Raw genomic sequence first — 57671 nt, 5'->3', positions numbered from 1 at the left:
GATGGTAGCGCTACCACTGAGCCAGGTTAAGGCCAGCAGGTACCCCCCCCTTACCGCGCGGCTGTTCTGGCAAATCCGCAAGCGAGTTTGAGTCGCAGTGAAGGCAACGCGCACTGCGATGTTCGGTTTGGAAGACGGGCGTCGCCCGTACGTGCCCCAGAAGGGGCGGTGCATCCATTCGATCGTATGTCAGAGGGGAGAGTCATGAGCGCTGTTAATGTCCGTCGTATACCCGGCTGGAGGGCTCTGCCATGAGCCGGACGCTGGCGAAGTTCACCTCCAGGGCCATGTTCACCTTCGTCGGCGGCGTCCTGGTCATCAATCCCGCCTTCGCGCAGGATCCGGCCACGCCGGCGCCCGTGGCGCAGCAGCAGGGCCAGGCGAGCCCGACCCAGCTGGACGCCGTGCAGGTCACCGGCATCCGCAACAGCCTCAGCCAAGCGATGGATATCAAGCGCGACTCGGCCGGCGTGGTGGATGCCATCAGTGCGGAGGACATCGGCAAGTTCCCCGACACCAACCTTGCCGAGTCACTGCAGCGCATCACCGGTATTTCCATCGAACGCCGTGATGGTGAGGGCGCACAGGTCACCGCACGCGGCTTCGGGCCGCAGTTCAACATGGTCACGCTCAACGGGCGCCAGATGCCGGGCGCCGATGCGTTCGGTGCATCCGGACAGGTCGCCATCGGCGGTGTCGACGGCGGTACCCGCGCCTTCAACTTCGCCCAGCTTGCCGCCGAGGCCATCAACGGCATCGAGGTCTACAAGACCAGCCAGGCCAATGTGCCCAGCGGTGGCATCGGCGCCACGATCAACATCCTGACGGCGCGCCCCTTCGACCATCAAGGCACCGTCGCCAGTGCCGGCGCGAAGATCGTCTCCGACGAGAGCCAGCCGTTCGGTGACGACCTGACGCCGGAACTGTCCGGCCTCTTCAGCTACAGCAACCCGGAAAAGACCTTCGGTGTTGGCGTGAGCGCCAGCTACCAGAAGCGCAAGGGTGGCTCGGTGCAGGCCACCAACAATTACTGGAACATCCAGCCGTGGACCGGCACGCTGCCGGGCAACCCGACGGTGGTCAATGCACCGGCGGTGGGCGCGTTGTACGGTCGCCCGAACGACCTCCGCTATGCGTTTTCCGAGTTCGAGCGCGAGCGCATCAACGGCCAGGCCGTGCTGCAGTTCGCGCCGACCGATGCGGTGACGCTGACCCTGGATTACACCTATTCGACCAACGAGATCACCGAGAATCGTGGCGAACAGGGCATGTGGCTGCAGAACAGCAACTACACCGACGTCGAGTTCGACACCAGCGGCGCGGTAGCCACGCCGATCTACATCCGAGAGGTCGCGGGCACCAAGGACTTCGGGCTTGAGCAGCAGCGCAGCATGCAGAAGTACAAGCTGGGATCGCTTGGCTTCAATGCACTGTGGCAGCTCACCGATCGGTTCAAGCTGAGCTTCGACGCCCACGATTCCAAGAACGAAAGCCGGCCGAACGATCCGCTCACCGGCGGCGGCTCCATCTTCAGCAGCATCGCCGGTACCAACAACTGCACCACCGGGCCGCATTGCGGTGGGTCGTGGGTGCAGGAAATGAACTTCAACAACGGCCTGCCGGTGGGCACCCAGGTCTGGTACCCGAGCACGGCCGATGCCCTCGCCAAGGTCAACGGCGTGGTCAATCCGGGGTTCGTGCCGGGCGAGATCGGTTCGCAGGTGCTGCGCATCAATTCGCAGACCCAGGTCAGCGAGATCAAGCAGGGCCGCGTCGACGGTGAGTGGAGTTTCGACAAGGGTCGCTTCCAGTTCGGCGTGGATTCGAGCAAGCAGACCACCCACCGCATCCAGGCAGCGGAGAACTACAACACCCTGGGCGACTGGGGCGTGGCCAACGTCGACGGGGATGTGGCAAACGGGCTGATGGACCTGCTGCAGCCGGTCAACATCGTCGGGTTGTTCAACGACTTCAATGCCAACAGCTTCACCGCCTGGCGCGGCGATGCTGGCCGCCTGGCGCAATGGGCGGCGGACAACTATGGCGCCAGCCTCGGCGTGAGCCCGCAGCGCGCCGCCGACAACCTGGTGGAGGAGAAGACGAAATCCGCCTATTTCCAGGTCGAGCTGGACGGCGAGCTGGGCGGGCTGCGCACCAATACCCGCCTGGGCGTGCGCTATGAAACCACCGATGTGGTGTCCACTTCGGTCATCGCCATCCCGGAGGCCATCGAATGGCAGTCCAACAATGACTTCCGCGTGGTGTTGTCCGATGAGCAACAGCCGTTCACCGAAAAGAACAGCTACAGCTACGTCCTGCCCAACCTCGATTTCAGCATCGACCTCATGGACGACCTGAAGGGCCGCGTCTCCTTCGGCAAAAGCATCGCGCGCGCGCCGATCGGAAACCTTTACGCAGGTCCGACCGCACAGCAACCATTCGGCTCGGTGCTGATCGATCCGTCTTCGCGGGCCAGCGGCACCGCGCAGAACCCACAACTGAAGCCACTGGAGTCGGACAACCTCGACATGGCGCTGGAGTGGTACTTCGCTGATGCCAGCTACGTGTCGGTCACGTATTGGAACAAGCGGGTCGCCAACTTCATCGGCAATACCGTGGTCCAGGAAAACCTGTACGGACTGCGCGATCCCACTGCCGGTCCGGATGCGCAGGCGGCGCTGGCCTTCCTCACCAGCGGCGCCTGCGCTACCCAGGTGGGTGCGGCGAATGCGGCGGCCTGCAATGCCAACGACACCGCGTTGTTCACCGCGCTGGCACTGCTGCGCAACAATCCCGCCGGCCTGGGTGCCTACAACGGGACAGACGCGCAGGTGCTGTCCACCGAAGCCGCCTACGACCTGTATGGCACCGCAGCCGACCCGCTGTACCAGTTCAACGTCAACCGCCCGATCAACCAGAACGAGTCCAAGCTGAGTGGCTGGGAGCTCGGTGGGCAGTACTTCTTCGGCGATACCGGGTTCGGCGTGCTGGCCAACTACACCATCGTCAACGGCGACGTGGGCTACAACGATGCGGGTGATCCGAACATAGACCAGTTCTCGCTCACCGGCCTCAGCGACACCGCCAATGCCATGCTGATGTACGAAAAGTACGGATGGTCGATACGCCTGGCCTGGAACTGGCGTGACGAGTATCTGATCCTGGCCAACCAGGGCACCAGTCGCAATCCCTACTATGTGGAAGAATACGACCAGTGGGATCTCAGCGTGAACTACACACTGAATGAAAACTGGTCCTTCGGCCTGGAGGCGATCAACCTGACCGGAGAGGACGTCCGCTGGCGTTCGCGCACCTCGCAGATGATCGTGAAGCTGGCTGACCAGAGTCCGCGTTACATGCTCGGCGTGCGTTACAGGTTCTGAACCGTGGGGGTGCCGCTGCCTTGCCGGCGGCACCCGTTCAAGGCTCCTGCTGGGAGGGAACGACACCGTGTCGCGATACGAAATGCTCAACAACATCGCCCACCACGACCTGCGCGTGGCCACCGGCTTCGGGCCCGAATTCGGCGACGCGGTGGGCATGCTGCCGGCCTATCCGAGCGAGTTCGCCGAACTGCAGCGGGAATACCCCATCTTCCTGCGCCGCGATGCCGACAGCGGCGCCTGGCAGTCGGTAGCGCTGCTCGGCTTCGAGCAGCATGAGAATCTGTTCCTGCAGGACGGCCACTGGAATGCCTCCTACCTGCCCGGGGCCGCGGCAAAAGGGCCGTTCCTGATCGGCTTCCAGGACCGCCACATCGATGGCACGCTCAGCCGCGAAGCGGTGCTGCACGTGGATCTTGATCATCCGCGCGTGACCGCGATGCAGGGTGAGCCGGTGTTCCTGGCGCAGGGGGGAAACTCCCCGTACCTGGACCACATCACCAGCGTACTGCGCGGCATCCACGATGGCCACGCGTTCGGTGCGGACATGTTTGCCGCGCTGGACGCGCACGGGCTGATCCAACCGGTCACGCTGGATGTGCAGGTCGACCCGGAACATCGGTTCACGGTCAACGGGCTGCACGCGATCGACCGTGATCGCCTGGCGCTGCTGGATGGCGCCGCGTTGGCCGGGCTCAACCGCGCCGGCTACCTGGAAGGGGCCTATCTGATGCTGGCCTCGCTGCACAACATGCGCCGCCTGATCGCCGAGAAACAACGACGCCTGCGCATGCAGGATGCTGCGCCTACGGCGGGCAGGAACTGACCGATGCGGGAGGCCGTTGCCATGCGCGCACTGGAAGGCCTGGACCCCGGCGCGCTGCCGTTGCAGGCGCTGGTGGACGCTGGCGAGCCGGTGGTGTTGCGTGGCATCGTGCGCGACTGGGGACTGGTGCAGGCCGGATTGCGCGGCCCCCACGAGGCCATGGCCTACCTGCGCCGCTTCGATGCAGGGTCGCCGGTCCCGTACTCTTTCGGCGATCCCGGTATTGAAGGGCGACCGTTCTACACGGCGGACTTCACCGCGTTGAACATCGAGGTCCGGCGCGGCGTGCTGTCAGAGGTCCTGGAGGCGATCTCCGACCATCTCGCTTCGCCCAGCCCGCCGACCTACTACGTCGCCTCGCTGCCGGTCGCGCGTGCGCTGCCGGGGTTCACCGAGCACAACGACGCCGGGCTGGCCGGGCAGGGCATCGAGGCGCTGGCCAGCATCTGGATCGGCAACCGGGTCACGGCGTCCTGCCACTACGACACCCCGCAGAACCTGGCGTGCTGCACGGTCGGCCGACGCCGGTTCACCCTGTTTCCGCCCGAGCAGATCGACAACCTCTACCCGGGCCCGATGGATCCCACCCCCGGCGGGCAGCCGGTCAGCGTGGTGGATTTCGACCGCCCGGATTTCGATCTTCACCCCCGTTTCCGTGATGCCCTGGCAAGTGCGCAGAGCGCCGAACTTGAGCCCGGTGATGCCATCTTCATCCCGAGCCTGTGGTGGCACCACGTGCGCAGCCTGGAGCCGTTCAACGTGCTGGTGAACTACTGGTGGCGCCGTTCGCCGAGCCTGCTGGCCTCGCCCCTGCCGGCGCTGCAGCACGCGATGTGGGCCCTGCGTGACCTGCCAGCGCGTGAGAAACAGGCGTGGGCGGCGATCTTCGACTACTACGTATTCGGCCCCGCCGAGCGCGCCGGGCAGCATCTGCCCGAAGCCGCACGGGGCGAGCTGGCACCGTTCGATACGACCCAGGCGCGGCGCATGCGCGCCCGGCTCCTGGCGCTACTCAACCGTTGATGGGGACATCGCATTGAACGCTGTGGACACAACACAAGGGCGGATCCGCAAGGTCGTCATCGCCGGCGGTGGCACAGCCGGTTGGCTTGCCGGCTGCGCGCTGGCCCACCAGTTCCGCGATCAGCTGGACATCGTTCTGGTGGAGTCCGAGCAGATCGGTACCGTCGGCGTGGGCGAATCCACCGTGCCGCCCATCCGCATGTTCCACCGCTTCCTGCAGATCGACGAGCAGGAGTTCCTGCGCGCGGTGGCCGGTACGTTCAAGCTCTCGATCTCGTTCGAGAACTGGCGTCGCCCCGGGGACCGTTTCATCCATCCGTTCGGCACCATCGGGCAGGGCACCTGGGCCACGCCGTTCCACCACTTCTGGTTGGAGAGCTTGCGCCGGGGCATGCCCTCGGACCTGGGCGAATTCTGCCTGGAAAGTGCGGCCTCGCTGGAAGACCGGTTCTCGCTGCAGACCCAGCCGCAGGCCAGCTATGCCTATCACTTCGACGCCAGCCTCTATGCCAGATTCCTGCGCGGCAAGGCCGAGGCAAACGGCCTGCGCCGGGTGGAAGGCAAGATCCGCGAAGTGCGCCAGCACGCCCCTGACGGCGCGGTGGCATCGCTGGTGCTGGAAGACGGACAGGTCATCGAGGGCGACCTGTTCATCGACTGCACCGGCTTCCGCGGCCTGTTGACCGAGCAGACCCTGCATACCGGCTATGAAGACTGGCACGAATGGTTGCCCAGCGATCGCGCCGTTGCGGTACAGACCGAGTCCGTCAATCCGCCGGTGCCGTACACGCGCGCCATCGCACACGAGGCCGGATGGCGCTGGCATATCGCGCTGCAGCACCGGGTGGGCTGTGGGCTGGTGTTTTCCAGCCGCCACATGTCCGATGACGAGGCGCAGGCCAAGCTGCTGCGTGACATCGAGGGCCGGCCCCTGCGCGACCCCTGGCTGGTGCCGTTCCGCAGCGGGCGCCGGTTGAAGGCATGGAACAAGAACGTGGTGGCGCTGGGGCTTGCCAGTGGGTTCATCGAGCCGCTGGAATCCACGAGCATCCACCTGACCATCAGCGCGGTAGTGCGCCTGATCCAGTTGTTCCCGCTGGAGGGCATCAGCCCATCGCTGATGGCGCTCTACAACGATGTCAGCCGCCAGGAAATGGAACACGTGCGCGACTTCATCATCCTGCATTACCACGCCAACCAGCGCGACGAGCCGATGTGGAAAGCCTGTCGGGAGATGGCACTGCCGGAGTCGCTGCAGGTTCGCCTGCGCGCGTGGCGCGAGCGCGCCCACGCCTGGCAGGACCCCGGCGAACTGTTCCGGGTCGACTCCTGGACCAGCGTCCTGACCGGGCAGGGCATCCAGCCGGGACCGCCGCATCCGCTGTCGCGCGCCATCAGTGATGCGGACCTGCGCACGCTGCTGGATCGCATCCGTCGGCCGGTGCAGCAGGAGGTGGCGAATATGCCGTCGCAGGCCGCGTTCATCGAGCGCTACTGCAACGCGTCGGCGCAGGCATGGCAACGGGGCATGGCGGTGACCTAGCTGCCCGACATGCTGTTGCCGCTGATTGGTAGCGCTACCTTCAAGCCAAAAACGGATACTGACGATGGATCTGGTTGCCGGAATCGACGCGGGTACGCAAAGCCTCAAGGTGGTGGTCTACGACCCTGCCGGGCGCAACGTGGTGGCCAGCGCCAGCGCGCCGTTGGCGCTGGCCAGCGGTGCCGACGGCAGCCGGGAACAACAGCCGGCAGACTGGGTCGCGGCATTGCACGCCTGCTTCGCCGAAGTCGATCCCGCGCTGCGCTCGCGCATTGCCGCGCTGGCTGTTTCGGGCCAACAGCACGGGTTCGTGGCGGTGGATGAAGCGGGTGGGGTACTGGCACCGGCCAAGCTGTGGTGCGACACCAGCACCTCGGTCGAGTGCGGGCAGATCATGCAGGCGGCAGGCGGCAGAGCGCGGACCATCGCGCTGGCCGGGAACCCTGTCCTCACCGGGTACACCGCATCCAAGCTGCCATGGACCAAGGCCCATCGGCCCGAGGCCTATGCCCGGCTTGCGAGCATCCTGCTGCCCCACGATTACCTCAATTTCGTGTTGACCGGACAGCGTTTCTGCGAGTACGGGGATGCGTCCGGCACGGGCTGGCTGGACGTACGCACCCGCACCTGGTCGAGCGAGCTGTTGCATGCGACCGATCCCGAGCGCGATCTTGCGGCCTGCCTGCCGCGCATCGCCGGGCCCGAAGAAGTGTTCGACATCGACCCCGCCACGGCGACGGCGTTGGGGCTGCCGGCGACGGTGAAAGTGGCTGTCGGAGGCGGCGACAACATGATGGCGGCCATCGGCACCGGCTGCGTGGTGGCGGGTCGCCTGGCGATGAGCCTGGGCACCTCGGGCACGCTGTTCGCCTACTCCGATACACCCGTGGTCGATCCGGACGGGGCATGGGCGGCCTTCTGCTCGTCCACCGGCGGCTGGCTGCCGCTTATCTGCACGATGAACTGTACCGTGGCGACCGAGCAGGTCGCGGCGGCTTTCGGCTTCAGCACGCGCGACGGTGACGCTCACCTGCGAGCGACTCCGCCCGGTGCCGACGGGCTGGTGATGCTGCCGTACCTCAACGGCGAACGCACGCCGGACCTGCCGTTCGGCAAGGGCATGCTGGCCGGGCTGGACACCACCAACATGACGCCTGCACACCTCTATCGCGCGGCGATGGAAGGGGCCACTTACAGCCTGAAGTACGGCTTCGATGCCTTCGTACGCGCGGGCATGTCGTTCGATTCCATCGTGCTGACCGGCGGCGGCAGCAACAGCGCGCAGTGGCGGCAACTGGTGGCCGATGTGTTCGGCCTGCCGGTGGACGTACCCACCCAACCTGAAGGCGCCGCGTTCGGTGCGGCCCTGCAGGCGGTGTGGGCGCTGGGCCACGCGCGGGGCGAAGCCACCTCGATCGCCGACATCGCCGACCAGCACGTAGCGCTGGATCCGCTCCGGTCCGCACGCCCGGACCCGGCGCGCGTGCAGGCCTACGCCACCGCCTATGCACGGTTCCTGCACCACCTAGATGCCATCACGCCGCTGTATCGCGACGGATCCCCCTCAACGCCACACCCCGCACAACGACAGGAAGACCCCTCATGACCACCCAGCCCTTCATCGGCAGCAAGGAATACTTCCCCGGCATCGGCCGCATCCCCTTCGAAGGACGGGGGTCGGACAACCCGCTCGCCTTCAAGGTCTATGACGCGGACAAGCTCATCGGGGGCAAGACCATGCAGGAGCACCTGCGCTTCGCAGTCTGCTACTGGCACACCTTCTGCAATGCCGGGCATGATCCGTTCGGTCCGGGCACCCGGCATTTCCCCTGGGAAGCCGGATCGCCGATGGCCAGCGCCGAGGCGAAGCTGGACGCGGCGTTCGAGTTCTTCACCAAGCTGGGCGTGCCGTACTGGTGCTTCCACGACATCGACCTGGCACCGGACGCCGACGACGCCGGTGTCTACGAGAAGAACCTCAAGCACATGGTGGCGCTGGCCAAGGCCCGCCAGGACGACACCGGCATGAAGCTGCTGTGGGGCACGGCCAATCTGTTCTCGCACCCGCGCTACATGAACGGTGCGTCCACCAATCCGGACTTCGCGGTGGTGGCGCGGGCCGCCGTCCAGGTGAAGGCGGCGCTGGAAGCAACCGTTGAACTGGGCGGCGAACATTACGTGTTCTGGGGTGGCCGCGAAGGGTATGCCGCCCTCGCCAATACGCAGATGAAGCGCGAAGTCGACCACCTTGCACGCTTCCTGACCATGGCGCGCGACCATGGCCGCAGCATCGGCCTGAAGGGCAATTTCCTGATCGAGCCCAAGCCGATGGAACCGATGAAGCACCAGTACGACTTCGACAGTGCCACGGTGGTCGGATTCCTGAAGGAACATGGCCTGGACAAGGATTTCAAGCTCAACATCGAGGCGAACCACGCCACGTTGTCCGGTCATACCTTCGAGCACGATCTGCAGGTCGCATCGGACCACGGGCTGCTGGGCAGCATCGATGCCAACCGCGGCAATGCCCAGAACGGCTGGGATACCGACCAGTTCCCCACCGACCTGTACGACACCGTCGGCGCGATGCTGGTGGTGCTGCGCCAGGGCGGGCTGGAGGGCGGCCTGAACTTCGATGCCAAGGTGCGCCGTGAATCGACCGACCTGGAAGACCTGTTCATCGCACACGTCGGGGGCATGGATGCGTTCGCCCATGGGCTGGAAGTCGCCCATGCGCTGATCAACGATTCGCCGCTGGAACAGTGGCGGAAGGAGCGTTACGCCAGCTTCGACAGTGGTACCGGCAAGGCGTTCGCAAGCGGCGCGCTCAGCCTTGCCGAACTGGCCGCGCTGGGTGCGAAGGGCGGCGAGCCCAGGCAGCTCAGCGGCAAGCAGGAGCGCTACGAGAACCTGATCAACCAGTACCTGCTGCGCTGACCGCGCAAGCTCGCGTCGATGAAACCCAACCGGGGAGGGGCAGGGCAATGCAACAGGCAGTGAACAGCGGCGAGAACACCCGACTGATCGTCCTGATCAGCGTGGTGGCGACCATTGGCGGATTCCTGTTCGGGTTCGACAGCGGCGTGATCAATGGCACCCAGGACGGACTGCACCAGACGTTCAAGTCCGGCGAATGGATGCAGGGATTCGAGATCGCCTCGATGCTGCTGGGCTGCGCGTTCGGCGCCTTCAGCGCCGGCCGCCTGGCCGACCGCCTTGGCCGCCGCAACGTGCTGATCGTCTCGGCGCTGCTGTTCCTGCTGTCGGCGATCGGCGCCGGTGCAGCCCCGTCGTCGGCGATGTTCATCATCGCGCGGGTACTGGGCGGTTTCGCGGTAGGCGCGGCCAGCGTGATCTCCCCGGCGTACATCGCCGAAGTGGCGCCGGCGCGTTACCGTGGCCGCCTGGCCACGGTCCAACAGATCGCGATCATCAGCGGGCTGACGGCCGCATTCGTGTCCAACTATCTGCTGGCGGCCACCGCCGGTGCCTCGACCGAGCCGCTGTGGGCAGGCCACGCGGCCTGGCGCTGGATGTTCTGGATGCAGGCGGTACCCTCGCTGTTGTTCCTGGTGCTGTTGTTGGCCATTCCAGAAAGCCCGCGCTACCTGATGGTGAAGCGCCGCAAGGACGAGGCATTGCAGGTGCTTGGGCGGCTGTTCGGCGCGGCCGAAGCGCAGGCAAAGCTGGCCGAGATCGATGCCTCGCTGTCGACCGACCACCATCGCCCGCGGCTTTCGGACCTGCGTGACAAGGCCAGCGGCAGGATCCGCCCGATTGTCTGGGTGGGCATCGGCCTGGCGACCTTCCAGCAACTGGTTGGCATCAACGTGGTGTTCTACTACGGCGCGGTGCTGTGGCAGGCAGTCGGCTTCTCTGAAAACGATGCCCTGCTGATCAACATCCTGTCCGGTGCGCTCAGCATCGGCGCCTGCATCGTGACCGTGCTGCTGATCGACCGCATCGGGCGCAAGCCGTTGCTGTGGGTCGGCTCGGCCGGCATGGCGGTGGCCTTGGCGCTGCTGGTGTTTTCCTTCGCCAGCGGCTCGCTGGTCGATGGGCGCCTGCAGCTGCCCGGCGGCATGGGCACGCTGGCGCTGGTGGCTGCCAATGTCTACGTGGTGTTCTTCAACGTTTCCTGGGGTCCAGTGATGTGGGTGATGCTGGGCGAGATGTTCCCCAACCAGATCCGCGGCTCTGCGTTGGCGGTGGCCGGTGCGGCGCAATGGACCGCCAACTTCGCCGTGACGGTGACCTTCCCGATCCTGCTGGCCGCCATCGGGCTGGCCGCAACCTACAGCCTCTACCTGGTGGCGGCGGTCATCTCGGTGTTCTTCGTGCTGCGCTTCGTGCACGAAACCAAGGGCAAGGAACTGGAGCAGATGGAAGGATGAACACCATGACGAATCGACGCTTCATGCAGGCCGGCAGTGGTGTACTGCTGGCCGCGCTGGTGCTGGCCGTGGCGGCCTGCGGGAACGAGGGGAAAGCCGTTGCCGCTGCGCCGGCCGACCCGGATCCGTGGCCGCAGGTCGCCTGGCCGCTCGCCGAGGATGCGGCTCTGGAGAAACGCATCAGCGAGCTCATGGCGACCCTGACGGTGGAGGACAAGGTCGGCCAGCTGGTGCAGGGGGATATCGCCAGCGTGACCCCGGACGACGTGCGCCGCTACCGGCTGGGCTCCATCCTGGCAGGCGGCAACTCAGACCCCGGCGGCCGTTACGATGCCTCGCCTGCGCAATGGCTGGCACTGGCAGATGATTTCCATGCCGCGTCGATGGACACCTCGCAGGGCGGCAAGGCGATCCCGGTGCTGTTCGGCATCGACGCGGTACACGGGCAGAGCAACATCATCGGCGCGACCCTGTTCGCGCACAACATCGGCCTGGGCGCGACCCGCAATCCGGAACTGCTGCGCCGGATCGGCGAGATCACCGCACTGGAGACCCGCGTGACCGGTATGGAGTGGGCCTTCGCACCGACCGTGGCGGTACCGCAGGACGATCGCTGGGGGCGCACCTACGAAGGCTATTCGGAATCGCCGGAGGTGGTGGCCAGCTACGCCGCTGCAATGGTCGAGGGCCTGCAGGGCAAGGTGGGCTCGCCCACCTTCCTGGACGAGCGCCACGTGATCGCTTCGGTCAAGCACTTCCTCGGTGATGGCGGGACCGTCGATGGCAAAGACCAGGGCGATGCCCGGATCGATGAAACCGAGCTGGTGCGCATCCACGCGGCTGGCTATCCGCCGGCCATTGCCGCAGGCGCACAGACTGTCATGGCATCGTTCAACAGCGTCAACGGCGAGAAAATGCACGGCCACAAGCCGTACCTGACCGATGCGCTGAAGGGACGCATGAACTTTGGTGGCTTCGTGGTGGGCGACTGGAATGGCCATGGGCAGGTGAAGGGCTGCACCACCACGGACTGCCCCGCCACCATCAACGCCGGCCTGGACATGGCCATGGCATCGGACAGCTGGAAGGGCTTCTACGAAACCACACTGGCGGCCGCCAAGGCCGGCACCATCAGCCCGCAACGGCTGGATGACGCGGTGCGTCGGATCCTGCGGGTCAAGCTGCGCCTGGGCTTGTTCGAGGCGGGGAAACCGTCTTCGCGTGCGGTCGGCGGCCAGTTCGCGCTGATCGGTGCACCGGCCCATCGCGCGGTGGCCCGGCAGGCAGTGCGCGAGTCGCTGGTGCTGCTGAAAAACCAGGGCGGCGTGCTGCCGCTCTCGCCGAAGCAACGCATCCTGGTGGCCGGTGACGGTGCCCACGATGTCGGCAAGCAGGCCGGCGGATGGACGCTCAACTGGCAGGGCACCGGCACGACCCGCAAGGATTTCCCGAATGCAGACAGCATCTTCGAGGGCATCGCGCAGCAGGTGAAGGCGGCCGGTGGTCACGCCGAACTTGCGGTTGACGGACGCTATGCGACCCGACCGGATGCAGCCGTGGTGGTGTTCGGGGAAAACCCGTACGCCGAGTTCCAGGGCGATCTGCCGACGCTGGCGTACAAGCCGGGCGACGATTCGGACCTGGAGCTGCTCAAGCGCCTGAAAGCCGATGGCATTCCCGTTGTCGCGGTGCTCCTCAGCGGACGCCCGCTGTGGGTCAACCGTGAGCTCAATGCCGCCGATGCCTTCGTCGCAGCATGGCTGCCGGGATCGGAGGGCGCGGGCATCGCCGATGTCCTGCTGCGCGGTGCCGATGGCAATGTCCAGCACGACTTCAAAGGCACCTTGAGCTTCAGTTGGCCGCGCACGGCGACCCAGTACGCCAACAACGTGGGCCAGAAGGACTACAACCCGCTGTTCCCGTTCGGCTTCGGGCTGACCTACGCTGACAACGGCGCGCTGGCCCCACTGCCGGAAATTTCAGGCGTGACCGGCAAGGAAGGGGCGGTCGGGGTGTTCTTTGCACGCGGTGACGCCGGCCCCGGCATGGCACTGCGACTGGAAGCCGACACGGGGCAGGGCGTGACGGTCACGAAGGTGCCGGATGCGCTCGGGTCGGACCTGCTCACGGTTGCCGGCGTGGACCATCTTGCGCAGGAAGACGGGCGCCGGCTCAGCTGGTCGGGCAAGGGCGAGGCGACGGTCGCACTGCAATCGCACACGGCGCTGGACCTGCAGCGTGAGAGCAACGGCGACCTGATGCTGTTGACTACCCTGCGGGTGGAGTCCGCACCGCAGGGCGATGCCTGGCTGTCGGTGGGCTGCGGCACGGGCTGCTCGGCGCGCATCGCGATCGGGCCCACGCTGGGGCGATTGCCGGCAGGCCAATGGACACGCGTAGGGGTGCCGCTGAAGTGCCTTGCCGCCGCGGGTGCGGATGTCGGCAAGCTGGATCGCCCCTGGTCGATCGGCACGGCGGGGAAGATGACGCTGGCGATGTCGCGCGTAGCGCTCGGGGCGCTGAACGAGGCGGAGACCACCATCGAGTGCACGGGCGCGTGACGGTGCGTGCTGCGCTAGCGAGGCCCGGGAGGACGCGCGACCGAATCGCGCACCACCAGGCGGTGAGGCACGACGTGGTCAGTCAGTACACGTACGCCTTCCTGCCGGCGGCGGATGGTGCGCAGCAGGATCTCGATCGCGGCATCGGCCATCGAAGCGATCGGCTGATGGACAGTGGTGAGTTCGGGCCAGACGGTGGTTGCGGCCGAGGTGTCATCGAAACCGACCACCGACAGGTCGCGGGGCACCTCAAGGCCGCGCCGGTGGGCGACGGAGATCGCTGCCGCCCCCATGTCGTCGTTGCTGGCGAAGATCGCGGTGGGCGGCCGACGGTGGCGCAGCAGCTGCTCGGCGGCGGCCAGCCCGGAGCGGTAGGTGTAGTCGCCCTGCTGGACAAGGCCGGGGTCGACTTCAAGCCCTGCGTCATGCAGCGCGCTGACGAAACCGTCGTAGCGCCGCGCGCTTGCGCTGAGGTCGCTGCGCCCGCAGATGAAGCCGATGCGGCTGTGGCCGTGCTGGATCACGTGTTCGGCCAGTTCCCTGCCGGCGTGGAAGTCGTCGATGCGCACGCAGGAAATGTCGTTGCCGAGGTGGCCCGATGCGATCGCGACCACCGGGATGCCCGCCCTGAGCAGCTCGTTCACCGCGGCCTGCGACTCGCACAGGGGCGGCGGCAGGATGACCCCGTCGACCCGGCCGGCAAGCGCACGCGCCGACCTGCGCTCGGCCGCAGGGCCCAGATCGTCCCAGTAATCGACGACCAGCTGGATCGCGGCGCCCGACGCCACGCGCAGCAGCCCAACCAGCAGTTCACGCAGGTAGGCACCACTGGGATCGGTGTAGATCAGTGCGATGCGCGTGTGCTGTGCGGCGGCCAGCGAACTGGCGGCGAGGTTGGGCGTATAACCGAGTTCGCGCACCGCGCGCATCACGCGCTCACGGGTGACATCGCGGACTTTGCCCTGGTTGATCGCGCGCGATACGGTCATCGGCGAGACCCCGGCCAAGGCCGCCACTTCGTCGATCGTCACGCCGCTGGTTTTGCGGCGGACCGATTTCTTCGGCTTCTCCAATACGCGCTCCCGTTGTGCTTCGTGGCGCTATCGACAGCCGCGCACGTCCCGAGCTTACAAGGTTTACCGCCCGCGCTGCGGGGTCGCCCGGATGGCAAGCGGTGTCATTGGATGCTGGCTGTCGTGGTGGCCCTGATGGCCTGCATCGGCAGCGCGCAGGCAGAGGATGGCTACGCGCTCTGGATGCGCTATGTACCCCTCGATGCCCCGCTTGCCGCCGCCTACCGCACGCAGCTGGCTGAAGTGGTGGCGCCTGATCACACACCGACCCAGCGTGCCGCACGCGAAGAGCTGGAGCGTGGCCTGGCCGGACTGCTTGGCAGCGCCCCGCCCATGCGGGTTGCGGCGGCCACCGGCCCTGCCGTGGTGCTGGGTACGCCGCAGACATCGCCGTTGATCGCGCCGTTCGGCGAGCAGATGGCATTGCTGGGCGCGGAGGGCTACCTGCTCGAACGTACGCTTCTGGGTGGGCACGATGTGGTGCTGGTGGCCGCTCGCACGGATATCGGCGTGCTGTACGGCACGTTCCATCTGCTGCGCCTGCTGCAGGCCGGCACGGCACTGGACACCCTTGCGGTGCGCGAATCGCCGCAGCTCGGTCGGCGCGTACTCAACCACTGGGACGACCTGGACGGCCATGTGGAGCGCGGCTATGCAGGCCGCTCGCTGTGGGAGTGGCAGACCCTGCCGGAATGGCGGGACCCGCGCTATACCGACTACGCACGGGCCAACGCGTCGGTGGGCATCAACGGCACGGTGCTGAACAACGTGAATGCCAGCGCGCAGAGCCTGGCACCGGAGTATCTGGATAAGGCAGCGGCGCTGGCCGACCTGTTCCGGCCCTACGGCATCCGCGTCTACCTGAGCGCGCGCTTCAGCGCGCCGATCGAACTGGGCGGGCTGGAAACCGCCGACCCCCTCGACCCGGCGGTACGACGGTGGTGGCGGGACAAGGCCGCGGAGATCTACAGCCGCATTCCGGATTTTGGCGGCCTGCTGGTAAAGGCCAATTCGGAAGGCCAGCCCGGCCCGCAGGACTACGGTCGTTCACACGCCGAAGGTGCCAACCTGCTGGCCGATGCGCTGGCCCCGCATGGCGGCGTGGTGATGTGGCGGGCCTTCGTCTATGCGCACGACGTTCCTGCAGACCGGGCCACGCAGGCCTACACCGAATTTGTCGGCCTGGACGGTGGCTTCCGCCCGAACGTGATCCTGCAGGTAAAGAACGGGCCGATTGATTTCCAGCCGCGCGAGCCGTTCCATCCGCTGTTCGGCGCGATGCCGCGTACCCCGCTGATGATGGAGGTCCAGATCACCAAGGAGTATCTCGGCTTCGCCACGCATCTGGTGTACCTGGGGCCACTGTACGAGGAAGTGCTGCACGCCGACACCCACGCACGCGGTAGACGTACCACCGTGGCGCAAACGCTCACCGGCATGGCCGGCGTCGCGAATATCGGCAACGATCGCACTTGGAGTGGATCGCACTTCGACCAGGCCAACTGGTACGCCTTCGGCCGTCTTGCGTGGAACCCCTGGCAGAGCGCCGCCGACATCGCGGCGGAGTGGGCGGCGATGACCTTCTCACCGGATCGCGGGGTGGTACAGCCCATCGTCGGCATGATGATGGGCTCGCGCGAGGCGGCGGTGAACTACATGACCCCGCTTGGCCTGCATCACCTGATGGCGCGCGGACACCACCATGGCCCCGGCCCGTGGGTCGACGGCGGTCCGCGCGCGGACTGGACATCGGTGTACTACCACCGCGCCGACCGCGATGGCATCGGCTTTGACCGCACCGCGCGCGGCAGCAATGCGGTGGCCCAGTACGCGCCGCACGTGGCAGACCGCTACGGTGACCTGCAGCAGGTTCCCGAATCGTTGCTGTTGTGGTTCCACCACCTGCCATGGGACCACCGCATGGCGTCCGGCCAGACACTGTGGGACGAACTGGTCCGCCGCTACGCGCAGGGCGTGTGCGGTGTCGAGGACATGCGGAGTACCTGGGCAGGCCTGCGGGGCAGGGTGGATGCACAACGCTACGCGCAGGTTGACGCCTTCCTGCGTATCCAGCGCCGCGAAGCACAGTGGTGGCGCGACGCCAGCGTGGCGTACTTCCAGACGGTCAGCGGCCGGCCCTTGCCGGAGGGAGAGGCCGCGCCGCCGCATCCGCTGGCGTGGTACCAGGCCCTGCAGTCTCCGTCCGCGCCGGGAGATGGCCGATGAGGCGGGCAGCGTGGAGGGGCTGGCTGCTGGCGATCACGCTGGGCTGCTGCGCAGTGCCCGCACCAGCGCAGCACGCGATGGCGCCGTTGCTGCATCCGCTGTTCCAGGATCACGCCGTCCTGCAGCGGGACCAGCCGATTCCGGTCTGGGGGACTGCCGCTTCGGGCGTCAGCCTACGGGTGGAGCTGGCCGGGCGGACAACCACCACCCGCGCCGATGACAGCGGCCACTGGCAGGCCATGCTGCCGCCCCAGGCGGCAGGCGGCCCGTACGAACTGGCGATCCGGGCCGGGGATTCCACCCAGGTCGTGCGCGATGTGCTGATGGGCGATGTCTGGCTGTGCTCCGGGCAGTCGAACATGGAGCTTCCGGTCTGGCGCGCGCTCGACGCCGCCAGCGAAATCGCTGCCGCCACGCAGCCGATGATCCGCCTGTTCAGCGTGCCGAAGGCGGCGGCCGTTTCGCCACGACAGGAGTTTGCAGGACCCGTTGCCTGGCAGCCCGCGTCGCCGGCTACCGTCCGCGACTTTTCCGCTGCCTGCTTCTACTTCGCGCGTGAGCTGCAGAAGACCGTCGCGGTACCGATGGGGCTGATCCAGGCGGCGTGGGGCGGTTCCCGCATCGAGGCATGGACCAGCGCCTCTGCCCTGCGCCGACAGGACGGCATGGACCCGGCGCTGGACGTACTGGCGCTGTATGCAACCGATCCGGTGGCCGCCACCGCCCGATGGGGCCGACACTGGCAGCAGTGGTGGTCCACGCAAAGGGGCGCGGGCGCCGATGAAAGCCCATGGCAGCCCGCGGCAGATCGCACCGGCTGGCAGCAAGCGCCGTCCCTGCTGGGGGCATGGGAGCACTGGGGCGTGCCTGCGCTTTCCCGCTACAACGGCATGGTCTGGTACCGCAGCCAGGTGACCCTGACCGTGGCACAGGCAGGGCAGGGCGCACGCCTTGAACTGGGTGCGGTGGACGAGACGGACATGACCTGGATAAACGGCGTGGCCGTGGGCAGCGAGAACGCGCCCGGCCAGGCGCGGTCCTATGCGCTGCCGGCGGGCCTGCTGGATGCCGGTGCCAACACGGTGGTGATCAATGTGCTGGATACCTATGGCGACGGCGGCCTGGCAGGTCCTGCAAGCGCCCACGCGGTGGTGCTGGACGATGGCACGCGCCTTGTCCTGGACGCACCGTGGCAGTACCAGCCAGCACCCACCGCACAGGCCCCGCCGCTGGCGCCGTGGCACGCCGCCACGGGCGTGTCGACGCTCTATAACGGCATGATCGCCCCGCTTGGCCAGCCTGGGTTGCGCGGAATGCTGTGGTACCAGGGCGAATCCAACACCGGCGACGGCGCGGCCTATGCGGCACGCCTGCGCGGCCTGCGCGATGACTGGCGCGGACGGTTCGGTGCGCAGATGCCGTTGCTGGTGGTGCAGCTGGCCGGCTATGGCCAGCCGCCGGAAGCACCGGTGGAAAGCGGCTGGGCGCAGGTCCGCGAGGCGCAGCGGCGGGTCGTGGCAGAAGACCCGCACGCCGGGCTTGCACTGGCGATCGACATCGGCGACGCCTACGACATCCATCCGCCCAACAAGCAGGAACTGGGCCGGCGCCTGGCGCGCGTGGCACGCCACGTCGTCTACGGCGAGCACGCGATCGCCGCGTCCGGCCCCACCGCACGCACGGCATCGCGTACTCCTGCGGGGATACGGATCACCTTCGATGATGTCACCGGCGCCCTGGCCACCACCGGTGCCAACGGACCCATCGGCTTCGAACTGTGCGATGCGCAGGCGCGGCAATGCACCTACGCGGAGGCGCTGCTGGACGGCCCTGACGTGGTGCTGCAAAGCCCGCAGCCAGCGCCCGGCGCGCGCGTGCGCTACTGCTGGGCCGATGGCCCGATCTGCACACTGCGCGATCGCAGCGGCGCACCGGCCGGCCCCTTCGAACTGTCCCTCGACGCTGCGGAGATTCCATGATGCTGACGCGCCTGCTGCTTGCCACGGTGATCCTGTTGTCGGCCGCTGCGACGACGCCGCTGCGGGCCGCGCCTGCGCCACCGGTTCATTTCGACTGGTTCGAGTACGCCGGTCGTGACGTTGCCTTCGAAACGCCTCTGCCACCCGGGCACTACCGCAACCCGATCCTCGCCGGCTTCCACGCTGACCCCAGCATCACCAGTGCGAACGGCCGCTTCTACCTGGTCAATTCCAGCTTCACCTACTTCCCCGGCATCCCCGTTTTCGAAAGTGTGGACCTGGTGCACTGGAAGCAGATCGGCAACGTCATCGACCGCCCGACGCAGTTGGACTTCGATGGCCTGAGCGTGTCGCGCGGTATCTTCGCTCCGGCGATCTCTTACCACGACGGCCTGTTCCATGTGGTCACCACCGCGGTGGACAGTGGCGGCAACTTCATTGCTACCGCAAGCGATCCTGCAGGGCCGTGGTCAGACCCGCACTGGCTGCCGGGCGTGGAGGGCATCGATCCATCGCTGTTCTTCGACGACGACGGCCGCGTCTACCTGCTGAACAATGACGTGCCGCCCGGCCTGCCGCGCTACGAGGGCCACCGTGCGATCTGGATGCAGCAGATCGACATGGACAACTACGCGCCGATGGGCCCGCGCAAGGTGCTGATCGACGGCGGCGTGGAGCCGGCGAAGAACCCGATCTGGATCGAAGGACCGCACCTGTACAAACGCGAGGGCTGGTATTACCTGTCCGATGCAGAGGGCGGCACCGGGCCGCAGCATTCGCAGGTGGTGCTGCGCAGCCGTGATGTCTGGGGACCGTATGTGCCGTATGCAGGCAATCCGATCCTGACCCAGCGCGACCTGCCGGAGGACCGGCCACTGCCGATCACCAATGCCGGCCATGCGGACCTGGTGGAGGGACCGGATGGGTCGTGGTGGGCGGTGTTCCTTGCCAGCCGCAACTATGCCAAGCGCCACTACAACACGGGGCGGGAGACCTACCTGCTGCCGGTCCGATGGCGCGATGGCTGGCCGGTGATCCTGCCAGCCAACCAGACCATTCCGTATGCGCTCAAGGCACCGTCATGGATGCAGGGCGATGCGTCACAGGCACCGTTCACCGGCAACTTCGTCGATCGCGATGAGTTCGATGCGCCGACGCTCGGCAACGGCTGGCTGCGCGTGCGTGTGCCCAAGCAACCATGGGCAGACCTGCGCGAGCACCCCGGCGCGTTGACCGTGCACCCGCTGGCGGAAGACCTCGACACGCTGCGCAACCCCGCCTTCCTGGGCCGACGCCAGCAGCACCTGCGCTTCGAGGCCAGCACCGCGATGAGCCGCCCGGCAGCAGGCGTGGCGGCTGGGTTGGCTGCCTTCCAGAGTGAAGCGTACTGGTATTTCCTTGGCGTCCGGCGCCTCGGCGCTGATCGCGTGACGGTCTTCCTGGAAGGACGCGACGGCGGCGGGGTGACCCGGCTGCTGGCCACCCGCGACGTGTTCGCGAGCGCTTCGCTGCGGCTGAAGATCACCGGTGATGAAGCCCGCTATGCCTTTGAATTCGACAGCGGCGACGGGCACGGCTGGCAGACCCTCGCAGGCGAGGTGGATGGAACGGTGTTGAGTACTGATCGCGCAGGCGGCTTCGTGGGCGCTCTGCTGGGACCATTCGCACGCGATGAGCGTGCCTTTAGGAGTAAATGATGACGCGCACGCCCCGGCTCCATCCCCCGATGTTCCGCACGCTGGCGCTGTGCGCCGCCATCGCCTTGAGCAGCGTCGGTCAGGCGGCCCAAACCCAGCCCTGGCGCGACACCTCGGCGAGCTTTGAAAGCCGCGCCGCCGCGCTGGTGGCCCAGATGACCCTGGAGGAAAAAGCGGCGCAGATGCAGAACGCCGCGCCCGCCATCGAGCGCCTCGGCGTTCCCGCCTACGACTGGTGGAACGAAGGCCTGCACGGGGTGGCACGCGCAGGGCAGGCGACGGTGTTCCCGCAGGCCATCGGACTGGCCGCCACCTTCGACGTGCCGCTGGTGCGCCAGGTAGCCACCACCATCAGTGACGAAGCGCGGGCCAAGCATCACCAGTTCGTCCGCGAGGGGTCACATGGCCGCTACCAGGGGCTGACCTACTGGTCGCCGAACATCAACATCTTCCGCGACCCACGCTGGGGCCGCGGCCAGGAAACCTACGGCGAAGACCCGTACCTCACCGCGCGCATGGGCGTGGCCTTCGTGCACGGACTGCAGGGCGACGACCCGGTGTACCGCAAGCTGGATGCCACGGCCAAGCACCTGGCCGTGCACAGCGGGCCGGAGGCCGACCGCCACCACTTCGATGCCCGCCCCAGCAAGCGCGATCTATATGACACCTACCTGCCGGCCTTCGAAGCGCTGGTGAAGGAGGGCCAGGTGGATGCGGTGATGGGTGCTTACAACCGCGTGTACGGCGAGTCCGCCAGCGCCAGCCGCTTCCTGCTGCGCGATGTACTGCGCCGTGACTGGGGATTCAAGGGTTACGTGGTGTCCGACTGCTGGGCCATCGTGGATATCTGGAAGCATCACAAAATCGTTCCCAGCCGTGAAGCCGCCGCGGCATTGGCGGTCAGGAACGGTACCGAACTGGAGTGTGGCCAGGAGTACGCCGCGCTGCCTGCCGCGGTACGGAAAGGCCTAATCACTGAAGCAGAAATCGACGATGCGGTGACCCGGCTGTTCACCGCGCGGATGCGACTGGGCATGTTCGACCCTGCCGACCGGGTGCGCTGGGCGCGGATTCCCGCATCGGTGAACCAAGCCCCGGCGCACGATGCGCTGGCGCTGAAGGCCGCGCAGGAATCGCTGGTACTACTGAAGAACGAAGGCGTGCTGCCGCTGTCACGCGACCTCAAGCGCATCGCCGTGGTCGGTCCCACCGCCGATGACACCATGGCGCTGCTTGGCAACTACTTCGGCACCCCGGCCGCACCGGTGACCGTCCTGCAGGGAATTCGCGATGCCGCAAAGGGCATCGAGGTGCGCTACGCGCGCGGCGTGGACCTGGTCGAAGGGCGCGACGATCCCAACGCCACCCCGCTGATCGAAGCGGCCTACCTGCGGCCGTCGGCCGACTCGCCGGAACGGGGCCTGCGCGGTGAGTACTTCCGTACGGCCGATCTGTCCGGCACGCCGGCCCTGGTGCGCACCGACGCCCAGATCGGCTTCCGCTGGGATCGCGGTTCACCGACCGACAACCTGCTGGCCCGCGGTGAAGCCGCGCCGGGGCAGGGCATTCCCAGCGATGGTTTCAGCATCCGCTGGAGTGGAGAACTGGTGCCGCCGGTGTCTGGCCGCTACCGCATAGAGGCAGCAGCCGACGACGGCTACCGCCTCTACATCGATGGCAAGCGGGTACTGGACCGGTGGGGTGGCAGCGATCGCATGCAGGGCGACGGCGTGGAACTGGGCCTGCAGGCCGGACGCGCCTACGCGCTGAGGCTCGAGTATTTCGATGCCGAGCGCGATGCCGGCGTGCGACTGGGCTGGCGCATGCCCGGTGCGAAGCCGCCGTTCGAGGAAGCGGTGGACGCAGCCCGCGAAGCGGACGTGGTGGTATTTGTCGGCGGGCTGACCGGCGATGTGGAAGGTGAAGAAATGAAGGTCAACTACCCCGGTTTTGCCGGCGGTGACCGTACCGATCTGCGCCTGCCCGCACCGCAGCGTGCACTGCTGGAAGCGCTGCATGCTACCGGCAAGCCGGTGGTGATGGTGCTGACTGGCGGTTCCGCGCTGGCCGTGGACTGGGCCGATACAAAGGTGCCGGCAATCCTGATGAGCTGGTACCCCGGGCAACGTGGTGGCACTGCCGTAGGCCAGGCCTTGTTTGGCGACATCAACCCCGGCGGACGCCTTCCGGTCACCTTCTACAAGGCGGACCAGGCGATGCCGGCATTCGACGATTACACCATGGAAGGCCGCACCTACCGCTATTTCCGCGGCACCCCGCTGTACCCGTTTGGACACGGGCTGTCCTACACCCGGTTCGACTACGGCACGCTGCAGCTCGATTCCGCCCGCATCGGCGACGACGGGACGCTCAAGGTGCAGGTCGAGATAACCAACGCAGGCAAGCGCCCGGGCGATGAAGTCGTGCAGCTGTATGTGCGGCGCATGCGGGCGCAGCCCGGCGATGCCCAGCAGGAGCTGCGCGGCTTCCAGCGTGTCCGCCTGGCCCCGGGCGAACGGCGAACGGTCGGCTTTGATCTGCAGGCGAAGGACGCCCTGCGCCAGTACGACGAGGTCCGCGCGGCGTATGCCGTGCCGGCCGGGTCCTACGAGGCCAGGGTAGGAAGCTCCAGCACCGACATCCGCGCGACCGGCAGGTTCACCGTGGAGGCCGGCCGTGACTGATGCAGGCAGCGTGGCAAGCACCGAACACACGCTGTCGATCCGGGAAAAGCTCGGCTACAGCTTGGGCGATCTCGCAGCGAACCTGATCTTCCAGACGCTGATCACCTACCTGGCGTTCTTCTACACCGACGTATACCGGCTTCCGCCCGCCACCGCCGCAACGATCATCTTCGTGATCGGCGTGCTCGGCGCGTTCGTGTTCACGCCGCTGATCGGCATTGCGGCCGATCGCACGGTCAGTCGTTGGGGCAAGTTCCGGCCGTGGATCCTGTGGACGGCCATTCCGTTCGGGGTGTTGTCCTTGCTCGCCTTCAGCACGCCGGACCTGGGGCCCCGCGCGAAGATCGTCTACGCCGTGGCCACCTACGGCCTGCTGATGCTGGTGTACGCGGCCAACAACCTGCCGTACTCCGCGCTCAGCGGGGTGCTTACCGGCAGCATGGCCCAGCGCAACAGCCTGTCGGCCTACCGCTTCGTGGCGGTGATGATCGCGCAGTTCATCATCCAGGTGCTGCTGTTGCCGCTGGTGCTGATCCTCGGCGATGGCGATCGCATGCTGGGCTTCGAGCGGGTCATGACGGTGTTCGCGGTGGTGGGCACGCTGTTCTTCCTGATCACCTTCGCCAGCACGCGCGAACGCATCGTCCCGGCCCGGGAACAGACCGGTGGCGTACTGCAGGACCTGTCCGACCTGCTGCGCAACCGGCCGTGGAAGGTGATGCTGCTGCTGACCATCCTGGTGTTCGTCAACCTGGCCCTGAAGGGCGGCACCTACATCTACTATTTCCAGTACTACATGCGTGATGCCGCGTTGGCGGGCTTCCTCGACAGCTCCGGTTTCAACGCTTTCATCGGTGGATTGAACGCAACGCTGAGCAGGTGGGGCCTGGCCGGATTCACCTGGCCGGAAGACCCGGCGACCTCTGCCTTCAGCCTGTTCAATGCGTGCGGCATCCTCTGCATGATCCTGGGCATTGGCGTATCGCGCCGGCTTGCCGACCGCTTCGGCAAGCGGGATGTCTTCGGTGGCGCGCTGCTGGTGTGCACGCTGTTCCTGCTGGCGTTCTACTTCTTCCCGCCCACCGCGGTCGGCGTGGCTTTCGTCGCCTTCATGCTGCATGGGTTCTGCTACGGCATCACCATCCCGCTGCTGTGGGCGATGATCGCCGATGTCGCCGACTACTCGGAGTGGAAGAACCATCGCCGTGCCACCGCGATCGTGTTCTCCGCGATGCTGTGCGGGCTGAAGATCGGCCTGAGCATTGGCGGTGCGCTGGTCGCGGGGATTCTCGCGCACCATGGCTACCAGGCTGGCGCGGAACAGCAACCGCAGGCGGTGGTGGACGGCATCCGTCTTACGGTCAGCGTCTACTGCTCGATCCCGTTCCTGCTCGCGGTGGCGCTGCTGTTCCTGTATGAGATCGACAAGCGCATGGAGAACCGGATCGAGCAGGAGCTGCTGCAGCGCCGGCAGACTGGCAACCTTGACCAGCTGGCGGCGCGCGCGATCTCCCAGCCCGTGGTGAGCCACCTTTACACGGCAGATCCGTCGGCGCATGTGTTCGAAGGGCGGCTGTATATCTATCCCTCGCACGACATCGACAGCGGTGCTCCGTTCGATGACGAGGGCGGTCACTTCGGCATGGAGGACTACCATGTGCTGCGGATGGATACGCCCGCTGGCGAGGCCATCGACTGCGGCATCGCGCTGCATGTGCGCGACGTGCCCTGGGCCAGCCGGCAGATGTGGGCGCCGGACGCGGCAAGCCGAGATGGGCGCTATTACCTCTATTTCCCCGCCAAGGATGCGCAGGGCCTGTTCCGCATCGGCGTGGCGGCAGGGGATCGCCCGGAGGGCCCGTTCACTGCCGAAGCAGAGGCGTTGGAGGGCACCTACTCGATCGACCCGGCGGTGTTCGAGGACGACGACGGCACGCATTACCTGTACTTCGGAGGCATCTGGGGTGGCCAGCTGCAGAAGTACCGTGACAACCGCTTCGACGCCACGCATGAGGAGCCCACCGGCGATGCGCCTGCATTGGGTCCACGCGTTGGTCGGCTGGAAGCAGGCATGACCCGGCTTGCCGAGCCCACCCGCGAGATCGTGATCCTGGACGAGGACGGAGTGCCGCTGCGCGCCGATGACCATGCGCGCCGTTTCTTCGAAGGCCCCTGGCTGCACAAGTACCAAGGGCGGTATTACCTGTCTTACTCCACCGGTGATACGCACCTGCTGTGCTACGCAACCGGCGCTAGTCCATATGGACCGTTCACCTATGGCGGGGTGATCCTCAAGCCGGTGGTGGGCTGGACCACGCACCATTCCATCTGCGCATTCGAGGGGCAGTGGTATCTGTTCTACCACGATGCCTTGGCGTCCGGCGGGGTCACCCACCTGCGCTCGGTCAAGTGCACGCCGCTGCACATGGAAGCCGATGGCAGCATCCGTACCATCGACCCTTATGGCGCTTGAGCAGGGGTCGCCGCTGGATGATGCGCAGGCGCCGCTGGCAGCTGGCCAGCTGCATTGGCTGCGGTCAGGCCGGGTGCAGGTCGCGCTCGCTCCCGCAGCAGGCGGACGGATCGCGCAGATGCGCTACGACGGCGTGGACTGGCTGGTAGGCGAGCGCGAGGGCAGGGCGGCTGCCATCGGCTGGGGGTGCTACCCGATGGTGCCCTGGGCTGGGCGCATCCGACGCGGTCGCTTCAGCTTTGATGGCAAGGATTTCGCGCTGCCTGCGAACCTTGGGGCGCATGCGATCCACGGGGTGGGATTCACACGGCCCTGGCAGATCGAGCGCCTCGAAGTGGACACTGCGATGTTGTCGTTGGCCCTTCCGGAAGACCGCTACTGGCCTTTCGGTGGCGTTGCAACGCAGTGTATCCGTGTCGTGCCGGATGGCGTGGAACTGCGGCTTGCCGTGCAGGCCGGCGACAGGGCGATGCCCGCCGTGATCGGCTGGCATCCCTGGTTCCGCAAGCCGCATCAGCTGCTGTTCTCACCGAGTGCGATGTATCCACGGGACGGGGAGGGCATTGCCACGCTGCCTTGCATCACCCCCGCGCCCGGCCCATGGGACGACTGTTTCATCAACCGGACTGAGGTGACGCTGGTGTCGGAAGGACAGCGTCTGCGGTTGCAGGCGGATGCGGACCATTGGGTGGTGTATGACGGGACTGCGTACGCTACCTGTGTGGAACCGCAGACAGGGCCGCCTGATGGGTTTACGTTGCAGCCCAAGCGGTTGGGGGCAGGGGAGCGGTTGGAGTTGCGGTTTGGATTGATCTGGGAGAGCGAGATACACGGATGATCCTTGCAGAGGCCACTTTGAGCACTTTCCATGCCGTGATTACGCAGCCTTGATGCGCGTCGGTATTCAATGACCTTCGGCAGCGGATCAATGCCCGAGCAACGAAGCTGACCAATGACGAGGATCGACCCGAACAAGCCACTTTCGCAGGAGCCGCCCACCTTCGACGCGGTCGTTGTAGGCGGAAGCCATGCTGGCATGTCGGCTGCCTTGCAGCTTGCCAGGGCATGCCGAACGGTGCTGGTCATTGATCACGGTCGGCCGCGCAACCAGCGCGCCACGAAGGCGCACGGTTGGCTGGGCTGGGATGGCGTTGCCCCTGCCCGGATTCTCGAGGTGAGCCGCCAGCAATTGCTCACCTATGAGCGGGTGCAATGGTCGACGGACGAAGTGCTTGAGGCTTCCGGCTCCCTGGAGACTGGTTTTCTGCTCCACTGCGCATCGGGCAAGCCATATCACGCAAAACGGCTGATTCTCGCCCATGGCGTGGTGGATCAGCTGCCGGACCTGCCAGGGCTTGCGGAGCGGTGGGGCGAGACGGTCCTGCATTGTCCCTACTGCCACGGCTATGAAATCCGCGGAACAGACATTGGGGTGCTCGTGGCGTCCACAAAGGAAGCAGTGGGCCACGTCAAGGCGCTTTGGCAGTGGGGAAACATCACCGCGGTCCACGCTGGGGAGCTGAGCGGGGCCGAGCTGGAAGAACTGTCCGCCGAACTGCGCACTATCGGCGTGACCCTGGAAGAAAGCGCCTTGATCGGCATTACCGGGAAAGCGACCTTGAACTTCGCCGACGGGCGAGGGCGGGATGTGGCGGCGCTGTTCGTACATCCGCATACCACACTGGCATCGGACCTCTCCACACACCTGGGTTGCGCCATCGAGGACGCAGGATGCATCACCACCGATTCGGCCAAGCAGACCACCGTACCGGGCGTGTTCGCCTGCGGAGACGCCGCCCGGTTCGCCGGGAACATTGCGCTGGCCGTGGGAGAGGGAGCGTTGGCGGGCGCCGCTGCCCACCGATCGTTGCTGGGCCTGCTCGCTGACGATTGACCTCTGTGACGCGTCACGTCCTGCCATGATCCATTATCATTCCCCCAACATAACAGGGGCGGATATGGATATTCGGACTGGGGTACTGACTCTTCTGCTGGTGGCTGCGGCGCCATGCGTTGCGCAACAAATCCGCTCGGCGACTGGCCCGGCTGCTAGACCACTCCCAGCGCCTCCCAAGCCAGCACATAACTCCATGGCGAACGGCACAACGCCATTCAACTGCGAGCAGTATCGCTGGCCCAACCATCCCCATCCGCGCATGAAAGCGTACTGCGAGCGCTTGGAATCGCAGACGCTGACAGATGAAGCGCGGCGCGCAGGAAGGCCGGGGCCATCCGACGACGTGGTCCAGCTGCCATCTCTTGGATCGGAAGCCGCTCGCCGCTCGGGTCTGTCCTGTGTGGGAGGCCAAGCCATGCGAAAGCTGCCCAACGGATGGGAGCAGATTTCGTCTCCTTCGGGCGGTTGGCAGCGTTGCCGCGAGCAATGAGCGGGGTCTAGGTACGGCCGGCTACAACACCTGGCCCGCATACTGGATCATTCTTACCTGCTGCCGGCTCAGCCCCCGCGCGCGAGCTCGCGCGCGAGGAAAGGGGCCGTCCTGCTTGCTTTGGCGCGAGACACCTGATGCGGCGTTCCCTTCGCCACGATGGTGCCGCCCGCAGCACCTGCGCCAGGCCCCACGTCAATCACCCAATCGGCCTGCGCGACCGCCCGCATGTCATGCTCGATCATCACCACCGTGTTCCCTGCATCAACCAACCGCTGCAGCTGAAGCATCAACCTGTCCGCATCCGACGCATGCAGGCCGGTAGTCGGTTCGTCGAGTACATAGAGCGTGCGACCTCGCTGGCCGCGCTGCAGCTCGGTTGCCAGTTTGATGCGTTGTGCCTCACCACCTGAAAGCTCCGTCGCCGGCTGGCCCAGCCGTAGATAGCCCAGCCCGATTTCCCGTAGCACCTGCAGCGAGCGGGCAATCGCATCCTCCTCGCCGAAGAACGCGTGCGCCTGGTCGACCGTCAACTGCAGGACCTCGGCGATGTTGCGGCCATTCCACAGCACCTTCAGCGTGGCTTCGTTGTAGCGCGCGCCGTGGCACGCAGGGCAGGGCGCATAGACGCTGGGCATGAACAGCAGCTCGACGCTGACGAAGCCTTCGCCCTCGCAGGTCGGACATCTGCCTTTGGCCACGTTGAACGAGAAGCGGCCCGCATCGAAACGGCGTCGGCGTGCGTCCGGGGTGCTGGCGAACAGCTTCCGCACATGGTCGAACAGCCCGGTATAGGTGGCCAGATTCGATCGCGGCGTGCGGCCGATGGGCTTCTGGTCCACCTGGACGACCCGCTGGATGGCATCCACATCGCCTGCCAACCGGCCGCGCGTTGCTTCGATGACGGATGGCCCATCCGTGGGCGCAACATCGGCGCTATCGTCCGGCGGTTCATGGCCCAGATGCAGCAGTACCAGCTCCGGCAGCGCCTGCGCCATCAGGCTGGACTTGCCCGACCCCGAAATCCCGGTCACTGCAGTCAGCAGTCCCAGCGGCAGCTGCGCATCCACTCCCTGCAGGTTGTGGCGGTGGATACCCTTCAGTTCCAGCCAGCTTCCGGCGTCGCGCTTGCGACTTGCAGGCGCAGGCACTTGGTCGAAAAGATACTGGGCGGTGCGGGAATCCTGTACCTGGCGCAGGCCACCGGGCTCGCCACTGTAGAGAACGCGTCCGCCGTGCTCGCCCGCCTGCGGGCCAACATCCACCAGCCATTGCGCGCGGCGCATCAGCTCCAGATCGTGTTCGACGACAAAAACCGAATTTCCCCCATCGCGCAGCTGGCCAAGCGCATCGTACAGCGCCTCACTGTCGGCCGGGTGCAGGCCAGCCGATGGCTCATCCAGTACGTACAGCACGCCGAAGAGCAACGAACTCAGCTGCGTACCCAGTCGCAGGCGCTGCAGTTCGCCGGCCGAGAGCGTGGGTGTCGCGCGATCCAGGGAGAGATACCCCACACCGAGCGAACGCAGCTGCGAGACACGCGCCATGATGCCGCCAGCCAGCCGCTGCGCCGCCATGCGCTTTTCTTCCGACAGGGCCGAGGTGAGCCGTACGTCAGGGGCCGCCGCGTGGGCGGTGCGCCCGCTTGCCACCCGTTGGGCCCGATCGCGGCGTGTGGCGTTCCTGCTGCGTGAGCCACGGCTATGTGCGCTGAAATCACCCTGTGCCACGGGCTCCAGCAGATCCGCCAGTTGATCCAATGGCAGCCGCATGAACTCGCCGATGTCCACGCCGGCGAAGGTGACCGACAGCGCTTCAGGTTTCAGGCGCTTGCCGTGGCAGGCGGGACACAGCTTGCCCTCCATGTAGCGGGAAACCCGCTTCCGCATCAGCGCGCTCTGGGTAGTGGCAAAGGTGTGCAGGACATAACGGCGAGCACCGGTGAAGGTCCCCATGTAGCTCGGTTCAAGCTTCCGCTTCAGGGCGGCGCGGGTTTCGGCCGGGGTGAAGCCTGCATAGACCGGCACGCTTGGCGCTTCCTCGGTGAACAGGATCCACTCCCTGTCCTTCTTCGGCAGCTTCTTCCACGGCACGTCTATGTCGTAGCCCAGCGTGACCAGAATGTCGCGCAGGTTCTGCCCGTGCCATGCCGGCGGCCAGGAGGCGATGGCGCGTTCGCGGATGGTCAGCGACGGGTCCGGAACCATCAGTGCTTCGGTCACCTCGTAGACGTGCCCAAGGCCATGGCAGGTGCTGCAGGCGCCCTGCGGCGTGTTGGGTGAGAAGTCCTCGGCGTAGAGCATGGCCTGGCCGGGCGGGTAGGCCCCGGCACGCGAATACATCATCCGCACCAGGCTGGACAGCGTGGTCACACTGCCCACTGATGAACGTGCATTACTGGCCCCGCGCTGCTGCTGCAGCGCAACCGCCGGCGGCAGCCCGTCGATGGCATCCACATCGGGCACGCCGGCTTGGTCGATCAGGCGCCGTGCGTAGGGCGCGACAGACTCGAAATAGCGCCGCTGCGCCTCAGCGAAGACAGTGCCAAATGCCAGCGATGACTTTCCCGAACCCGATACCCCCGAGAAGACGACCAACGCATTGCGCGGAATGGAGACATCGACATTCTTGAGGTTATGCTCGCGTGCTCCGCGGACCTCGATGCAACCGCTGGCTGCGGCAGCGGAGGATGAATGATCAACGGACGGGTGGGGCATGGCGGCGGTCCTGCGGGCAGTGAGCGGCACGCGTGACAGCGCGCCCGATGGCTCATTCTCGCTGCTGCGGGGTGAAGGTTGGTGAGGGCGTTGCGGGCGATGGCTTTGCCGTCCCGCGGCAATGCGGGAACCGGCTGCATCCCTGGAAGTGCTGACCTGTTCGGCGGTTGGTTCTTGCGACCAGCGCGCTAAAGCGTACCTCGCGGTCACCTTTTTTGGGACGAGTCCGATTCGGCTCACAAGCAGCCCTCTCTAACCTCTCAAGTGTCAGCTGGATACTCCCTTTCCGTTGCTTCGAACGCTTCAGGAAGCCCTCCAGCATTCATCTCACTTCGAGGAGAGCCTCATGAACAATATTCATGCAATTGCCTGGGATAAGGCCGCCGGTCGATGGGTCGTCGCCTCCGAAGTTGCCACCCGTCGCCCGCGCGTCAAGGTGGGTCGACACGCTTCACTGCGCCCGCTGAAGCTGGCTACTGCAATCGCGTTAGCGTGGAGCGGCGCAGCCACCGCGGAGGCGCTGCAGTTTCCCGCGGCTCCGGTTGACATCAGCGATGGAACGCGAATTGTAGACAACATTCTTGTTGCCAACGGCGCAACAGGCGTTGTCAGGGGCGAGGGCGGCACGCTGATCCAGCAGACAAACTCGTTCCGTATCGGCGGCACTGTGAACCGCGGCACCCAGAATCTGGACCTCAGTGGCCTTTCAAACTACGTCTTCGACAATGCCCAGGGCGCCTACAGTGTTGGTGGGCGCGCTGTTGGCGGCGCTTGGAATCAGACCGGTGTTACTACGGGAGCTGTCACTCTGGCCTCGGGTAGCAACCTCATCCGTGCTTCATACTTCGGCATCGGCGATGTAGGTCGTAGCATCAGCGCAAATGCCACCAATCAGGGCACTGTACGCCTGGGTCAGAACAATACGATCAATGCGGACAGAATCATCGTTGGGGGCAACCAGAGTTCCGGCACCCTGACGTTCCAGGGCCCGGTCACGGAGGGAACCCTCACCCTGAGGGGCTCGGACGGCAGCAGCGCCGTGGGCATCTGGAACATTGGCGTGGGAACCAGCAGCAATTACAGCGGCGCCACCGGAAATGTCGACCTGCGTCGAGGCATGATTGATGCAAAGGTGGACACCCTGAACATTGCGGGCGCGTTGTATGGCAATGCCACTGCAAACGGCACCCTGAGCCTGGGCCGGGGTGTGCTCGAGGCCAATACCATCATGCTTGGCGCACGAAGCGGCACCTCAGGCACTGGCGGCTCGAACGGGCGCCTGAGTATTGGCGAGGGCGGCAGCGTGCTTGCCAACAGCATCACCATGGGCAACCGCACTGGCACTACAGGCACCGTGTCCGCGAACATCACCCTCGAGGGTGGTGCGCTGCGTGCCGGCAGCATCCTGGCCGGCGCTGGCGCCGGTACCCGTGTGATCACCTTGAATGATGGCGTGCTGGGCAACCGTGCCGCAGGGCAGGACATGTTGGTCAACGTTCCGGTCGTGCTGTCCGCAAGCGGCCAGCACGTGTTCCGCGTCGATGGCGGTGATGCCCTGATGACCGTCAGCGGTCAGGTCAGAGGCAATGCAGGCACCCTGACCAAGACAGGCGAGGGCGTGCTGGCCTTGACCGGCACCAACACCTACAGCGGGTCGACGCGCGTCGATCAAGGCCTGATCCGGTTCCAGTCCGGCAGCAACCTGGGCACTGGCAGCATCGTCCTTGATGGCGGCGGCCTGCAGTGGGCTGCTGGCAGCAGGGAAGACATCTCTGCGCGACTGGGGGCACTGGGTACCGCGGGCGCCGTTCTGGACACCAACGGCAACGCTGTCACCCTGGCCACCGCCCTGCATGGGGAAGGTGGCCAGCTGATCAAGCGAGGCGATGGCACCCTGACCCTTACCGCGGACAGCACCCATACCGGTACGACCCGGATCGAACAGGGCGAACTGGTGCTTGGCGATGGCGGCACAACCGGCAACGTGGCCGGCGACATCGTCAACAACGCCCGGCTGACCCTCATCCGTGGGGACCGCATGTCCCTGTCCGCCAACATCTCCGGCGGCGGCGAGCTGCTACAGGCAGGCAGCGGCACCGTTGTGCTGTCCGGCAACGTCGCCCATAGCGGCGGCACCCGGGTGGAGGCTGGCACGCTGCAGGTCGGTGATGGCGGCTCACGCGGCACGCTGGCTGGCGATGTCAGCTTGGCCAGTGGCACGCATCTGGACGTCGACCGCAACGATACGTTCGTGCTTTCCGCGCACGTCGGCGGCGACGGTGCGCTGCGGCAGGTCGGCTCGGGCACTACCGTGCTGGACAGCGACCACACCTACACCGGCGGCACGTTCATCGCCGCCGGTGCATTGCGCTTGGGCAACGGCGGCACCACCGGGAGCGTGACGGGTGCGATCAATAACCAAGGCTGGCTGGAATTCAATCGCAGCGACGACTTCGTGCTGGGCAATGCCGTGAGCGGCGCTGGCGGCCTGCTGCAGATGGGTACGGGCACCCTGCGCATCGCCGATGACCAGGCATACACCGGCGCCACCCGTGTGCTTGGCGGCGCACTACAGGTCGATGGCAGCATCCGGTCGGCAACAGAAGTGGCCAGCAATGCCACCTTGAGCGGCAGCGGCACGATTCATGGTGACGTAGTCAATGCCGGCGTCATTCGTCCGGGCAGTGGAAATGACTATGGCCACCTGACCATTCACGGCAACTACGTTGGCCAGCAGGGGCAGTTGGACCTGAACACCTGGCTGGGCGACGACGCATCGCCCAGCAGCCAGCTGGTGATCGATGGCGGCGCCGCCAGCGGCAGCACCACCGTGCGCGTTCACAACACCAGCGACTCGGAAGGCCACACCGTCGGGGATGGCATCCTGGTGGTTGCCGCCATCAATGGGGGCACCACGTCGGCCGAGGCATTCAAGCTCGGAAACTACGCACGAAATGGTGCGTTCGGGTACGGGCTCTTCCGCGGCGATCTGGAGGGCAAGTCGGCCGAGAACTGGTATCTGCGCAACGCCTTCATCGTGCAGCCGCCGGTCGACCCTGTCGATCCAACCCATCCGGTCGACCCTGTTGATCCAACCCATCCGGTCGACCCTGTCGATCCAACCCATCCGGTCGATCCTGTCGATCCAATCCATCCGGTCGACCCCGTCGACCCAACCAATCCGGTCGACCCTGTTGATCCAACCCATCCGGTCGACCCTGTCGATCCGACCCATCCGGTAGACCCTGTCGATCCGATCCATCCGGTCGACCCTGTTCCTCCGGTGGCCATGCCCATCTTCGGCCGCGAGCTGGCGACCTACGGCACCATCCAGCCGCTTGCGCGCGAGCTGGGAACACTGGCAATGGGCAACCGGCGCGACAGGGCAGAGGCCGCCTCCACTGGCGACACGCGTCGTGCTGCCTGGGCAAGGGTGGCAGGCCGCAGCATGCACAGCGGGTACGACTCCATCGTTGCGCCCGAAGCGAAGGGCAGGCTGGATGCACTGCAGGTCGGAAGTGATTTCTGGCAGGCTGCCGCGTCGGCAGGCACGAACTGGCGAGCGGGCGGCTACCTGTCGCACGCAAGCAGCAATGTGCAGGTCGAGGGCATCTACACCAACGATGAGCGAACCCGCTATGTGCGTGGGGCAACCGGCAGCGTTGACCTGCACGCCACCAGTGCCGGTCTCACGCTGACGGGCGTGGGCAGCAGCGGCGGCTATCTGGATGCCGTCGTCCAGCTGACGCGCTACGGCGGTTCCGCCAACGCGGGCCCGGTCAGCCTCAACACCCATGGCGAAGGCTACCTGGCGTCGCTCGAGGCGGGCCATCCGTTTGTCATGCAGGCCGGTAAAGGGCAGTTCACGCTCCAGCCTGAAATCCAGCTGGTTTGGCAGAAGGTGCGTTTCGATGCAGCGCAGGACGCTGCGGGCCGCGTATCGCTTGGCAGTACGCAGGGCGTTAGCGAGCGGCTGGGCATCAACGGCAGCTGGCAGTTCCAAAGCGCGGGGGGCGTGCAGTGGGCGCCGTACCTCGCAGCGGACGTGTGGCACGAATCGAATGCGCGCTCGGCGGTGACATACGCCGACAAGGATCAGATTCCACTGGAAGCAGGCGGAAACCGAGCTTCGTTGAGCGCTGGCGTTACTATCCGGTTGAATGGCCGCACCCAGCTGCAGATGTCCGGTGGCCGCGAGCGCTCCATTGGCAATGGACGTGGTGTCAGCCGGGACGGGGCGTTCGGCAACGTCGGATTGCAGGTGCGCTGGTAAAGCCAGCGCATCCTGCCGCCCGGGATGGGGCTGAGCGGCGGTTGTCTTCTACTGCCGCACGCCACACCGCTCATCCTCAGGTACATCGCCAGCAAGCGTCAGTAGCAGCCGGTCCTGTCGCCGACGTACTGCTCCGGCTCACCATTCTGGCGGGTGCGTTCTGCGGCCAGCAGCACTTCCAGCACCACGCGCAGGCCCGTCAGCGAGCAGTCGGCATTGGCCAGCGCCATCTGCCGGCCACGCAGCTGATGCCGCTCTGGCCATGGCTGGCCGTTGGCGGCCACGCCCGAGCCGCTGCTGTACAGCAGCGCGATGAGGGTATTGGGCTCCACGGCAGGCCCGGCCGAGGGTGCCTCGTGGATGGGCTGTGGGGCAGGGGAGTAGGGGTTGGTCGTGGCAGGCCTCCTTTGGCCCCGCATACTTTGTGCCTGTACCGATACGCTCTGACCGGGAGTGGGGCAGACGCGCCAAGTGGATGGACGGGGCGAACCCTCGATGCTCCCTTCAGGTCTGCGCCTATCTGCTGCAATCAGAATGCACTGCGTGGCTGACGCCGCGCGCCACCCCATGGCACTATCCTGGATGCGTCAGGGACGCTTGATAAGTGGGGAGTACATGGGAAGTACACGAAGAGGCCCAACGACGGCCGATGTGGCTGGCTGGGGTTCGGCTGTCGTCACGTTTGGCTTGATTCAGGGCGCGCTCAATCTTAAGGCGTATTGGGGCCACTTTGGCCTTGATCCTTTTCAGTTTGTTGCAGTGAGCGAACTGGCGCTGGCCGGCCTGGCAGGCATCGGCATGGTGTTGTTTCTCATGCTGGTGGCCTTGCTGTTTAGCAGCTGGGTCGATGTGAAGCTGGCGAGCGGAGCCCCCAAAACCAAGCGGTTCGCTTGGCTGGGTCCAACGATCTTCTTCACTGGGCTAGGGGCGTTGCTTTGGTGGTCAAACGCGTGGCCTGTGCTGATAGGGCTTTTTCTCACGATCATCTGTGCGCTGGCCGTCCATCTCTCGCCAGTGATACCGGCCGCCGTGAAAGATTCCCCTTGGCTGATCTATGCCTTAGTGATGCTGGTCTATGTCTCGTTTGCTTCAAGCTGGCTTGGTTTCGAGCGCGCCAGCACGATTTCCTCTGGCGGCGGCAACTATGTGACAACGGTGACTGTTGATGAAAAGGTGCAGCGTGGCCTGAGCCTGATTGGGCGGCTTGGTGACAGCTATGCGCTGTGGGACCCGGCGCGGAAGACTGCCATGCTCGTGCCTGTTGGCGATGTTGGGAGGTTGGAGATTGTGCGAAAGAGCGTGATGCCTGTTGCTGCTGCCAAATAGGGCTCGGTTTCAGTGGACGTAACGTCACGCGCTTTCCGATCGATTGCTTGCGCAGGGCGTGCAGCTTATTTCGCTTGCTTGCTCTGTGCAGCCTCAATTGCAGCCCGCAAAAGGCCCTGGAGCCAAGCCGTTGCCCCCGGCCCCCAAGGCTGCTTTCCACTCAATGTCGAAGAGCACCACGCCCTAAGTGACCTGCAGGACGAACTGGATCTTTGGCGCCGTCATTGGACGGATCGGCGTCGTGACCGGATACACCAACGCCTAACCGCTGTTCCCGGCAATTCTGAGGGCGTCGGTGTTCGTCGCAGAGATTTGACGGCAAGCTAAGTCACTGATTTCTTGGGTCATAATTCTATCGCAACGCCACAATCTCCATGATCCAACGCAGATCTTTCTGTGCCTAGGATGCCAGTCGCAGACATTCCTTCCACTGGAAGGTCAGATGCCGACAATTCCGCCCTTCGGAGATCCGATGCAGACAATTCTGCATCTCAACGAACTAGTAAGGGGCGGTCCAGGTTTGGCAGGGAAGGATCCTCCATCCACTACACCTGACCGCCGGCTCTGCTTCGCTCCTTGCGGGCGCAGCCCAGCCACGCCAGAGTCAGAAGGCACGAGCTCCTTCTATGTCTGATCAACACCACTGGGCGGATCAGTGCGGCTTCATCATCGGTAGCAGAGCCGTCAAGTCGGCCGAGCAAGTGAAGGGCGGAGCTCGCGAAGCCGCGACCCAGTACCCGTTCGTATGCCCGCGCCAGGGCCTCGATCGCAGGGTTGTCAGACGGGAGGAGAGACATTGCCTGCGCGATCTCTCTTAGGACTGCCTGTGTGGGCCTACCCAATACACGGCCATCCAGGAACAGGTGCTCGCGGACTCTGTAGGCGGGGAGCAATACAACCGAAGCGCGCGAGGATGGCTGCCCCCCACCTTCCGAGGCCTCAGGCAAGCCTAAGCAGGCTCGCTCACGTGCCGAGAAGGTCGACTCGCGGAACTTCGCCGCAACTGAGGCCGTGATACGCGCCATCGGTCTTTCAAGCGCCTGAGGAAGCTCAAGAAAGAAGTCACGACCTGGCCCCATGGACGGGGCAAGGCGCGAGAACGCGGCCTTCTGGGAGCGAGCTTCGACGGATTGCCCATGACGTACGGTAGACGCCCTGATGAGCACGTCCGACGAGGCGTACTTCGGTCGGTACCAAGGGTAAGCCCTGCCGCGAAACAGGACTGCCGCCTCCTCGGCGGACGTCAGATCATCTCCCACCCCGATCAGCGTTCGCCGACCTCGACTCGCCCCGGCCCAGCGAAGGTATCGCTTTATCCAGCTGCCACGAAGGTCCTCGATCCTACCTTCTTCGTCAAGGGTATTCCGGCTCGAAACCGGGTCATGCCCGCATGGGCATAGTAGGGGAGGGGCATCGGAGCGAAAGCCATGCCATAGCGGTCTCGAGCAATGGTCGCACTGAGATGAGAGGGGTTGCGAGTGCCACGGACACCGGTTGACCCAAGGCATCTGGAACAACATCGAGTGATACCCAGTTTTCATGCACTCAGTACACCCCGACAGGTATGGACGCCAGTGCGTCGCAGAACCGCCGAATGCTTGCCAAGCAGTTGGCTGCCACAGTGGCGCGAGGATAGACGCAGCAGGAATTCTTGCCGCAATCGAAGTTCTGGCCTTTGCAGAGAGACAGAGCTGACGACACAAATCCTCGGTGTACCTTGGGCGAATGCCGAACGCACCATGACCATCACTGCAGTAAAGGCTATTGAATCTCAGCGTCTGAACAACGAATCCGAACGGGGAAATGCCGGCACTCCACGCTGGCGGTAGGTGGGCTACAGTTCTGACCTCACTGTCGCTATCCATTGATGCCTCCATCTGCTGTGAAAGTCAGCGCTCCCGATTCGCCATCAAAGGCAGCAAGATCCGAGAAGGCGACCGACATTTCAATGTCACTAGACGTGACCTCCTTGAAGCCAATTTTGCAGATGACCCTGGTCGCCAAGTAGTACGCAATGAGGCGCATAGCCTTGAGAGGCCACTCATCTTGACTGGAGTGCCCGGCTGCGGCGCGACAGCTGCAACCGGCATTCCAGATCTGCTCACTGAAATGCCGTAAACGGAACTCCCCGTCGTAGAGCTCTGGCGCAAGGCTCCTGGGCAAGGTAACGCCGGCTCCGGCGCTAGCCTCTACCTCGTCCTCGAAGCGCTCCAAGAACGTCTCAACGTCCAGGGCCCCTCGAATTCCATGCAGGCGATGGTAGCGGGTCAAGAAGCGCCCACGGACCTGAGGTGTGACCGTGGTTCTATTGATCTCTTCGCGCCGGCTGGAAGTGTGATTGTCCTGAAACAGGAAGATGACAAAGAGCGAAATGCCCTTCTTCTCCAGCGCGTTATCGATTGTAATGAAATGTTGAAAGGCGGCTTGCTCCAGCAAGTTTGCATCATCGGCGATGAAGAATAGCGATCCGCCGCCTGCAGACCTGAGCATCAGATCAACGGTATTAACGATCCTCTCGATCTTTCGGTCAGCAGCCTGGTGGGAGATCACTTGTGAGCCGAGCTGTGAAATGAACCAGTCCAGGAATGCGGACTCTCCAGGACCAAGCACCCGGAGGTTTGCCTGCTTGGCCACGTATTTGCATTCTGTCCATTCAGTGTTTGCGCAGATGAACTGCGCGAGGGTACTTTTTCCGAACCGGGTCAGCGAATGAAACCCGATACCGCGGTAGTCAACCTCAAGTGCGGAGATGATCTTGGTCAGAGCATCTTCCATGCCGCGGGTCGGGATGATGGGCTCTCCTTTGTAGTTGAACGTTGTCATTGCTTCGGCCCCTTCCTGCCCAAGTTGACCCGGCCGGTAATGGGTACGAACAAGTCCTCAGCAGGTGCTCGCTGTTGGCCGGTCTCGGCCAAAGGCAGTGTCGTTTCCTTAGCCACCGGTGAAGCCTCAGATGCCGCATCTAGGTCACGCCGGTGTCGCGTTGCTGCAAGCGCAGCGCCGTGCTCTGAGCTGAAGTTCCTTCTTACATGCTCCCTGTACGCGATGACCGCATCTTCTGCACCACTGATCTCGAAGCCATCCGTTCGGCTTCGGCGTTGGATTAACCGCCTAAGCGCAAGGCTATGCGGTGAGCGACCCCAAGGGCGGAGCGCCCTCAGGACTACGAACAGCTCTCCTGACGCGGTGTATAGATGCAAGAACCTTCCATCGTGGATGTCGACCTCTGCCGCGAATTTCTGGCCTAACAAGTCCCACCTGTTCTTCATTGATGCGGCTCGATACTTCGCGTGCCCAAAGCGCGCATAGGGCTGACGCCTCTTACGTCGATCTCCACGAATGGTTACGGAGAAGTTGTGCTTCGAAAGTGACCGAGCCCGATCCTCGTGATCCTTGGTGGCAAACAGCCATCCGCCAGACGCTGCAAAAGACTGAAGCGCCTCGACTGGCGTGCGGTTCTGGAGCGTGTTGATCGGCGATATGTTAGAAGCCGCGATCGTGACATCCATGAGATCTTCGAGTGCCGTGGGCTGCATTGGGAAGTTCTCGAATTTGTAGCCATTCGTTTTGGTCGCATCGGACAGCTCGCCCGCCGGCCGGAACCCGCCTGGCAGCTTTCGGACCACCGCTTCTTCCATCCGCTTGTTCCACGCTTCGAGGTGACCACGCGTTTCAGGAACATGGCTATGCCCAAGATGAATGACACCCATCAGCTCCGACGCCATTCGCAACCTATTGACCTTCAATTTGTGAGCCATCGCATTGTCGACACTCGTAATTGCTCCCGTTGCCACAAATCCAATGACGGACAAGGATCCGATGCACGCCCCTGGCTCATAGTTCATTGAGGGCACAACGAGGTCACGAACGGACCTTTCTCGCAAGCTTTCTGCGCATGCCGCGTTGAATTCGGTTCCGTTGTAGTTGGTGGAGAAGGAGAGCCACCAGCTAGAGCAGAGCCGCATCAGCGCGAAGTAGCCGACTATCAACCACGTCTTCGTGATCGTTTGGAAGAACGGGTTCCCATCCGCGTCCTCGCCTTCAACATTGAAATTCGTGTCCAAAGAGTGTCCATCGAACTGCACCCAGTCACCCATCTGTAGCGCAAACACTTCGTTCAGCTGGCTGGCTAGGGTTGCGTCCTCTATCTCGAAGCCATCATCTACAAACGGAGAGCCTTGACGCAGTCTTTTTAGGTACTGCAGGACGCTTCTCCTCGCACATGATTTGTCGTTAGCTGGATAGCGATCTGCCGGAACCGACTTCTGCACAGTCTTCTTCAGTAGTTTGAAGAATCGATCAAACTTGGGGCTGCGCTCATTTCTCGAAGGCAGTGGGCCGGCGTAGCCTATGAGCATTTCTTCGAATTCCGGGAGCTTTCTCAGGAACGAATTGAATGCTCCCGGTCCCGCAGCGGCTGGAAATTCTGCGGCAAGGCGTTGGCTGGTATTTCTTACTCTGTATGGCAGGCAGGCGCGCCAACCCCACGGCCGCCCATCTGGGGACGTCTGCTGTGTGTTTCGCAGCGTCAATGCAAGCGTCTTGGCGTTCAGCCCGTGACGCTTCGCGACCGCAGCGATCGAGGAGCCTGCGACGACGGCATGAACTGCGTCAACGCGAGCCTGGTAGGACTTGAGTTGGTTTGAGGTCAGCCCTTGAGGACTAAGCAGATCCCAGGACAGTAGCTCCTCGCGACTCACCCCGCTCATGGGTTTGCTCCCAGCGTAACTGACGACGAGGTCCGAAGCCTCTCATTGAAGTTGATCGCCAGGTCCCCGCGATGTACCAGAAGACAGGTCGCACTGCGAATATCCCGCCAATCGAACGTCGGGCGCAGGCTCGTTTCGATTGCATGGAAAGAGCTGACGGGGTGCCTTCTCATGTGGGTCATCACTGCGTCAATGAAGACACTGATTCCTCGCGACCGTCTAGCTGCCTGCACATAAGGAAGCAGCTCAAGTCGCGTGGCATTGGCCACCCGTGCTGCAAGAATGGACTGCAACTTCCGGATTGCAAGGTCCAAACCCGCACGCTGTGAAGCTTCCATCAGTTCGGCGCAAAACTGCTGTTCGGCGCGGAGCGCCGGAACAGTGGCGGCGGCCTGTCTGCGGAATACGATGAAGCTTTCGGTGCCACACTTCCTGGAGATCCAGAAGCAGAGCTCAACATCTCGGCCACGCACCAGTAATGTTCTAGGGCGCTCAACGTAGGTTGCCACGCTTGGATCAAACTCCAGATCCAGCGCCAAGGCCAAGCGGCATGGTTCCACGACAGCAACCAGGCGTTGGTTATTCCTTGGTGACTGGTAGTAGTAGGCGTCCAGTCTGGTGGATTCAGAGGGCGTGAGTGGGCGAGCGGTGTACGCCTCCTTGCTAGACGCGGGCGGGGTGTCTGATGAGGTGACTGAAGGGTGGGGAAGACTAGCCATGACGCCTCTCCCATTGAATCCCTAGCCGGTGGCCGGCAGGGGAGGCGGTGACCGGAGGAGCGGCAAGGGCATGGCACCGAAACTGAAAGAAGCGAGCCGCGTACCCAGCTAGCCAGTCATGGTGACTGTTCGCGGCAGTCATCACGGGGTAGTGGCGGGTGATGCCGCGCAGAGTGGCGACTAGCCGGCTTCGGCGTACAGGCCAAGCGGCATAAGAAGTTTCGGTGGGGCGCAGGTTGGGGTGATTGACCCGAGCAGTGTCGAACATTACCGGGCAGGCAGCTCCTGAAAGCATGGTTTTCTCCGGATTAGGTGCACGGTGGCACCACACCGCGAGGGACGGGGCGGGCCAGGGCGCAACCTTCACTCGGGTCGGCATATGCCGGCCCATGTAAAGGCAACACCTGTCTGGCCGACCATCACTGGCGGCTTGACTTCGCGGAAGAAATGAAGGAGCCTAAACCTGTTGGTGTTTAGTACTTCCTACCTCTCGCTCTTTCGAGAGGCTAATGCCCTCGTTGACGCGGGGGCATTGTCATTTCCAGGGGTCAGAGAGGGCGGTTTCAGCTCATGCTCAGGGCTTCCTGGTGGGTTGGGAAATGCGGCTAGCCGCCGGACGATGCCTTCGCAGAATCCACGAAGGCGGCAACATCGACAGTGTCGGCAAACCAGCCGCGGCGCTTGGGCAGCAGGAACATTTGGAAGGGCAGCGACCCGCGTGCGCGCGCCTTGGCCAACGACGCAGTGCTCTTGTAGCCAAGGATCCTTGCGGTCTGGGCCGCAGACAGAACAGCGCCGAAGGTGCGCAGGTACTTCGTTTCGAGCGAGTCTTCGGACATCTGCCGTACTCAGTCGTGGTCTGGCCGCGCAAGGTCGCGCACTGACAACAACTCTACTCGTGCGCGCAACCCCCTGCAATATGGCTAACATATTGATTGCAATGCACTTAATTGCGGGCAATTAGGCGTGGAAGCACTTTCAAATCGCATGGTTGGGAATGCGAAATTGCGCCGGTTGGGCTTTCAAAGCTTGAAAGCTTGCGGTTGAGTTCCTCGTGTCATTAGCGACCGCTTGTGAGGAGCTAGGAGACACCCCGGTAGCGTTCGACTCCTGCAACGTTCCGAAAAGCGATCTCCCTTGAGGAGCGCCCCCCCCATGGATAGGGCATCCAGAGCCGGTGCTTAGCCGGAAGATCAAATCAGAAAGCATGATGCACTGGGAATCGCGGAGTAGAGGGCGGCGTAGAAGACGCAGTCGAGCAGAAGACTCGGACGCCGGGTTGTGAGGTGCTTTGGGCCGGAAGTTGTCCTCCGCCAAACGCGGGAGGAGGCATCCAGCTTCATGATTAGGATTCGTTATCGGGGGTAGGGTAGATGCCCACTTCTGGCCGAAGTCGGACATCTGCGAGATGGATTGCCGCCGCTGGGACGTATGCCGGCGAGGGCGACATCACGCACGCCGCTTCCCTCGATCCGGTGAGGCAGTCGTTCCATGGACGTACTGTCGAGCTGGTGGCTCGATGGGGTGCAATGGCGATGGATGAGGACTGTATGAGGGAAAGACCCTGGCGACCGTCGGCCCTCTTGTTTCCCGAAAGCCAAATGCAATGGCTGCCAAGGGGTGACGCCCCCACCTGATTCGAGGGGGATTCATTCAATCAAGGTGCCATGGTGCCGACTTTACCGGATCGATAGCGTGCTGCTACTTTACAGGCGGTGGCAGCAGGGTAATGAGCGCCATCCAAGGTGCAATGGTCAGGGCGGTAGCGAGGTAAGACCTCTTCAAGCACTTGAACTTAGCGACCAGGATCTTGGAATTCCTCCAGCATTGGCCCAACACGTCGCGCTCAAACCCATCCAGCGTTCTGGTTTCACACGCGCGCAGGAACTCAGACTCGGTCATTTTTTCGATTCGACTAAAGAAGATCAGCGAATTGGATCCGCCGCGAAGATCGGGAAAATAGCCCAACCACAGGTTCCAGAAGCTCAAAGTGAGGGGCGTCAGGAACAGCACGCCAACGACTGAAACAAGCAGGGTGAGATCTTCTGGCTTGGGGATTCGGGTGGAGAGCATCGCCAGCATGCCCAGGTTGATGCCCAGACCCACCGATAGCTTCGTGTCCACTCGCGAGAAGAAGCCAAGAACGAGTTGAAGCTGCTGCCATGCAGCGTTAACGCGGTCGCTTTGATTTGGCTGGCGGTCGCCAGTATCTCGAACTTCTTGCATGTTGAGGGTTCTCTTTCTTCGTGCATCCGACTTGCTTGCGCCGGATGGCGTTGCGAAGACCGCATGTCTCCAAGGTCCCGCAGCAAGCCATTCCCGCTGCAGCGCATTGATCAAGGAAGGCCCTGTCGGCTAGCGCGCAGCGGTGCCGCTCCAGGACATAGGTCGCCAGAGCTTCGGCGTGGTCCGCGCATTCCGCTGTCGTGCGCTTCGGTCGGCAACCGCAGGGGCAGGCCAGCTTTCCGGAAATCAGGGAATTGCTGCGAAGTGAAACGCGCGCAATCAGTTGATCGCCACGCCACAGCTCCAGTCGACGCTTTCCCGGCCGCACATCTTGCCGGACTTCGAACAGACCGGCTTGCGCCGCCGCCTTGAATTCTGGGCCCAGGCATTCGGCCGCCTGCTCCGCGATAGCTTGATGCTTGGCCGCGTCGCCATGGGCGCGGCCGTTTTCTGCACCTGGGAAGACCCTGCGTACATTCGCGCTGATTTGATGGGCCAAGAATCGATACACCGTCGACCACCACTGTCTGGCTGCCGCTTCGTCGATAATGTGCCCCGGCTTACCGTCACCCCATCCCAGGCAGAAGCTTTGGTTGGGGTTGATGTGTCTGTCAGGGCAGAATTGCGGAAGTTGGTGGTGTCCTGGGGCTTCCTTAGCAGACACGTGCTCCCCGGCGATGGAGATCGCCAGGGTGAAAACATGCACAGCCCCGCCTGGACGAGTGACCGAGATCTCAGCCCTCCCTCCGCCTGCGGCGCGATGCAGCGTGGCACCGTAGTCCGATGCCACGCCTTGCAGCAATTCGAAGGCCAACGCCATCAGTGGATATCTGAGTGCGGGCGGATCGGCTGTTCAAGGCCGGGAACCACCGCGGGGGCCGCCTCTGCGTAATGGGCCGCCAACACCGCCTTGGCCACTGGGTCACCCGACGCGGCCAGTTCTTCCACCGCTGCCGCGTAATCGAGGTTGGCCACCTTTCGGTCAGATGCGAACACTCGACGAACTGCGTCGGTACCGGCGTTGTAGGCCTTCTCACCGATCGCGGTCTGCACGCCATCGCACTGCCGCTGTTCGGCCTCCGAGGCCAGCACCGCCCTGCCGGTTGCGCAGCGCACCAAACTGCCCTTCATTCCCAGCCGGGACAGTGCCAGCGGCCCAAGCTCAAAGCCGATGGCCAGACCCAGCTCCTCGGTGATCGAACCCTCGGAGTTCAAGTAGTCAATGGCCACGGCGAAGCTGCTGCGAAGTGCGCCTGCGCACTGTACAGCTGTACTCACCGTCGCTTCGGTGTCGGTCTCCTTTGAGGTACCTTCCAGCAGCACGCCTTGCAGGCAATCGCCGATAAAGCGAATGCGCCGCCCGGCAAAGTCCAAGTGCACTACCGCATCCAGCTCTGACCGCAGCACGTGGAGAGCGCGTACCAGATGCTGCGGATCCTCATCCAGATGCTTATCTACGAAGTTGGTGAAGCCGTCGATGTCTGCATACAGCGACACACCCTCGAAGCGCTTGGACTTGGCAGCGCTAAGCAGGCTGAAGTCCAGATCGGAAATCGGCGGGGTAGGGCGGCTGAATTCGAATTCGCCAATGGGCAGGTCCTCCTGCTCCTCCTTCCAGAGCTCTATGATCCGCGTCTTGGAAACGCCCAAGCCTGCCGCCTCAACGCAGGCCGCCACCTGATCCTGGGTCAGCGGCGTGGTGCGGTCTTTGTCGCCGCTCAGCGCCGGCAGCTCGAGCAGCGCCCGTGCACCATGGGTGAGGTAAATGCCCTCCGCCACGCCATGGCCGGCGCACTTGGCGGCCTGATTTGCCGGGGAGCCCAGGAAGAGCGGCTCGCGGCTGGCGCGGCGACCGTTGTTGACGGCCAGTGCCAGCCCGCTGTCGATACCCACACGGACCTGTGCATTAGGGATGTGCTCATCCGTATCGCCCGTTTCGGCCAGAACGTCGATGGTCAGCTGGGCAATGGCCACCGCGCGCTCGATCCGTGCGCGCTCATCGGCATCGCCATAGGGCTTGGTGACCACCGCATGCAACCGTTGGTTGTGGAAATCCACGCGGACCGTCTCACTCTCGACCAGGAGGCGGTGGACGGCGCGGTAATGCTGATTCAGGAAGCGGAGAGCGCGCTTGTGGCACGTTTCCCCTTCAACATTGGTGCAGTTGAGCATGTCCTGCAGATTGACGATGTCGATGTAGACATGCGCGCCGTTAACCCGATAGGCGCGGTTGACCGCGATATTGTCCAACGAGGTCTCGCGCGTGTAGTCACGAATATCGACCTTACGGACTTCCTCGTAACGCGTGGTAAGGCGCTTCTTGGTGCGGTCTTCCTTCCAGCTATGTCCCATCGTCCTGCTCCCTGCGGCCAAATGGAGACCGAGCCGGAGCGGGTCGCGTCGCTCTCGGGCCGGGCACCAACCGGTTTTCGGCTGGTTCATTTGTCGTATATTGGGAGCCAGTTCACACTTTCAAGGGAGGGAAGGTATGGGGGCGAGCATTATCGAGCGACTTTCTGCCGACGGCGGCAGGCGACTGGTGGCGGCCTTGGCCGAGTTCCGCACCCTGGCGGGGCTGGAGGCTGCTGCCACGCAGCTGGCTGAGGCCGGGGAACTGCTGGAAGTCGCGGCTGGCGCGTCCTTCATCACGCAAGAAGATGCCGAAACCGACGTGTTTTTCATCGTTGCCGGTGCGGTGGACGTGATCGTCAATGGCAAGGTGGTCAATACCCGCCGAGTCGGGGAACACGTGGGGGAGATGGCAGCCATCGAGCCGACCCAGTTGCGTGCGGCCACCATTACCGCCACCGAGCCCACAGTGGTGTTGAAGGTGCCTGAAAGCGATTTCAGTCGCGCTGCCGATGCACACCCATTGATCTGGCGGCGCTTGGCAGCTGCTCTGTCGCGCCGGCTGAAGGAGCGTAACCGAATGATTACGGCCCCCCGCGAACGGGTCCGGGTCTTCGTGATGTCCTCGGTGGAGGCGCTGCCGGTCACCCGCCTGCTGGTGCAGCATTTCGAGCACGATCCCTTCCTGACGGTGGTCTGGGACCACGGCGTTTTCCGCGCGGCCAACTACACCCTTGATGAGCTGGAGGCCCAGCTGGAGCAGGCGGACTTTGCAATTGCCGTGGCGCATGCCGACGACATGGTGATCAGCCGCGGTGACGAGTGGCCGGTCATGCGCGACAACGTCGTCTTTGAGCTGGGCATGTTCATTGGGTTTCTGGGACGTCGGCGCGCCTTCCTGATGGAGCCGCGCGAAGACAAGCTGAAGCTGCCGAGCGATCTGGCGGGGCTGACTACCGTTCCTTACCGATACAAACCTGGTGCCGATGCCCGTGCCTTGCTGGCACCGGCGTGCGAGCAGATCCGCGCCCGGATTCTCGCCGCTGGACCGAGAGACTGACCATGACAGTGCTGGAAGAGATGACGGCAGCAGTGGAAGCGATCACGCAAAACCAATGGTCAACCCGACAGGGCCAGGTCGTGCCCGATCCTGAGGATCTGCGGCTCGGCAACGACGCAGTCGAGTTTGATCGCGCCACGGTCCTGTACGCAGACCTTAAAGGCTCCACCAAGATGGTCGATGCCGAGCATTGGTGGCTGAGCGCGGAGATCTACAAAGCGTTCCTGCATTGCGCCGCCACCATCATCAAGAAGGAGGGCGGCAAGATTACCTCCTACGACGGTGACCGCGTCATGGGTATCTGGGTCGGTAACCGGCAAGCCACGCCAGCGGCCAAGGCAGGGTTGAAAATAAACTACGCGGTCAAGAATATCGTCGTGCCGGCACTGCGGCGCCAGTATCCGCACTGGGCCGGCACCGTGAAGCAGGTGGTCGGAATCGACAGTAGTAGAGGGTCGGCAGGGAATCGTTACGTACAGGGCCAAAAACCGCCTAAGCGATTGAAACAAAATCATAATTTCCTTGTCCCGATAGCGGATCTCCCCGTCTATGGGGCCTGTTCAAGGACTTTCGCTGTATAGCTCAGCGGCGCCACTTCCCTATCAAGGTCGAGATGGTAGTCGCCGAAGCGATTGATGTGGCTGGTCCGATACGGCGACAGGCCGGCCAGGATCTCGGGCGTCAGTTCAATCCCCTCCTTCCGCATCTCAGCCAAGGTGCGGCTCATGCCCTCCACGTTGTGGAGGATGATCATGTTGGCGACCAGCTGGCTGTACTTGATGATCTTGCGCTGCTCGTGTTGGACGTTCTCAGCAATGATCCCCTGGCTGCCAAAGAAGACCCACTTCACGAAGCCGTTGTACTCCTCGCTCTTGTTGGTCGCAGCATGGATCGTTTTGCAGATCTCGTTGTCATCAATGTAGCGCAGCAAGAACAGCGTTCTGACGGCCTTGCCAAGTTCCCGGAAGGCGAAGTACAGCTTGTTCTTCCGACTATAGGTGCCCAGCCGGCGCAGGATCGAGGACGCGGTGATCTTGCCCAATCGGATCGAGATCACCACCCGCAGCATGTCGTGGAGATGGGTGGCGATCAGTTGCCAGTCGATGCTGTCTCCGAACAATGCCTGGATGTTCTTATAGGCCCTGCCAGGTTCGGGCCGGAAGAAATTCAGATCCTTGATGTTTCGTATCCTGGGCATCAGCTGGATGCCCAGCATGTGGGCCAGACCGAAGACCGGGTAGCTTTGGGCCTGCGTGTCGCCATGGACGATCTCAGGCTGGATGTCGGACGTGTTGGCCAGCAGGCCGTCGAGGATGTAGATGCCCTCGTGCACGCCACAGGGAATGAAGTGACTGAACAACGCCACGTATTTGTCGGATACGTGGTAGTAGCCGATGCCACCGTAACCGCCGTAACGGATGTGGTACTCCGACAACAGGTTGTCCTCGTAGACGCTCCATTTGGTGCCATCTGCTGAGGCGCTCTTCCCGCTGCCCCAATAGCCCGGCAAGTCGAATTTGTTGTAGGTATTGATGACCTCCACGATGGCCTTCTCAAGCACATCCTCGGTCACGTATTTGAGGTTGAGCCAAGCGACCTGGCGCCGACTGAAACCCTTGATCGACCGCGCCGTCTGCGTCGGCCCCAGGTTGCAGCCATAGCAAAATAGCGTGGTGATCACACGTCGGGGCAGATCTTCGACTTGGCTCTCGGTACCGGCGATCGGGCGGAAGAAACGGTGCAGATCCAGCCATTGGCTGGCATCGATCAGGACATCTACGATGCTGGACTCTGGGAGCCGTTCGGCGATGAGGCGATCCACGGCGGTAATCGCGCTGGAGACTTCGGCCCGTTGCCCCTTCCGCAGCACCAGGCGCCCATCTAGGATGTCCGCATGCGCGTTTTCCGGGAAACGCGCGTCAACCTCATCGGCCAAGGCGGTCAATTGTGCACGCAACCCCGCCACGAAAGACTCGGCGTCGGTGGGCAGGCCTGACACCTGACCATAGGCTTCCAGTTCCTGGGCCAAGGTGGCTTCATCGACCAGCTGCTCGCGGTAGTCGTCAAACCGTTCGCTGCTGGGAATGAAGAGATCTCCGGATTTCAGCTCGTCTTTGACCTGCACCAGCACGGCCACCTCAAAATACTTCCGGTGCATCCAGCCGGCGCCGGCCGCGCTGGCCCGCTTGCCGAACACGTGCTGACGCCAGAGCTTGGACATCCAGTCGAAGTCCTTTTCCGGGTCCAAACCGAGGGAAGCGACCTCGATCAGCTCACGGCGCTGGTTGCGCAGCGAGAGCACGGCTGCGATCAACGGCTCCATGCCGGCATCGTGGCTGGTCGCCCGCAAGTTCATCAGCTCAAGCCCATTGAACAGCAGCGGCCTGACCGCGCCATAGGGCTGCAGCATGAAAGGCAGGTAATTCTTCCCGGCGTAGGCCATATGTTCTTCGCATTCGGCCAGCAAGGTCGACACTTCCGCTTCCAGGCTGTTGTCGATGGCATCCACGCGCTGACTATCGCTGCCGTCGAGCTGATAGGCCTGCAGGATCTCCTTGAGCTGGCCGATGAGGAAGTCGGCCCGCTTGGCATGTTCGAGCTGGTAAGCCAGCAGCTTCTGCTGGGCCGTGTTCTCCAGCCCGCGCACCTGCTTGATGAACAACTCGGCTGCATCATCCAGCGTCTTGGCGTGCTGGGAGCGAATGAAGATGGTGGCCAGCGCATAGCGCTTGTCCTCAGCCAATTCGGCCAGTTCGCTGGCGTCATAGGCCCGAGCCATTGCACGGAATTGCTTGAGCTTGGGCACCGGCACATCGATGGGAGGCAGTTGGTCAGCCAACTGCTGCAGCATGCGGATGTGCTGCAGATAAAAACGAACTTCCTTGTTGGTCGGCCGGCCAGGCTCGCGCTTGAGCGATTGCCAGCCAGTAAATCTGGAGCCTTCCGGTGCGCGCAGCAATTCGTCAATGAGCGTGCGTGTGGCAGGCGTCAGTGCGTGGCTGATGCTGCGGTAGTACCCCAAATTGACCCGCTCGCGTGCGCCAATGGCGGCCAGCTCCAAGGTGCGGAAGCCTGGCAGTTCGTAGCGGTGGTGCACCAGCTCTTCGAGCAGGACGTTCACGATGTCCGGGATAGTGTGCTTGGTCTGGGCTGCTCCGGTGGCCACTGTGTCCAGCCAAGACAACCCAGCTTTGTCCAAGGGACGCACCCCAATGAACTGCCGCAGCTGCGGCATATGCCGGCGCTGGCTGCCGGAGGCGTCATAGCGTTCGAGCTGGTCGGTGTCCAATACGCGCCCGAGTCGGGCGGCCTTGGCGATGTGCTTCCGGATCCGCTCGGGCACTTCGGCCAACACTGTGAGGTAACCCAAGCGCTGGAAGAGCTTGAGATGGATCAGTACCGCCAGTTGCGGACCCGGCTGGGTGGTCAGCTGCTTGGCGAATGCAATCTCAGCGGCGGTGGGGGTAGAGATCTCCTCCAGTTCCTTGGCGGTGGGATCAGGCTTCAGTCGCGGGTAGGCGGTCTCGTGAAGGGTAGCCATTGGATCCGGAGGTTATGAGGGGATCAATCCCAGTGCCGGCCGTCGTCTGTATTGAGAGACGCTTCCAGGAAACACTGGTGCGTATCGGCCATGCGGTGCATGTCATCGAGCAACGTGGCCAGGATTTCATCCAGATCCCGATCGGGATCGGTGGGAACAGTTAACCGGTACTCGCTGCTGGCGGTGTTCAGACGCACTGCCTGGAACGGAGCCAAGCAGATCTCTTCAATCCGGCCCCGGGCCTTGGCCGCGCCGCGGCCCGCGCGGGCAAACGGGGTCAGCACCATGCGCAGACGGAGCTGCAGCGCAGATTTGCCCTCGGGTGCCGGCAGTGCCATCGCCGGTACCGGCGCGGTTGGACTGGGTAGGCTCGCTTCAATGCGGTCCCGGGCAAACGGGTCACGCCCATCCAGGTAGCGCATGGCCGACTGCACATCGCGCCAGCCCACGTACTCCATCAACGCCTTCATGTCCCAGCCTTGGTCGTTGGCCCAACTGGCAAAGCCGCGGCGCAACGAATGGCTGCTGTGGAGCCCCGCATCGGCAAAGCCGGCACTGGTCAGCAACTCGCGTAGCAGGCGCACCAAGCTATTGGGATGGAGGCCTTCGGCGCTCACCTGGCCCCATTGGTTGACCGCCCGAAATACCGGTCCTTCCTGCAGGTCGGCCGCCTGCAGCCACACCTGGGTCGCCTCCACCGGGCACAGCCGCGACAACGCCGGCACCTTGTAGGTAACGCCGGCCGCTCGGCGATCGCCCTTGCTGCGCGGCAGGAAACAGGTCATCCCCTGTCCCGGCACCAGCGTGAGATGGGCCACGTCCAGACGCAGCAGTTCATCGCCGCGAAAGCCACGCCAGAATCCGAGCAGCACCAGCGCTCGGTCCCGTTGGTGGCGCAGCGCTGCCGCTCCGTCGCCCCGCGCGCGTGCCGCCGCGATCGCAGCGGCCAGCCAGTCGTCGAGCTCGACCAGCCGCCGAATCTGAAGCGGCGCGGCTTGCTTGACCTGCCCGGGGTGCAGGGTCTGGATGCCTTTGAGCACCTTGCGCACCAGCGGCGACCGGGTGGGATCGACAAATCCGTGGTCGCGGTGCCAAGAGGCGATGGCCGCCAGGCGTTGGCGAAGGGTGCTGGTGGCCAGGGTCTGCGCATACGCGGCCAGGTATCGGGCCACGCTGTCAGGTGTCGCTGGGAGGTGGCCTTGCCACTCGACTTCAAAGTGCCGCAGCGCCGACGCATAGCTGCGCACCGTGTTCTGGCGCGTGGCCGCATCGAGGTAGCGGTCCAGTTCGGTCACTGGCGCGTGGCCTCCACAGCGACCGGCTGCCGCAGGGTCGACAGGATGGTGCATTCCGCCCGCTGCCCACCGTGGCAACTGGCAATCACCCGTTCCAACTCGCTGGCCATGCGCTGCAGGTCGGCCATGCGCGCCCGCACGTCGGTCAGATGGCTGCGTGCCAGCCGATCCACGTCCCCGCACGAAAGCTCCTCATCGCCGGCCAGCTGCAGCAGGCTGCGGACCTCCTCTAGGCTGAAGCCTAGGTCCCGGCCGCGCGCAATGAAGCGCAGCCGCTCGATGTCGGCCGGGCCATAGACCCGGTAGCCATTGCCCGAGCGCCCCGGGCGCGGCAGCAGGCCGATCCGCTCGTAATAGCGGATCGTCTCCAGGTGGCATCCACTGGCGTCGGCAGCCTCACTGATTTTCATTCGTAGTACGCTTGACTCCGTAGTAGCTACGGACTTTACCCTCACCTGCTGTGTCATGCCAGCGGCCCGCCCGGGCCCGGCTTCCCTGCGACTGGAGATGTTCCGATGAGTGATTGCGGCTGCCACCACGAGGCCAAGAATGCGCAGGAGCGGCGCGTCCTCTGGATCGCCCTAGCGTTGAACGCGGCGATGGCCGTGATCGGCGGCATCGCCGGCTGGATTGCCCATTCCACTGGCCTACTGGCCGACGCTCTGGACATGCTGTCCGATGCCACCGCCTATGCCATTGGCCTGGTCGCTATCGGGCGCACGGCGCGATTCAAGGCCAATGCCGCGTGGGTCAGCGGCAGCGTGCTGCTTGTGCTGGGTGTGGGCGTGTTGGTTGAGGTCGGCCGTCGCGTGATGTACGGCGCCGAGCCGGTCAGCGGCTGGATGATTGGCACCGCCCTGCTGTCGCTGGCGGTCAATATGACCGTGCTGCGCATGCTGGCGCCGCTAAAGTCCGGCGAAGTGCATCTGCGAGCGACGTGGCTGTTCACGCGGGCCGATGTGGTCGCCAATGTTGGGGTGATCCTGGCCGGTCTGTTGGTGTGGTGGCTGGCCAGCCCGTACCCGGATTTCGTGATCGGCGCCCTGATCGGCCTGTATGTGATCAAGGAAGCCTTCGAGATTTTGGGTGATGCCCGCCGGGCACGTGCCGACGCGCGCAAGACGGCTGCATGACCAGGTTTGGCCGGCAGGGCTCGGGCCTGCGCTGGCTTCTGCTGGCGCATCTGGCCGTGGGCCTGGTGACACAGCCGGTGCTGGCCCTGGTCGGCGAGCTGCATGCCCAAACCCACCTGGTCACTGCCGACCGCGGCCCGGCAGTGGCGCCGCCAGCTTCCGAGCGTGGCGTAGACGCCGCCCTGCACCGGCTTCAGCAGCTGGTGCTGTGTTGCGGCCAAGCCGTGCCGGCACCTGAGATCCTGCTGGCCGTGGCGGACATCGGCCGGTATTTGCCCGTACTGAACGCCGATACGCCGACGTATCCGCACGCGCACCCGATTGCGCCATTCCGACCGCCGATCGCAGGGTGAGGTCCGCCGGCATGCGCCGGCACCCTGTCGATATCGAGAACCTTCGGAGTACTTCCATGCATGTGCGATTGGCGGCGATAGCCGCATGGCTGCTGTTGGGCGGCGCAATGGCGACGCCGGCGTCGGCCGCCGAGTTGATGACCTTGGACGACGCGTTTGCGCGTGTGGCCCAAACCCACCCCGAGCTGCGCCTGGTCGATGCTCGGGCCAACGTGCTCGCTGCCGAGCGCGATCAGGCGGTGCAGCGCCCACCGTGGACGGTCGGTGCAGAGGTCGAAAACGCTTTGGGCACTGGCGCAGCCCGCGGCCTGGACAGCGCGGAACTGACCTTGAGCCTGAGCTCGGTCCTGGAGCGCGGCGGCAAGCTCGACGCCCGCCGCACCTTGGCCCAAAGCCGGATTGATGCACTGGCCGTGCAGCGGGAGACCGGTCGGCTGGACCTGCTCGCCGAGACGGCGCGGCGCTATCTGGCCGTCGTCGGTGCCGACCGGCAACGCAGCCTGGCGGACAAGGATGTTGGCCAGCGCCAGCGAACCGTGGCCGCTGCCCGGCAGCGCCTGGAGGCTGGCGCGTCGCCCGAGTCGGTGCTGCTGACTGCGCAGGCGGCGCTGGCGCGCGCAGAGCTGACCCGTGATCGCGCCGAGCAGCAGCGAATCGCCGCCCGTCAGCATCTGGCCGCACTGTGGGGCGAACGGGCTCCCAGCTTCGAGGTGGCCGCAGCCGATCCGATGACCTTGCCCGCGATCGCGTCCATGCAGACATTGGCCGAGGAACTGGAGCGCACTCCCGAGCTGGCGCAATTTGCCGACGCCGGCCGGATCGCGCAGGCGCGACTCCAGCTGGCGCGCTCGGCGGCCTCGCCAGACTTGTCGTGGCAGCTGGGCGTGCGCCGCCTGCAGGAGACTGACGACACCGCGCTGGTGGCCAGCCTGTCCATGCCGCTGGGCAGCCGCAGCCGTGCGCAGCCAGAGATCCGCGCCGGCGAAGCCGAACTGGAGGTGCTGGCAATCGAGCGCGAGGCCAAGGGCCTGTCGCTGTATTCCACGTTGGTCGAGGCCCATGGCCGCTATACCGTGGCGCAGGCCGAGGTTGCACGGCTGCAAGGCGACGTGCTGCCGAAGTTGGCCCGGGCCGAGCAGGCCGCCGAGCGCGCCTATCGCGCCGGCGCGATCAGCTACCTGGAATGGGCACAGTTGCAGTCCGAACGCACGGCCATGGCCCAGCAGCAGCTGGACGTGGCGCTCGATGCGCAGCGCGCCCTGATCGAAATTCAACGACTGACCGGCCAAGCGCTTGTAACGCCGCCGTCGGCCGCTTCCATTGGAGAAACCCCATGAATCGCTTTTCCTGGACCGCACTGGGCATGGCCCTGATGATGCTGGCCGCCTGCAACGCGTCGGCCCCCAACGAAGCGTCCGAAGGCGGCGCCGCCGCTGAGGGCGAAGAGCACGGCGAGCACGAGGAAGCGCCGCTGGAAACCAAGATTGCCGCCAAGGCGGCGCAGGCGGCGGGTATCCAGGTCGCGCCGGCAGGCCCCGGTGAGATTGCCGATGAGCATGAGGTGCAAGGGCTGTTGTCCCCGATTGACGGTCGCATCGCGCAGGTCACGGCACGCTTCCCCGGGCCGGTCCGCTCCGTGCGTGCGGGCGTGGGTGATCAGGTACGTGCCGGCCAGGCACTGGCCACGGTGGAGAGCAACCTGAGCCTGACGACCTATACCGTCACCGCGCCGATTAGTGGCGTGGTCATGGCGCGCACGGCCGCCGTGGGCATGGCGGCCGCTGAGGGCGCGCCACTGTTCGAGGTCGCCGACCTGTCCACCCTGTGGGTGGACCTGCACATCTTTGGGGCCGACGTCCAGCACATCGGTGCCGGCGTGCCGGTGACGGTCACCCGCTTGAGCGATGGCGTCACGGCGCAGACCACCTTGGAGCGCGTCCTGCCCGGCACCGCCACCGCCAGCCAAAGCACCATTGCGCGCGCCACCGTGGCCAACACCGATGGCCTGTGGCGTCCGGGTTCGGCGGTCAAGGCGCGGGTCACCGTGGATCGCCAATCGGCGGCGCTGGTGGTGCCAATCACCGCGCTGCAGACCGCAGAAGACCAGGACGTGGTCTACGTGCAGCAGGGCGAAACCTACCACACCCGGCCGGTGAAGCTGGGGCGCCGCGACGCCGAACGCGCCGAAGTGCTGGAAGGCCTCAAGGCCGGTGAACAGGTGGTGGTGGCCCAAAGCTTCCTGATCAAGGCCGACATCGAAAAGTCCACCGTGGAAGAGGAATGAGGCCCGCCATGCTCGAACGCCTCATTGGGCTGTCCATCCGCCATCGCTGGCTGACGCTGGTGCTCACCGCTGCGCTGGTTGCGCTGGGCGTGTGGAGCTACCGTCACCTTTCCATCGACGCCACGCCGGACATCACCAACGTCCAGGTCCAGATCAACACCCAGGCCCCGGGTTACTCGCCGCTGGAGGCTGAGCAACGGGTGACCTTTGCCATTGAAACGGCCATGGCCGGCCTGCCCAAGCTGGACTACAGCCGCTCGCTGTCGCGGTATGGGCTCTCACAGGTCACCGTGGTGTTCAAGGACGGCACCGACCTGTACTTTGCCCGCCAGCAGGTCGCCGAGCGCCTGCAGCAGATCGCTTCCCAGCTGCCCGACGGATTGGACCCGGAAATGGGGCCGATCTCCACCGGGTTGGGCGAGATCTTCATGTACACCGTGGAGGCCGAGCCCAACGCTCGCAAGCCCGACGGCACCCCGTACACCGCCACGGACCTGCGCACCCTGCAGGACTGGGTGATCCGGCCGCAGCTGCGCACCACGCCCGGCGTCACCGAGGTCAACACCATCGGCGGTTTTGAGCGGCAGATCCACATCACCCCGGACCCGGCCCAGCTGGTGGCCCTGGGCTTCACGTTGAACGACGTGGTCGCGGCGGTCATGCGCAACAACCAGAACATTGGCGCTGGCTACATCGAGCGCAATGGACAGCAATTCCTGGTGCGCGTGCCCGGCCAGCTGGCCAATCTGGAGGCGATCGGCAACATCGTGCTGGACCGCCGCGACGGCGTGCCCATCCGGGTGCGCGATGTGGCCAGCGTGGGCGAAGGCAAGGAGCTGCGCACGGGCGCGGCCACCCAGAATGGCCATGAGGTCGTGGTCGGTACCGCCTTCATGCTGTTCGGCGCCAACAGCCGGGAGGTCTCCCAGGCAGCCGCGGCCAAGCTGGACGCTGCCAACGCCAGCTTGCCTGCCGGCGTGCATGCCAAGGCCGTCTATGACCGCACCGCGCTGGTGGATCGCACCATCGGCACGGTGTCCAAGAACCTGATCGAGGGCGCGCTGCTGGTGGTGGTAGTGCTGTTCCTGCTGCTGGGCAATGTGCGCGCCTCGTTGATTACCGCGGCGGTGATCCCGTTGGCGATGCTGTTCACGATCATCGGCATGGTGCGTGGCGGCGTATCGGGCAACCTGATGAGCCTGGGCGCGCTGGACTTCGGCCTGATCGTGGACGGGGCGGTGATCATCATCGAGAACTGTCTGCGCCGGTTCGGGGAGGCGCAGCACGCGCTGGGCCGCCAGCTCAATGATGAAGAGCGCTATGACCTGACCGCCTCGGCCACCGCCGAGGTGATCCGTCCCAGCCTGTTTGGCCTGGGCATCATCGCCGCGGTCTACCGCCGATCTTCGCGCTGTCCGGGGTGGAAGGAAAAATGTT

The 57671-nt window shown here is 64.6% G+C and carries 36 protein-coding genes and 2 pseudogenes; 25 read left to right on the top strand and 13 right to left on the bottom strand.

What is annotated here, in order from left to right; genetic code table 11:
• Positions 1 to 251: 251 nt before the first annotated feature.
• The 8 genes from ACI2JH_RS00250 to ACI2JH_RS00215 all read left to right on the top strand — a co-directional run bounded on the left by ACI2JH_RS00250 (position 252) and on the right by ACI2JH_RS00215 (position 13730).
• On the top strand, positions 252 to 3383 hold the full coding sequence (locus tag ACI2JH_RS00250; RefSeq protein ID WP_182656049.1) for a TonB-dependent receptor: 3132 nt from the start codon (positions 252 to 254) through the stop codon (positions 3381 to 3383).
• Positions 3384 to 3450: 67 nt separating this feature from the next.
• Positions 3451 to 4209 carry a SapC family protein gene (locus tag ACI2JH_RS00245; RefSeq protein ID WP_404735083.1) on the top strand — a complete coding sequence of 253 codons (759 nt, stop codon included), beginning with the start codon at positions 3451 to 3453 and terminating at the stop codon, positions 4207 to 4209.
• 3 nt (positions 4210 to 4212) lie between these two features.
• Positions 4213 to 5232: a cupin-like domain-containing protein gene (locus ACI2JH_RS00240; protein ID WP_404735082.1), complete on the top strand. Its 1020-nt coding sequence runs from the start codon at positions 4213 to 4215 to the stop codon at positions 5230 to 5232.
• A 13-nt stretch (positions 5233 to 5245) separates the two neighbouring features.
• The gene (locus ACI2JH_RS00235) at positions 5246 to 6775 is read left to right on the top strand and encodes a tryptophan halogenase family protein (RefSeq protein WP_404735081.1); all 1530 of its coding nucleotides are present in this window, start codon (positions 5246 to 5248) and stop codon (positions 6773 to 6775) included.
• A 64-nt stretch (positions 6776 to 6839) separates the two neighbouring features.
• Positions 6840 to 8381 (top strand): xylulokinase, encoded by a 1542-nt coding sequence (gene xylB / locus ACI2JH_RS00230; RefSeq protein ID WP_404735080.1) that lies wholly within the window; start codon positions 6840 to 6842, stop codon positions 8379 to 8381.
• On the top strand, positions 8378 to 9712 hold the full coding sequence (gene xylA / locus ACI2JH_RS00225; RefSeq protein WP_349998484.1) for a xylose isomerase: 1335 nt from the start codon (positions 8378 to 8380) through the stop codon (positions 9710 to 9712). The genes xylB and xylA overlap by 4 nt, the downstream gene beginning before the upstream one ends.
• A 47-nt stretch (positions 9713 to 9759) precedes the next feature.
• The gene (locus ACI2JH_RS00220) at positions 9760 to 11169 is read left to right on the top strand and encodes a sugar porter family MFS transporter (protein ID WP_404735079.1); all 1410 of its coding nucleotides are present in this window, start codon (positions 9760 to 9762) and stop codon (positions 11167 to 11169) included.
• Complete coding sequence (locus ACI2JH_RS00215; RefSeq protein WP_404735078.1) at positions 11166 to 13730, top strand: glycoside hydrolase family 3 protein; 2565 nt, start codon at positions 11166 to 11168, stop codon at positions 13728 to 13730. The genes ACI2JH_RS00220 and ACI2JH_RS00215 overlap by 4 nt, the downstream gene beginning before the upstream one ends.
• A gap of 14 nt (positions 13731 to 13744) precedes the next feature.
• Here ACI2JH_RS00215 and ACI2JH_RS00210 read toward each other — a convergent pair whose 3' ends face one another.
• A complete protein-coding gene (locus ACI2JH_RS00210) occupies positions 13745 to 14803 on the bottom strand; it encodes a LacI family DNA-binding transcriptional regulator (protein ID WP_404735077.1) in 1059 nt (352 codons plus the stop codon).
• Positions 14804 to 14914: 111 nt separating this feature from the next.
• On the opposite strand from ACI2JH_RS00210, the gene ACI2JH_RS00205 reads away from it, so the two are divergent.
• The 8 genes and pseudogenes from ACI2JH_RS00205 (at position 14915) to ACI2JH_RS00170 (ending at position 27756) form a co-directional block, all read left to right on the top strand.
• The gene (locus ACI2JH_RS00205) at positions 14915 to 17029 is read left to right on the top strand and encodes an alpha-glucuronidase family glycosyl hydrolase (protein WP_404735076.1); all 2115 of its coding nucleotides are present in this window, start codon (positions 14915 to 14917) and stop codon (positions 17027 to 17029) included.
• Positions 17026 to 19008 carry a sialate O-acetylesterase gene (locus ACI2JH_RS00200; protein ID WP_404735075.1) on the top strand — a complete coding sequence of 661 codons (1983 nt, stop codon included), beginning with the start codon at positions 17026 to 17028 and terminating at the stop codon, positions 19006 to 19008. The genes ACI2JH_RS00205 and ACI2JH_RS00200 overlap by 4 nt, the downstream gene beginning before the upstream one ends.
• The gene (locus ACI2JH_RS00195; RefSeq protein WP_404735297.1) at positions 19008 to 20705 is read left to right on the top strand and encodes a glycoside hydrolase family 43 protein; all 1698 of its coding nucleotides are present in this window, start codon (positions 19008 to 19010) and stop codon (positions 20703 to 20705) included. Before ACI2JH_RS00200 ends, ACI2JH_RS00195 begins: the two co-directional genes overlap by 1 nt.
• 29 nt (positions 20706 to 20734) lie before the next feature.
• The gene (locus ACI2JH_RS00190) at positions 20735 to 23389 is read left to right on the top strand and encodes a glycoside hydrolase family 3 C-terminal domain-containing protein (protein WP_404735296.1); all 2655 of its coding nucleotides are present in this window, start codon (positions 20735 to 20737) and stop codon (positions 23387 to 23389) included.
• 10 nt (positions 23390 to 23399) lie between these two features.
• Positions 23400 to 24872 (top strand): annotated as a pseudogene (locus ACI2JH_RS00185) (MFS transporter); the annotation flags it as partial.
• Positions 24846 to 25862 carry a glycoside hydrolase family 43 protein gene (locus tag ACI2JH_RS00180; RefSeq protein ID WP_404735295.1) on the top strand — a complete coding sequence of 339 codons (1017 nt, stop codon included), beginning with the start codon at positions 24846 to 24848 and terminating at the stop codon, positions 25860 to 25862. The pseudogene ACI2JH_RS00185 and the gene ACI2JH_RS00180, both read left to right, overlap by 27 nt.
• Complete coding sequence (locus tag ACI2JH_RS00175) at positions 25852 to 26700, top strand: aldose epimerase (RefSeq protein ID WP_404735294.1); 849 nt, start codon at positions 25852 to 25854, stop codon at positions 26698 to 26700. The genes ACI2JH_RS00180 and ACI2JH_RS00175 overlap by 11 nt, the downstream gene beginning before the upstream one ends.
• 114 nt (positions 26701 to 26814) lie before the next feature.
• Positions 26815 to 27756 carry an NAD(P)/FAD-dependent oxidoreductase gene (locus ACI2JH_RS00170; RefSeq protein ID WP_404735074.1) on the top strand — a complete coding sequence of 314 codons (942 nt, stop codon included), beginning with the start codon at positions 26815 to 26817 and terminating at the stop codon, positions 27754 to 27756.
• A gap of 561 nt (positions 27757 to 28317) precedes the next feature.
• Here the strand turns inward: ACI2JH_RS00170 and ACI2JH_RS00165 are convergent.
• Complete coding sequence (locus ACI2JH_RS00165) at positions 28318 to 30966, bottom strand: excinuclease ABC subunit A (protein ID WP_404735293.1); 2649 nt, start codon at positions 30964 to 30966, stop codon at positions 28318 to 28320.
• A gap of 346 nt (positions 30967 to 31312) precedes the next feature.
• Here ACI2JH_RS00165 and ACI2JH_RS00160 point away from each other — a divergent pair, with 346 nt between their 5' ends.
• On the top strand, positions 31313 to 35239 hold the full coding sequence (locus ACI2JH_RS00160) for an autotransporter outer membrane beta-barrel domain-containing protein (RefSeq protein WP_404735073.1): 3927 nt from the start codon (positions 31313 to 31315) through the stop codon (positions 35237 to 35239).
• A gap of 113 nt (positions 35240 to 35352) precedes the next feature.
• Here the strand turns inward: ACI2JH_RS00160 and ACI2JH_RS00155 are convergent.
• Positions 35353 to 35658: pseudogene (locus tag ACI2JH_RS00155) on the bottom strand (hypothetical protein); the annotation flags it as partial.
• Between the two features lie 196 nt (positions 35659 to 35854).
• Here ACI2JH_RS00155 and ACI2JH_RS00150 point away from each other — a divergent pair.
• Positions 35855 to 36565 (top strand): hypothetical protein, encoded by a 711-nt coding sequence (locus tag ACI2JH_RS00150; RefSeq protein WP_404735292.1) that lies wholly within the window; start codon positions 35855 to 35857, stop codon positions 36563 to 36565.
• Positions 36566 to 38422: 1857 nt separating this feature from the next.
• Here the strand turns inward: ACI2JH_RS00150 and ACI2JH_RS00145 are convergent.
• The 7 genes from ACI2JH_RS00145 to ACI2JH_RS00115 form a co-directional block, all read right to left on the bottom strand.
• On the bottom strand, positions 38423 to 39388 hold the full coding sequence (locus ACI2JH_RS00145; protein WP_102789240.1) for a hypothetical protein: 966 nt from the start codon (positions 39386 to 39388) through the stop codon (positions 38423 to 38425).
• The gene (locus tag ACI2JH_RS00140) at positions 39385 to 40923 is read right to left on the bottom strand and encodes a hypothetical protein (protein WP_102789239.1); all 1539 of its coding nucleotides are present in this window, start codon (positions 40921 to 40923) and stop codon (positions 39385 to 39387) included. The genes ACI2JH_RS00145 and ACI2JH_RS00140 overlap by 4 nt, the downstream gene beginning before the upstream one ends.
• A 347-nt stretch (positions 40924 to 41270) precedes the next feature.
• Positions 41271 to 41819, bottom strand: coding sequence for a hypothetical protein (locus tag ACI2JH_RS00135; RefSeq protein ID WP_146027615.1), 549 nt, complete (start codon positions 41817 to 41819; stop codon positions 41271 to 41273).
• A gap of 779 nt (positions 41820 to 42598) precedes the next feature.
• Positions 42599 to 42832: a hypothetical protein gene (locus tag ACI2JH_RS00130; RefSeq protein ID WP_102789238.1), complete on the bottom strand. Its 234-nt coding sequence runs from the start codon at positions 42830 to 42832 to the stop codon at positions 42599 to 42601.
• Positions 42833 to 43694: 862 nt separating this feature from the next.
• Positions 43695 to 44219, bottom strand: coding sequence for a Pycsar system effector family protein (locus ACI2JH_RS00125; RefSeq protein WP_182338177.1), 525 nt, complete (start codon positions 44217 to 44219; stop codon positions 43695 to 43697).
• Positions 44164 to 45039 carry an E2 domain-containing protein gene (locus tag ACI2JH_RS00120; protein ID WP_220466564.1) on the bottom strand — a complete coding sequence of 292 codons (876 nt, stop codon included), beginning with the start codon at positions 45037 to 45039 and terminating at the stop codon, positions 44164 to 44166. The genes ACI2JH_RS00125 and ACI2JH_RS00120 overlap by 56 nt, the downstream gene beginning before the upstream one ends.
• Positions 45039 to 46571, bottom strand: coding sequence for an adenylate/guanylate cyclase domain-containing protein (locus tag ACI2JH_RS00115; protein ID WP_102789236.1), 1533 nt, complete (start codon positions 46569 to 46571; stop codon positions 45039 to 45041). The genes ACI2JH_RS00120 and ACI2JH_RS00115 overlap by 1 nt, the downstream gene beginning before the upstream one ends.
• Positions 46572 to 46707: 136 nt before the next feature.
• Here ACI2JH_RS00115 and ACI2JH_RS00110 point away from each other — a divergent pair, with 136 nt between their 5' ends.
• Positions 46708 to 47628, top strand: a complete 921-nt coding sequence (locus ACI2JH_RS00110; protein WP_102789235.1) for a TIR domain-containing protein — start codon at positions 46708 to 46710, stop codon at positions 47626 to 47628.
• 2 nt (positions 47629 to 47630) lie between these two features.
• Positions 47631 to 48209, top strand: coding sequence for an adenylate/guanylate cyclase domain-containing protein (locus ACI2JH_RS00105; protein ID WP_174704360.1), 579 nt, complete (start codon positions 47631 to 47633; stop codon positions 48207 to 48209).
• Here ACI2JH_RS00105 and ACI2JH_RS00100 read toward each other — a convergent pair.
• The 3 genes from ACI2JH_RS00100 to ACI2JH_RS00090 are packed head-to-tail and all read right to left on the bottom strand — an operon-like array spanning position 48176 to position 52874.
• Entirely contained in the window at positions 48176 to 51169 is a 2994-nt protein-coding gene (locus ACI2JH_RS00100; RefSeq protein WP_074058973.1) for a Tn3 family transposase, read from the bottom strand. The genes ACI2JH_RS00105 and ACI2JH_RS00100 overlap by 34 nt on opposite strands.
• Before the next feature lie 23 nt (positions 51170 to 51192).
• Positions 51193 to 52464, bottom strand: coding sequence for a site-specific integrase (locus ACI2JH_RS00095; protein WP_102789687.1), 1272 nt, complete (start codon positions 52462 to 52464; stop codon positions 51193 to 51195).
• Positions 52461 to 52874, bottom strand: a complete 414-nt coding sequence (locus ACI2JH_RS00090; protein WP_017160757.1) for a helix-turn-helix domain-containing protein — start codon at positions 52872 to 52874, stop codon at positions 52461 to 52463. Before ACI2JH_RS00090 ends, ACI2JH_RS00095 begins: the two co-directional genes overlap by 4 nt.
• A 105-nt stretch (positions 52875 to 52979) precedes the next feature.
• On the opposite strand from ACI2JH_RS00090, the gene ACI2JH_RS00085 reads away from it, so the two are divergent.
• The 5 genes from ACI2JH_RS00085 to ACI2JH_RS00065 form a co-directional block, all read left to right on the top strand.
• Positions 52980 to 53597: a cation transporter gene (locus ACI2JH_RS00085; RefSeq protein WP_182338178.1), complete on the top strand. Its 618-nt coding sequence runs from the start codon at positions 52980 to 52982 to the stop codon at positions 53595 to 53597.
• Positions 53594 to 53950: a hypothetical protein gene (locus tag ACI2JH_RS00080; protein WP_404735072.1), complete on the top strand. Its 357-nt coding sequence runs from the start codon at positions 53594 to 53596 to the stop codon at positions 53948 to 53950. Before ACI2JH_RS00085 ends, ACI2JH_RS00080 begins: the two co-directional genes overlap by 4 nt.
• Before the next feature lie 56 nt (positions 53951 to 54006).
• Entirely contained in the window at positions 54007 to 55287 is a 1281-nt protein-coding gene (locus ACI2JH_RS00075) for a TolC family protein (protein ID WP_217539259.1), read from the top strand.
• The gene (locus ACI2JH_RS00070) at positions 55284 to 56234 is read left to right on the top strand and encodes an efflux RND transporter periplasmic adaptor subunit (RefSeq protein ID WP_182338181.1); all 951 of its coding nucleotides are present in this window, start codon (positions 55284 to 55286) and stop codon (positions 56232 to 56234) included. Before ACI2JH_RS00075 ends, ACI2JH_RS00070 begins: the two co-directional genes overlap by 4 nt.
• An 8-nt stretch (positions 56235 to 56242) precedes the next feature.
• Positions 56243 to 57671 (top strand): efflux RND transporter permease subunit (locus tag ACI2JH_RS00065; protein ID WP_404735071.1); only part of this gene is annotated, 1429 nt, incomplete at its 3' end.

Source organism: Stenotrophomonas sp. NPDC078853 (genome assembly GCF_044901215.1).
In the GTDB taxonomy this organism is placed as follows: Bacteria; Pseudomonadota; Gammaproteobacteria; order Xanthomonadales; family Xanthomonadaceae; genus Stenotrophomonas; species Stenotrophomonas lacuserhaii.
The sequence above is the reverse complement of the archived record's forward strand: the minus strand, read 5'-3'. Positions and strand labels throughout refer to the sequence as shown.

Coding starts and splice junctions, on each gene's coding strand:
- ACI2JH_RS00250 (WP_182656049.1), top strand. CDS start 252: ATGAGCCGGACGCTGGCGAAGTTCACCTCCAGGGCCATGTTCACCTTC.
- ACI2JH_RS00240 (WP_404735082.1), top strand. CDS start 4,213: ATGCGGGAGGCCGTTGCCATGCGCGCACTGGAAGGCCTGGACCCCGGC.
- xylB (WP_404735080.1), top strand. CDS start 6,840: ATGGATCTGGTTGCCGGAATCGACGCGGGTACGCAAAGCCTCAAGGTG.
- xylA (WP_349998484.1), top strand. CDS start 8,378: ATGACCACCCAGCCCTTCATCGGCAGCAAGGAATACTTCCCCGGCATC.
- ACI2JH_RS00220 (WP_404735079.1), top strand. CDS start 9,760: ATGCAACAGGCAGTGAACAGCGGCGAGAACACCCGACTGATCGTCCTG.
- ACI2JH_RS00215 (WP_404735078.1), top strand. CDS start 11,166: ATGAACACCATGACGAATCGACGCTTCATGCAGGCCGGCAGTGGTGTA.
- ACI2JH_RS00205 (WP_404735076.1), top strand. CDS start 14,915: ATGCTGGCTGTCGTGGTGGCCCTGATGGCCTGCATCGGCAGCGCGCAG.
- ACI2JH_RS00200 (WP_404735075.1), top strand. CDS start 17,026: ATGAGGCGGGCAGCGTGGAGGGGCTGGCTGCTGGCGATCACGCTGGGC.
- ACI2JH_RS00195 (WP_404735297.1), top strand. CDS start 19,008: ATGCTGACGCGCCTGCTGCTTGCCACGGTGATCCTGTTGTCGGCCGCT.
- ACI2JH_RS00190 (WP_404735296.1), top strand. CDS start 20,735: ATGTTCCGCACGCTGGCGCTGTGCGCCGCCATCGCCTTGAGCAGCGTC.
- ACI2JH_RS00175 (WP_404735294.1), top strand. CDS start 25,852: ATGGCGCTTGAGCAGGGGTCGCCGCTGGATGATGCGCAGGCGCCGCTG.
- ACI2JH_RS00170 (WP_404735074.1), top strand. CDS start 26,815: ATGACGAGGATCGACCCGAACAAGCCACTTTCGCAGGAGCCGCCCACC.
- ACI2JH_RS00165 (WP_404735293.1), bottom strand. CDS start 30,966: ATGCCCCACCCGTCCGTTGATCATTCATCCTCCGCTGCCGCAGCCAGC.
- ACI2JH_RS00160 (WP_404735073.1), top strand. CDS start 31,313: ATGAACAATATTCATGCAATTGCCTGGGATAAGGCCGCCGGTCGATGG.
- ACI2JH_RS00150 (WP_404735292.1), top strand. CDS start 35,855: ATGGGAAGTACACGAAGAGGCCCAACGACGGCCGATGTGGCTGGCTGG.
- ACI2JH_RS00145 (WP_102789240.1), bottom strand. CDS start 39,388: ATGACAACGTTCAACTACAAAGGAGAGCCCATCATCCCGACCCGCGGC.
- ACI2JH_RS00140 (WP_102789239.1), bottom strand. CDS start 40,923: ATGCTCATAGGCTACGCCGGCCCACTGCCTTCGAGAAATGAGCGCAGC.
- ACI2JH_RS00130 (WP_102789238.1), bottom strand. CDS start 42,832: ATGTCCGAAGACTCGCTCGAAACGAAGTACCTGCGCACCTTCGGCGCT.
- ACI2JH_RS00125 (WP_182338177.1), bottom strand. CDS start 44,219: ATGCAAGAAGTTCGAGATACTGGCGACCGCCAGCCAAATCAAAGCGAC.
- ACI2JH_RS00120 (WP_220466564.1), bottom strand. CDS start 45,039: ATGGCGTTGGCCTTCGAATTGCTGCAAGGCGTGGCATCGGACTACGGT.
- ACI2JH_RS00115 (WP_102789236.1), bottom strand. CDS start 46,571: ATGGGACATAGCTGGAAGGAAGACCGCACCAAGAAGCGCCTTACCACG.
- ACI2JH_RS00110 (WP_102789235.1), top strand. CDS start 46,708: ATGGGGGCGAGCATTATCGAGCGACTTTCTGCCGACGGCGGCAGGCGA.
- ACI2JH_RS00105 (WP_174704360.1), top strand. CDS start 47,631: ATGACAGTGCTGGAAGAGATGACGGCAGCAGTGGAAGCGATCACGCAA.
- ACI2JH_RS00100 (WP_074058973.1), bottom strand. CDS start 51,169: ATGGCTACCCTTCACGAGACCGCCTACCCGCGACTGAAGCCTGATCCC.
- ACI2JH_RS00090 (WP_017160757.1), bottom strand. CDS start 52,874: ATGAAAATCAGTGAGGCTGCCGACGCCAGTGGATGCCACCTGGAGACG.
- ACI2JH_RS00085 (WP_182338178.1), top strand. CDS start 52,980: ATGAGTGATTGCGGCTGCCACCACGAGGCCAAGAATGCGCAGGAGCGG.
- ACI2JH_RS00080 (WP_404735072.1), top strand. CDS start 53,594: ATGACCAGGTTTGGCCGGCAGGGCTCGGGCCTGCGCTGGCTTCTGCTG.
- ACI2JH_RS00075 (WP_217539259.1), top strand. CDS start 54,007: ATGCATGTGCGATTGGCGGCGATAGCCGCATGGCTGCTGTTGGGCGGC.
- ACI2JH_RS00070 (WP_182338181.1), top strand. CDS start 55,284: ATGAATCGCTTTTCCTGGACCGCACTGGGCATGGCCCTGATGATGCTG.